The following is a 57,671-nucleotide window of genomic DNA, read 5'->3' on the forward strand; positions in this document are numbered from 1 at the left end:
CATCTGTAAATACTTCTTTGAGGGTGACAAGTCCTTCTTCTGCTAAAAGTAAAACAACTTGTTTAAAAATGTCTTTAAAAATAGTCTTCAGTTTTTTACTGCGAAAACGTGCAATAGTATTATGGTCAGCAACTTGTTGCGCAGCAAGCCACATAAAGTTGATGTTCTCTCGCATTGCCTTTTCTATCTTACGGCTAGAATAGGTATTATCCATATAGGCATAGACCATTACCTTGAGCATCATTTTTGGATGGTAACTTGGTTTTCCTTCTTTACTATATTCTTCTACCAGCAAACTTAAGTCGAGTTGCTCAACTATTCCATTGACTATTCGAACAGGATGATCATCAGCAATAAGCTCTTCAATAGAAGGTGGAAAAAGCCAATTTTGCTGTTGATTATAGGATTGAAAATTTGTATTCATATCTTTGATTATCAACACCTAAAGATACAAAATGACCGGTTTTTATACAAATCATTTAATAAAAAAACCGCCTCAGGTTATGAGACGGCTTCTTTTTTTTGATAAATTTGTAACAAATTGCTTTTTTACACAACTTATCATTTGAACTTAATATTGGAAAGTGACCAAAGACCTTGAACATAAATTTATTGAAGAATTTCAAGAAAACCAGAATATTGTTCACAAGGTCTGCCGTATCTACACCAACAATCAAGAGGCGCATAACGATTTATTTCAAGAAATTACAATTCAACTTTGGAAAGCATATCCAAAGTTTAGAGGCGAATCTAAATTAAGCACCTGGATGTATAGAATTGGTTTAAACACTGCAATAACACTGTATCGAAAATCAAAAAGAACCATACAAACACAAGATTTTGAAACAGTTTTACATAAAATTGAATCAACCGAGTATGACGCTACTGAAGAAGAACAATTAACATTAATGTACAAAGCAATTTACCAACTATCTGACATTGAAAAAGCACTAATTTTTCTTTATTTAGAAGATAAAAATTATAAAGAAATTTCAGAAACATTGGGTATTTCAGAAGTAAATGCACGCGTAAAAATGAACAGAATTAAAACACGCTTAAAAACAATACTAAATCCATAATAATGAAGGAATTAGACTTATTAAAGAAAGATTGGAATAAGCGTACCAACGATTTTCCAAAAGTAACATACAACGATATTTATGCTTTAATTCATAAAAAATCTTCCTCTATTGTAAAATGGATTTTTGTGATATGCATTGTCGAATTTATTTTTTGGACAAGCTTAAACCTTTTAATACCCGAAAGTTATCTAGATATTTACGAGCAGTTTCATTTAAAAACATTTTTACAAATATCACAGGTTGCACACTATATTATATTATCCGTTTTTATTTACCTGTTTTATAAAAACTTCAAATCAATTTCAGTGTGCGATTCTACCAACATATTAATGCAAAAAATTATTAAAACACGCAAAACAGTCAATTGTTACGTGTACTACAACATTGTATTATATGTAATTATTTCAGTAGTATTAAATGTTATCATGCTTTCTAACCCAACATTATTAATAAATTCATTGGGTTTAAAAATAAAAGATTTAGATCCAGACCTATTTCTCTACTTATACATTGCAATTCAAACCGCAACACTATTTATTATGTGCGGTTTACTATGGCTATACTACAAAATTATTTATGGTATTTTATTAAAAAAACTCAACAAAAATTATACAGAGTTAAAAAAAATGGAAGATTAAATTTTTACGTTTATAACAAACGTGTCTATTATTATCAATACACTTTTTGGACTTATAGCTTTCAGACTTTAAACTTTGAAACTAATTAATTGGGCGCTACCTAAAGGTCGGGCTATACGCTATATCTTTTTTACAATTCCACAAAGTTACATTGTAAAAAAGGATGCCGCTGCTATCCCTAGCGCAAGTTTCGTTAAAATTGGAAAATTTTTTTTGCAGAATGCAATCACTGCAATTGACAAGAAACAACTAAACTCAACCTTACAAAGTCTCTTAACTTCGTAACTTTACACTCCATTCAAACTTATATGCAGAAACCTGCTCACCATTTTCATTAACACCAACAGATTTCATAACAATAGTTTGTCCTTCGCCAGTTTCAATGGTTTTTTGTAAAGCTTCATTTATCAAATCACCATCATTACACGTAAAATTAATTGTCCCAATGGCTTTTTTTGTAAAATCACCAGAGTGACTGGTAACTAACATCGCTATATTTCTATTGCTTTCCTTAATTTTTTTAATAACCAAAGCGCCTGTAGAAAGTTCGGCAGCCATAGATTGAACAGCAAAATACATAGACTTAAATGGGTTTGTATTTAGCCATTTATACTTTACGGTAACAACCGCTTTATTGTTATCTATCGTTTTTAACCTAACACCGCACAAATAAGCCGATGGCAATTTAAACATTAAAAAACGATTCATTTTACTTACAGTAACCTCCATATTTACCAATTTGAGGTCAATGTATAAAAAGAAAACATATAAATACTCATTGCTTATTTGTTTTTATCAACTTAAGCACATTCTAAATCAAATATAAAACTACTTCCAACAGCAGGTTCACTTTCTACTCTTATACTACCATTATTTTGATTTATAAATTCTTTACATAAAATTAAACCCAGACCTGTACCAGTTTCATTATTGGTTCCTTTAGAATTGTAGTTTTGTTCAATTTGAAAAAGTTTAGTCAAGTTTTCTTTATTTATTCCTATTCCTGTATCTCTAATTTCAGTTTCAATCATTCTTTTATTATTAATTATTTTCTCTCTTGTTGAAATTGAAATATGCCCACCCTTAGGAGTAAACTTAATGGCATTTGAAATTAAATTTCTAACAACTGCTGTTATCATTCTTTCATCTGCATTAATTATAATATTTTCATCAAAATTAGATTGAAAATCAATACTTTTTGCCAAAGCTTGAGGAAAATGACCTTCAATATTGTTTAACAATAAATTACTTAGGTTAAATTTATTTTTCACAGATTTTAAACTTCCCATTTGAATTCTTGCCCAATCCAACAAATCTTCTAAAATTTCAAGCGTAAAAAGTGCCGAATTATGAATATAACCAACAAACATCTCTAATTTTTCAGGATCAAGCTCGTGACTACTATCTTTTATCAATTCTGCAAATCCAATAATATTAGCCAACGGATTTTTTAAATCGTGAGATATTATTGAGAAAAATTTATCTTTTGCTGCATTTTGTCTCACCAATTCTTCCGATTGCACTTTAATAGTAATGTGAGTTTGAATTCTTGCCAAAAGCTCTTCAGAATTAAATGGTTTTGTAACAAAATCTACACCACCCGATTTAAAAGCTTTATTTACACTTTCTGAGTCTGTATTTGCTGTTAAAAAAATGACAGGAATTTTAGCCAACTCCTCGTTTTCTTTAATTTTTACACAAGTTTCAAATCCATCCATATCTGGCATTTGAATATCTAAAAGAATTAAATCGGGCGTTGTTTTTTCTAAAACATTCAATGCCTGCTGACCGCTTTTAGCCATTCTAAATTCATATCCAGCAATTTTTAAAACACCTGCCAATACTTTCAAATTATTGGAATTATCATCAACAATTAGTATTGTATATACCTTTTTTTCCATAATATTAAGTTTTTAACCAGTTAATTAATTTTTCAAATTCCATTTCATTGATACATTCTTCGATTTCTTTAAATGACTTATTAGAATCATTTTCAAGCTCTTCAAGTAAATTTTGTAACAATTCAAAATCGCCCTCTTCTGACGCTTCAATAAATTTATCTTTTAAATGTTGCGGAATTTCAGAAGCCAATCCGTAATTAATTTCAATTTTTTTCTTAACCTCATAAACAAATTTCACGCCTCCTTTATCAACCATTTGCGCTAATAAATCAACAAAATTTACTGGCTTTTTTATAAAAACAGTTGCCCCTATATCCATAACCTCTTGTTGTTCAGACTCTAAAGCACTAGCACTTACAATAAAAATCTTTACATCATGATTACCACGCATTTGCAAAATTTGTCTTGTTGCTTCAATGCCATTTAACACCGGCATTACTACATCCATTAATATAATTTCTGGCTTCCAATTTTTATAAAGTTCTACAGCTTCTAACCCATTTTCAGCTTGTTTGATATCAAAACCTAGCGGGGTAAATTTTTGAAGTAATATATCTCTATTTTCAAGGCGGTCATCAACAATTGCTAATTTTAAACCTTTCATTTCAGGAACCAAACTAACCACTTTTAACTCTTCTGCTCCTTCAACATTTTCAGCTTGCTCACTTGCTTTAAATCCAAATGTAAAACTAAACTCAGATCCTTTTCCTAACTCACTTTCAATGGTAATATCTCCGTCCATTAAATTGGCAAATTTTTTGCTTATTGCCAATCCTAACCCTGTTCCGCCACTAACTCTTGCGCCTTTTTGAGCTTGTTCAAACGGTTTAAAAACTGCTTCTTGCTCTTCTTTCAAAATACCTACACCACTGTCTTTTACGGTAACATTGATAAAGTTGTCTTTTAAAACTTCAACAGTAATTTTAACAAAACCTTTTGATGTAAATTTTAAAGCATTCCCTATTAGGTTAATAATTACTTGTCTTATTTTAGACTCATCAGCAAGAATGTTTCCTGGTATATAATTCTTAGAAATTGTAGTTAATTCTATGTTTTTCTGAGCTGCTTTATGCTTAAAAAGCCCTTCCACTTCTTTAAGCATAACTGCAAAATTAAAGTCGGTTTCTTTTAATGTTATTCTTCCTGCTTCAATTTTAGACATATCTAAAATATCATTAATCAAGGCCAATAAATGCTCTCCACTTCTATTTATAGTTTCTAAATTTTCGTATTGTACTTTTGTTAAATTATCACCGTCTTGTAACAGTTGAGAATATCCTAAAATAGCATTTAACGGGGTTCTTATTTCATGACTCATATTAGACAAGAAAATAGACTTTGAAAGGTTTGCTGAAATAGCTTCGTTAGTAGCTTTTTTTAACTTTTCTTCATTTTCAAGACGCTCTGTAATATCTTCTGAAGCCCCTAAAACACCAATTACCTCATTATTATCGTTAAAAAATGGCAACTTACTTGTTAAAACAAATTGCTTTTTATCTGGGTGGTTTATAACCTCTTGATATTTTATTTTTGGTTGAGCAGTTTGTACAATTTCAAGTTCACTTGCTCTAAATCGTTCGGCATCTTTTTTAAGATGGATATCAAAATCTGTTTTACCAATAACTTCCTCTTCACTATCAAATCCCATTTCAGTTAAATAGGCTTTATTACAGCCTAAAAACCTTGACTCAATATCTTTCCAAAAGATCCTGATTGGTATATTATCTAATACTTTTCTTAAAACTTCTTTTGCCAAAGTAGCTTCATTTGTTACTTTTCTTAACTTTTTATCAGTAGCTTTTTGCAAAGTAACATCTTCTTTAATAGCCATATAATTTGTTACAACTCCATCTCTATTTTTAATTGGCGTAATTGCAACTCGTTCCCAATAAAGTTTTCCGCTTTTAGATTTATTTTGAAATTCACCCTTCCATACTTTTCCAGATGAAATAGTTTTCCACATTTCAGCATAATATTCTTTTGGTTGCGTCCCAGAATTTAAAATTCTTGGATTAACACCTATTGCCTCTTCTTTTGAATAACCTGTTGATTCTATAAACTTTGAGTTTACATATTCAATATTTCCTTTTATATCAGTAATCGCAATGGTATTTGAACTTTGTTCAACTGCCAATGAAAACTTTTTTAATTCAAGCATTTGCTTGTTTTTTTCAATTGCAGAACTTATATAAGTCGAAACAAATTCAAGTAATTCAATATCTTTTTGACTGTACGCATTTGCGTCATCATAACTTTGTACAACAATTGCTCCAATAGCTTCATTATTAACAATCAACGGAACACCTGCCCAAATTTCACAAGCTGCTCCAACCAATTCTATTTCGCCCGCATCTTCAAGCTCTTTAAATTTTTCCGCACCAACCAATAAAGGCTTTTTGGTTTTAATTACATAACCTGTCAATGTTTTGGTAATTGGAAATTCCTCATCAGCTTCTTCTCCTGAAATAAACGGAATTGAAATTGTTTCTTTCCCTTTATTATAGTAAGCAATGTATGAATTAGAAACATCAATCAACTTTCCCAATTCACTTATAATAAACTTATTATAAGCTTTTAAATCTTCTTGCTGATAACCATTTTGTGAGATATTTAAAAGTACTTTTTGAATATCACTTGCTTTTTTTATTTCGGTAACATCACGAACAATACCTTCATAATACAAAAGTTCACCATTACTATTGGTAATATTTTCACCATGATTTTCTACCCAAATAATAGAACCATCTTTTTTATAAAGTCTATGTCTAAATTTTTCGGTATCAGAAAAATGATCTACAACTTCTTTTCTATCATTATCATCAACATAAAGTTCTTTTCTAATGTTAACTTTCAACAACTCTTCTTTTGAATTGTAACCTAACATTTTAACTAAAGCTGAATTTACATTGATAAATTTACCATCAGGAGTGCTTCTGTAAATTCCGTCTAAAGAATTATTAAACAGATTTTCATATTTTCTATCATTATGTTGCAAAGCGTAAATTGTTTGCTCTTGCTTTTCAACCAAAGCTAATAATTCAGTTTTTGACAACTCTTTATTTAAAATACCCACAAAACTCATAGTCTAAAATTTGATGTTATTGCTTTTTGAAATACCATTTGATAGATTAAAATTACCATTTATATGCTATTTCATACCAAATATACGTTTTTTTTACACACGGCAGTAATTTTAATGCTAAAATTTTCAATTTAATATCATCCATAAATAATGTTAATATAATGTTAAATTACAGTACTATGTGTTGCATACTACTGTTTTTTATACATATATTTGCATAAGATATTAGTAAGTATTATAATCATGACAAATCAAAACGATAAAAATTACAGCACAATTATTCAGCTAAGTACATTTGCTGGTTTTGTATTTCCATTTGGAAACATAATAGCTCCACTTATTTTGTGGATGGCTAAAAAAAATGAAAGCTCATTTATAGATGCTCACGGAAAATCAGCCGTAAATTTTCAAATGAGTTTGATGTTATATTCATTTATACTGGCCATTTTAATAATTCCTATAACAATTTTTACTTTAGGATTGGGGTTGATTTTTTTGATAATTGCAATTATACCCGTTTTTATTTTAAATATGATTTTAATTATTTCAGCAAGTATTAGTGCTAGTAGGGGTGAATATTATGAGTACCCTTTTACCATAGAATTTATAAAATAGTAACGCATTAAAAAATCTAAACTTATGAAGATAGAAAACACAAAAGCACAAATGCGAAAAGGAGTTTTAGAGTTTTGCATACTTTCCATTTTACAAGATGACGATGCTTACACTTCAGAAATTATATCGCAGCTTAAAGATGCTAAATTATTAGTTGTTGAGGGTACTGTTTACCCTTTACTTACAAGGCTTAAAAATGCGGGTCTTCTTAATTATCGTTGGGAAGAATCAACATCTGGACCACCAAGAAAATATTACGGAATTACCGAAACTGGCAAATTATTTCTATTAGAATTAAACACTACATGGAGCGAACTAACAATTGCCGTAAATCTAATAACTACCAAAAAATAAACCAAAATGAATAAGACAATTAGCATAAATTTAGGAGGTATCTTTTTTCATATTGATGAATTAGCTTATCAAAAGTTAAAGCTGTATTTAGATGCCATAAGACGATCTTTAAGTGATGATCCACAAGGTAGAGATGAAATTTTAAACGACATTGAAAACCGAATAGGTGAATTGCTTTCTGAAAGAATCACAGATGTTCGTCAAGTTGTTGATGAAAATGACATTGATGAAATAACTAAAATTATGGGGAAACCTGAAGATTATTTAGTTGATGAAGAAATTTTTGAGGATGAAACTGGCTATAATAGAGCTAAAACTTCTAATAAAAAATTATTTAGAGATACTGACGATAAATTTTTAGGCGGTGTTTGCGCCGGATTGGCACATTACGTTGGAATTGAAGCCATTTGGATGCGACTACTTTGGCTGGCTTTACTTTTCTTTTTTGGAACAGGATTTTTAGTTTATATTTTATTATGGATTTTAGTTCCTCAAGCTGAAACAACTGCCGAAAAATTACAAATGGAAGGTGAACCTGTAAACATAAGTAATATTGAACGTAAAATTAGAGAAGAATTTCAAGATGTTTCTGCTAAAGTAAAAGACGGTGTAAATGATATTTCTGAAAAAGTAAAAAATTCAGATTTTAAAAAAAACTTAAGCGGCAATACCAAATCTGGTTTAAATGAAATAATTGATACACTGGGAACAATTTTAGTAAGCATATTAAATGTGTTAGGTAAAATAATTGGAGCCGTAATTATATTTATAGCCTCAATTGCAATTATAGGTTTAATTATAGCAGCTTTCTCTTGGGGTAGCTTTGAAATGTTAGGTTTTAGCGAAGATTTTATAAACTATCCTCCTTTCTTTTTTGATTCTGTTATACCTGCTTGGTTATTAATAACATTTGCTTTTCTTGCTATTGCAATTCCGTTTGTAATCTTGTTTTTACTTGGCTTAAAAATATTATCAAGCAATGTAAAATCGTTTAGCACTACAACCAAATTGTCTTTATTAGGTATTTGGATAATATCATTATTAGGCTTGGGTTTTGCAGGCATTAATTATGCGTCACAAACAGCTTATGATGGTGTTTTTAAGCAAACCGAAGAATTGCCAATTATTGCTAATGACACACTTACAATAAAAATGATAGCTGACGACAATTTATCTGCCAGAAGCGAATTGAGTAGACAGTACGATTTTGAAACAGTTTACGAAAATGAGATTCAGAAATTGTATTCTTCAAGAATTAATGTAGACATTAAATCTACTGATAAAACCAATGCTTCTATAAAAATTAGAAAAGAATCTACTGGTAAAAATAAGCTTAATGCAAATAAAGATGCAGAGTCTATTGAATATGAATTCAATATTACTGACAAAAATTTATTACTAAACGGCTATTTTTTATCTAATTTCAACAATAAATTTAAAGATCAATTGGTTGATATTACCATTTATTTACCCATCAATACAGTTTTGTATCTAGATAATTCAACAAAAAGTTATTTAGACAATGTTCAAAATGTACAAAACATTTATGATCGTAATATGCCTAAACACCTTTACAAAATGACCATTGATGGTTTGGCATGTTTAGACTGTGATTCATCAATTTTTGGAGATGATTACAAAGAAAAAAATGAAAAATTCAATCTAAAAATTGATGAAGATGGTGTTGAAGTAAATATCAATAACGGTAAAAAAAATGCGAATATTAAAGTGGATGAAAATGGTGTTAAAATAAACTAATTACAGTTGAACCCTAAAAAACAACAACTCAATCAATTCTTTTATATAATTAACTGTTTGAAACATACTTTTGAATCAACAAAAAAAATGAAAAAATGAAAACTTTATTAAAAATTACGATATTAATTACAACGTATTTAATGCTACTTTTTACAACAACTTCTTGTTTTTTTGACAACCTTTCGGGCATAAAAGGAAGCAAACATGTTATTTCTGAAGAAAGAGAAATTAGCGCTAACTTCAACACTATTAAAGTACAACAAGGTATTACAGTTTACCTAACTCAAGGAAATAAAACCGACATAAAAGTTGAAGCAGATGATAACATTATAGATTTATTAATTACCGAAGTTAAAAACGATGCACTTAATATTTATTTTGAAAAAAATGTTAACAAAACAAAAGCACGTAACGTATATTTAACAACTAGTGATATTGAAAAAATAAAAACATCAAGCGGCGCTCGTGTTCAAACAGAAAATACCATTCAAAATTCATCGTTGGATTTAGATGCAAGCAGTGGCAGTTCAATCAAAATTATTGTGAATACAAATGAAATTAAGAGTGAATCATCTAGCGGTGCAAATATTGAAATTTTAGGAAATACAACTAATTTTATTGCAAGTTCCAGTAGCGGAAGCATTATAAATGCCGATAAATTAGAATGTGTAGATGCTAAAACCAATGTAAGTAGCGGTGCAATTATCAATGTAAATGTATCGGGCATACTAACTGCCAATGCAAGTAGTGGAGGCAACATTAGTTATGAAGGAAATCCAACAGAAATAGATAAAAACACTTCATCTGGAGGTATCGTATCAAATAACTAAAAAAATTATAAATCATTCATTTAAAGCCAATTCTATAAATTTGAATTGGCTTTTTCTGTTAATATTTACATTAATTTAAATAAAATATGACATCTATCACTTAAATTAGTTCGTTGTTACTTATTTTTGCACAAACTATTACTAAATATTATGACAAAAAAATTTGAAACGCACTCATTTCACATTCCAGTAATGGGGCTTGCATATACTGTTGATAGTCCAATTAAAGTTGCCCAATATGGTATTTCATCTGTAATTTCAATTGTAGATGATTTTTTAATTGAGAAAATGAATGAATATTACTCGAACAAATTTAAACTTCCATATCAAGAAATTACAACCAAAGTTGAAGATTATAGAGCTAAGAGAATTACTTCATACCTTAATACAGTTGACACTATTGTAAAACAGAAATTTGAAAATCTTAAAAAAACTTTTGAAGAAAAAGGTGGTGAATTTGATAAATACATGGAAATGTTGCCAGATTTTTCAGAGCTAAAACAAAATTTCACCAAAAAGTTTTCAAATTACAATTTAAAAGAAGATGCTTTACATTGGATTCACAACAACCTAAAACCAGGAAACATTGATGTGAATATTATGACGAAGTTAGACAAAGCTAACTTTGTAAAAAACGAACAACTTCCTACCGAATTCAACGATGCACATGCTGCATTAAGAGGTTTTGCAAATAGCAATTTAGAATCTTCAGTTATATTATCTGCTGGTATGAATCCTAGATTGTACAGCTATTTTGAAAACTTTGAAGACTTTTTTCCAACAAAAGAAGGCTATTTAAAAAAGAAAATTACACTTAAAGTAAGTGACTATAGATCTGCTTTAATTCAAGGTAAATTCCTTGCAAAAAAAGGTTTATGGGTTTCTGAATACCGAATTGAATCTGGTTTAAATTGTGGTGGTCATGCTTTTGCTTCTGATGGATATTTATTAGGTCCTATTTTAGAAGAATTCAAACAACACAAAGAAGCCTTGATAAGTGATGTTCATGAAATTTTAGTTGCTGGATTAGAAGCCAACGGTAAAAATATTCCTGAATCTCCTTTAGAATTGTTAATCACTGTACAAGGTGGTGTTGGAACTAACGAAGAGCATGAATATTTAATAAACAATTACAATATTGATTCTGTTGGTTGGGGTACACCATTTTTATTGGTTCCTGAAGCTACTACTGTTGATGCTCAAACTATAGAAACATTAAAAAAAGCAAAAGAAAAAGATTTGTATTTAAGCAATGTTTCTCCATTGGGTGTACCATTTAACAGTTTAAATGGAAGTTCTAATGATATTATTAGAAACGCTAGAATTGCTGAAAACAAACCAGGAAGCTCTTGTCCTAAAAAATTCTTAGCGTTAAGTTTAGATGAAAAAGGGATGCCATTATGTTTAGCTTCAAAAAAGTTCATTTCAAAAAAAGTGGATGAAGTTAAATTGGAAAACTTAAGCTCTGAAGAATATGCAAAACAATATGAGCTAATTACAGACAAAACCTGTTTATGCGAAGGTTTGGCCAATGCAGCCTTTTTAAATTATGATATCAACAAAAAAGGTGAAGATCAAGGTGTGGCAATTTGTCCAGGTCCAAATATGGCATATTATTCAAAAGAATTGACTCTAAAAGAAATGATACAACATATTTACGGCAAAATCAATGTTGTAGATACTGATGATCGTCCTCATATGTTTATCAAAGAATTTAAAATGTATATTGATTATTTTGCTAATAAAGTTGATGAGGTTAAAGATTCATATAACGCAAAACAAGAAAAGTATTTAAATACTTTTAAAAATAACATGAATGATGGTATTGAGTATTATCAACAATTATTTTCAACTTTTGGAGAAAATAAAGACTACTTACTCAATGATTTAAACCGTCTAAAACAAGAATTTTTAAATATTAAAATTCCAGTTCGAGAAAAAATTTAACAAAAAAAAGGTCTTTCAAATGAAAGACCTTTTTTTATATATTTAATTTATTACACACCACAATTAAATTCTGCAAGTGTTTTATTTTCTAAAATTTTTAATGTGCTATCTCTAACTTCAGCCATTAAAATGTTTAGATTGCAACGTTCTTCACTTTTACAATCGTCACACTTTTTATAATAATTTAAACTAACACAAGGTAACATTGCAATTGGACCTTCTAAAAGACGAATAATTGTTGAAATTTTAATTTCCTCAGGACTTTTCACCAAATAATATCCGCCTCCTTTTCCTTTTTTAGAATCTAAAATTCCATTTTTTTTCAAGGTCAAAAGAATACTTTCTAAAAATTTTTTTGAAATATTTTCAGATTCGGAAATGTCAGAAATTAAAATAGGAACATGTTGCTCCTGTTTGGCTAGATAACTTAAGGCTTTTAAGCCGTATTTGGTTTTTTTTGAAAGCATTTCTAAAATTACTAATTTTCAATGATTTTACATTATTCTTTTGGTAAAAATACTTCAGCCATCATACATCTTGCACTTCCCCCACCACAAGCTTCAATAGTATCTAAAGGACTGTAAATTATTTCACAATACTTTTCAATAGTGGCAATTTGTTGCTTATTTAAACATTGATAAGCAGCCTGTGACATAACCAAATAACGCTTGTTATTTTCACCTAAGACTTGTAACATATTACCTGCAAAATTTACAACTTGCTTTTCATTAATTACAATAATTTCTTTACCATCTTCCTTTAAATGAGCTTTGATATTATTACGTTCCGATTTATCATCAATACATTCTAAACAAATTACTGCAAAATTTTCAGCCAAAGCCATCATAACATTGGTATGATAAATTGGCAATCTATTTCCATTTACTGTTTGATAAGCTACAAATGAAACTGGCGTATATTCAAAATCTTCACAAAATTCAATAAATAAATCTTCATCGGCTCTTGGAGATAAAGCACAATATGCCTTTTGATTTACCCTGTCTAACAATAAACTTCCTGTACCTTCTAAAAATATTCCTTCATCTTCTGCTGAAGAATAATCTACCACATTGTTTATTACAAAACCTTGTTCTTCTAAGGTTTCTAAAATATCTTCTCTTCTTTCTAATCTCCTATTTTCAGCAAACATTGGGTACAAACCAACATCTCCATTTTGATGAAATGATATCCAATTATTAGGAAAAATAGCATCAGGTGTATCCGTATCTTTAGTATCATTTACAACAATAACATTAACCCCTTTTGCTCTCAATTTCTCAACAAAAGCATCAAATTCTTGCAAGGCTCTAAATTGAACTGTTTCAGGAGTCAAACTATCTAATACTTTTTGATAGTAATTATTAACTGAAGTTTGCTCGTTCATTCTAAATGAAACAGGCCTAATCATTAAAATAGTGTTGGTAATTTGTTGTGTCATTTGTTAATCTCTAATTAATGGCATTGTTGAACATCTTAATAAACCTTCTTGTTTTGAAATTTCAGCGTATGGTATTTCTTCAACAATAAAACCTTGTAAACGCAACCAATCATTTAATCGGGTAAAATTTTGTTCAGAAACTACGACTTCGGGTGAAATAGAAAATACATTTGAAAACATTTGATACATTTCATCTTGAGTTGTATGAAACATATTTTCCATTCCAAATAAATTTACCAAGTAATTATAGTCATTTTCATCTTTAAAACCACCTTTATAAATAATTGCCTTATCCTTTCCAACTGGTTGAAAACAACAATCCAAATGAAGGGCGTTTTCTTTTGCAATGGTATTAGATTTAACCAAATCAAACTCTTTTACAATTTTATGCGGAAACAATTCTTTAATAAAATTTACCCCTTTCATATTGGTTCTGGCAGTAATAATATCTGCGTAATCAGCACCTTTATAAGTTCCTATAAAAATGTAGTCATTCCATAAAATAACATCGCCACCTTCAAAATGAATATCTTCTGAAGTTTCAACAATACAATTTGGATCAATTTCATCTAATACATATTCTATGGCTTCAATTTCATTCTCCCTATTGGGTAAAATGTTTGAAATAATTAATTTATCTTCAATTACAAATGCAATATCTCTAGAGAAAATTTGGTTGTAATTATTGATAATATTTGGTCTGTAAACTTTAACTTGATATTTATCAAGCACTTTTTGGAACGCATCCATTTCAGCTACCATATCAGCTTCTTTAGGGTAAGTACCAGCTTTGATATGCTCTATTGATTTTGGATCATAAGCTTCTTCAATTTTAGGTATTGGGCCGCTACTTATTGCTGTCCCCAACACTACAGACCTAAGGCGAGAAGTTTCATCATGAACATTTAAATTTAACATATTATCAATATTTTGGCGTAAAAATAAGAAAACCCCATAAATTAATATGAGGTTTTAACAATATTTTAAATTTAAAAATTTTTATCTTTTACTTTCTTCAACAAAAGGTCTCAATGTTTCTCCCGTATAAAGTTGTCTAGGTCTACTAATAGCTTCTTTATTAAGTCTCATTTCTTTCCATTGTGCAATCCAACCTGGTAATCTACCTAACGCAAACATAACCGTAAACATAGGAACCGGAATTCCAATTGCTCTGTATATAATACCTGAATAAAAATCAACGTTTGGATATAAATTACGTGATTTAAAATATTCATCATTTAAAGCAATTTCGGCTAAATTTCTAGCAATATCCAATACTGGATCATTAACTTTTAAATCGTTTAAAACTCTTTCGGCAGTTTCTTTAATAATAACAGCACGTGGATCAAAGTTTTTATAAACTCTATGCCCAAATCCCATTAAACGGAAAGGATCATTTTTATCTTTTGCTTTATCAATATATTTTTGATAATCACCTCCATCTTCTTTAATAGCTTCAAGCATTTCAATAACTGCCTGATTAGCACCTCCATGTAGTGGCCCCCAAAGTGCAGAAATTCCAGCAGAAAGAGATGCAAATAATCCAGTATGTGCAGAACCCACAACTCTAACAGTAGAAGTTGAACAATTTTGTTCGTGATCTGCATGTAAAATTAACAACTTATCTAATGCTTCAACAACCAATGGATTTACTTTGTAATCTTCAATTGGTGATTCATACATCATTTTTAAGAAATTCTCAACAAACCCAAGTGAGTTATGACCATAGGCTAAAGGTAAACCTTCTTCTTTTCTATAAGTCCAAGCTACCAATACTTGAAATTTACCTAAGATTTTACAAACTGCACGATACATATCACCTTCAGAATCAACGTTTACACTTTTAGGATTGAATGCCGTAAGTGCACTTGTTAATGCCGATAAAACACCCATTGGATGTGCAGATTTAGGAAAACCATCTAAAATTTTCTTTACATCTTCATCCACTAAAGCTGTTTTTTGAATATCCTTATGAAATTGTTGCTTTTGAGCAGTTGTTGGCAACTCACCAAAAATTAACAAATAAGAAACTTCTAAAAAATCCGATTTTTCAGCTAATTCTTCTATTGCATAACCTCTATAACGTAAAATTCCTTTCTCACCATCTAAAAATGTAATTTTACTTTCACAAGAACTGGTGTTCTTAAATCCTGGGTCAAAAGTAGTTACTCCACCTGTAACAGATCTTAAAGTGCTAATATCAATAGTGGCTTCATTCTCAGATCCAATTAAAATTGGAAATTCGTACTTCTTACCATCAATTTCTAAAGTTGCGATTTTTGACATAACTATAATTTGTATAAATTTAATTTATATAATGGTAGCGAATTTACATTAATTCGCACTATTTTAAAAGTATTTTTAAGAATGATTTATGATTTATGTTCTAATTGTTACATAAACAAAAAAAGCCAAGAATAAACTTGGCTTTTTAATAATTCAATAATTTTGAACTAATTAAATTTTGAATGCTTTAGCTTGAGGATAATAAGCTACACTTCCTAATTCTTCTTCAATTCTTAATAATTGATTGTATTTTGCCATTCTGTCTGAACGAGAAGCTGATCCTGTTTTAATTTGACCACAATTTAACGCAACAGCTAAGTCAGCAATTGTATTATCTTCAGTTTCTCCTGAACGGTGAGACATTACAGAAGTATACCCTGCATTGTGAGCCATATTTACAGCTGCAATAGTTTCAGTTAAAGTACCAATTTGGTTTACTTTGATTAAGATTGAATTTGCAATATTGTTTTCAATACCTCTTGATAAACGCTCAACATTAGTAACAAATAAATCATCACCTACCAATTGAACTTTATCTCCAATTTTATCAGTTAAATATTTCCATCCTTCCCAGTCATTTTCATCCATACCATCTTCAATAGAAATAATTGGATATTTTGCAGAAAGTTCAGCTAAATAATCAGCTTGTTCTTCAGAAGTTCTAATTACACCTTTATCACCTTCAAATTTTGTGTAATCGTATTTTCCATCAACATAAAATTCAGCAGCAGCACAATCCAAAGCTAATTTTACTTGCTCACCTGGTTTGTAACCTGCATTTTCAATAGCTTTTAATACTGTTTCAATAGCATCTTCTGTACCGTCAAAAGTTGGAGCAAATCCACCTTCATCACCAACAGCAGTACTTAAACCACGGTCATGTATTAATTTTTTTAAGTTATGGAAAATTTCACTACCCATTTTTAAAGCTTCAGTAAAGTTTTTAGCCATAACTGGCATAATCATAAACTCTTGAAAAGCAATAGGAGCATCAGAGTGAGAACCTCCATTTATAATGTTCATCATTGGAACAGGTAAAGTGTTACCACTTACACCACCAACATAACGATATAAAGGCATTTCTAATTCATTAGCAGCAGCTTTTGCAACAGCTAAAGAAACACCTAAAATTGCGTTAGCACCTAATTTAGATTTATTTTTTGTACCATCTAATTCAATCATTAATTGATCAATGTAGTTTTGTTCAAAAACATCAACACCAATTAATTCTTCAGCAATAATGTCATTTACATTTTTAACTGCCTTTAAAACACCTTTCCCCATGTAATCTTTACCACCATCGCGTAATTCCATAGCTTCGTGTTCACCTGTTGAAGCACCAGATGGCACAGCAGCTCTACCTAACACTCCGTTTTCAGTTACTACATCAACTTCTACAGTTGGATTTCCTCTTGAATCAAATATTTGACGTGCATGAACACTTAAAATCATACTCATTTTCTTATTATTTTTAAAGTTATATTCTTGTCCAAAGTTACGAATAAAAAGGTAAAACCACCTTATTTTGAGCACCTATTTATACGATAACGTTTTCGTTTTTTTGAATAAAAAAAGCCATTAACTAATTTAGTTAGTGGCTTTTATATTTATTTTTGTGCTGACTTAATGTTTTCGATAAACTGATCAAACAAATAAGACGAGTCATGTGGTCCTGGACTAGCTTCTGGGTGATACTGTACAGAAAAACAATTCTTATTTTTCATACGCATACCTGCTAAAGTATTGTCGTTTAAGTGCACATGTGTAATTTCAAAATCTGGATGTTTTTCAACTTCTTCTTTATTTACAACAAATCCGTGATTTTGAGATGTAATTTCACCCTTACCTGTAATTAAATTTTTAACAGGATGATTAATTCCTCTATGACCATTGTGCATTTTATAGGTTGAAATTCCATTAGCCAATGCAATAATTTGGTGTCCTAAACAAATACCAAATAATGGCAAATTTCTACTGATAATTTCTTTGGCTACATTTTGTGCATCTTTTAAAGGTGATGGATCACCAGGCCCATTAGATAAAAAGTAACCATCAGGATTAAAAGCACTCATTTCTTCAAAAGTAGCATTATAAGGAAACACTTTAATATAACATCCTCTATTTGCTAAATTTCTTAAAATATTCTTTTTAATACCAATATCCAATGCTGAAATTTTTATTGGAGCATCTTCCTCACCAAAAAAGTAAGGCTCTTTTGTTGACACTTTTGAAGCCAATTCCAAACCATTCATATCTGGAACTGCTTGAAGTTTTGCTTTTAACGCTTCAATATCAGTATCTGTTGAGATAACAGCATTCATAGCTCCTTTATCTCTTATGTAACTAACAACAGCGCGTGTATCAATATCTGAAATTGCCAATGTATTTTCTTTTTCAAAATAATTTTGAAGAGAACCTTGTGCATTATCTCTAGAATAAAAAAAACTAAAGTTTTTGCAAACCAAACCTGAAATTTTCATCGAATCGGATTCTACTTCATCATTATTTACTCCATAATTACCAATATGTGCGTTGGTAGTTAACATTAACTGACCAAAATAAGAAGGATCGGTAAAAACTTCTTGATAACCAGTCATACCAGTATTATAACAAATTTCTCCAAATGCCGTTCCATCTGTTCCTATTGATTTTCCTTCGAAAACCGTACCATCAGCTAAAAGTAAAATAGCCTTTTTTCGTTGTGAATATTTCATTTGTTATTTATTTTTAAAATTAATTTACTTGTATATAACTCTATTTTTAAAAAAAAACAGAACACTTAATATCCCTTTAGTGTTTTACTTTTTCGCTGTGCAAAACTAAACTTTACAACAAAACAAAAAAAGGAAATTGACACAATTTTTAATAAACAGTTTAAGTTTTGTTTTTACATACAAAAAGGATAAACCGTTTAAAGTTTATCCTTTTTAATATTATGAACTATAATTCATTAATTTGTATCCTATTTTTCTTCTGAAGATGTTTCTTTACCAGAATCAACAGTTTCAACTGCATCAGCTTTTTTAGATTTTCCTCTACGAGTAGTTTTAGCCTTTTTCTTTCCATTAGGATTGTAAGTTGTATTGTAATCAACCAATTCAACCATTGCCATAGGTGCATTATCACCTTGACGATTTCCTAATTTAATGATACGAACATAACCACCTGGTCTATCAGCAATTTTTACAGATACTTCTTTAAACAATTCAGTTACAGCATACTTATTTCTCAAATAAGCAAATACAACTCTACGATTGTGAGTAGTATCTTCTTTAGATTTTGTTATTAACGGTTCTACAAATTGACGTAAAGCTTTTGCTTTAGCAACAGTAGTATTAATACGCTTGTGCTCAATTAAAGAACAAGCCATATTAGCAAACATAGCTTTTCTATGTGCAGTTTGTCTTCCTAAATGATTAAATTTCTTTCCGTGTCTCATTTCTATTCTATCTTAACTTAATTAAAACAATTGTTTAATTAATCTTTGTCTAATTTATATTTGCTTAAATCCATACCAAAATTTAAACCTTTATTATGAACTAACTCATCTAATTCAGTTAAAGATTTTTTTCCAAAGTTACGGAACTTCATCAAGTCGTTTTTATTGAATGATACCAAGTCTCCCAAAGTATCAACTTCAGCTGCTTTTAAACAATTTAATGCTCTTACAGATAAATCCATATCCACTAATTTTGTTTTCAATAACTGACGCATATGTAAAGATTCTTCATCATAAGTTTCAGTTTGAGCAATCTCATCAGCTTCTAAAGTAATACGCTCATCAGAGAATAACATAAAGTGATGGATTAATATTTTTGCAGCTTCAGTTAAGGCATCTTTTGGAGCGATAGAACCATCACTTGTAATATCAAAAACTAATTTTTCGTAATCGGTTTTTTGTTCTACACGAAAGTTTTCAACAGCATATTTTACATTTTTTATAGGTGTAAAAATAGAGTCTGTAAAAATTGTTCCTAAAGCTACTCCAGATTTTTTATTTTCTTCAGCAGGCACAAAACCTCTACCCTTTTCAACTGTAATTTCGAAAGATAACGAAACTGATTTTTCCATGTTACAAATTACTAAATCGTGATTTAGTACTTGAAAACTTGAAATATATTTTTGCAAATCACCAGCAGTTAATTGATTTTGATTTGAAATAGTAACATTGATAGTTTCTCTTTCAGAATCGTCAATTTGCTTTTTAAAACGAACTTGCTTTAAGTTTAAAATAATTTCAGTTACGTCTTCAACAACACCTGGAATAGTCGAAAATTCGTGTTCAACTCCTTCAATACGAAGTGAAGTAATTGCAAAACCTTCAAGTGAAGAAAGCAATACACGTCTTAATGCGTTACCAACTGTTAAACCAAAACCTGGTTCTAACGGTCTAAACTCGAATCTACCTTGAAAATCGGTAGAATCAATCATTATCACTTTATCGGGCTTTTGAAAATTTAAAATTGCCATAATTGAATTGGTATCTTTAAAATTATTTAGAGTATAACTCTACTATTAATTGTTCTTTGATATTTTCTGGAATTTGAACTCTTTCTGGTACACTAACAAAATTACCTTGTTTGGTATCAGAATTCCAAGTAAGCCATTCGTAAACGTTACTATTTTTTGCCAAAGAATCATCAATAGCTACTAACGATTTAGATTTTTCTCTAACAGCAACAACATCACCAGCGTTTAAAGAATAAGATGGAATGTTTACCAATTCACCGTTTACAGTAATATGACGGTGAGACACTAACTGACGAGCTGCACTACGAGATGGTGCAATTCCCAATCTGAAAACAACGTTATCTAAACGAGATTCACAAAGTTGTAACAAAATTTCACCAGTTACACCAGTAGATGCAGATGCTTTTTTGAAAAGGTTAGAAAATTGTCTTTCTAAAATACCATAAGTATATTTAGCTTTTTGTTTTTCTTCTAACTGGATTGCGTATTCAGATTTTTTTCCTCTACGTTTGTTAGCTCCGTGTTGTCCTGGAGGATAATTTCTTTTTTCAAAAGCTTTATCATCTCCAAATATTGCCTCGCCAAATTTACGAGCAATTTTAGTTTTTGGTCCTGTATATCTTGCCATTTTTAATTAATTATGATAGGGATTATGAATTAAGGCTTTCCTTCGATAATCAAACAATCCTATCGGTTAAAATTTATTATTTATTAAACTCTTCTTCTTTTTGGAGGTCTACATCCATTGTGAGGCATTGGAGTAATATCGATAATCTCAGATACTTCAATTCCTAAATTATGAATTGATCTAATTGCAGATTCTCTACCATTACCTGGTCCTTTCACATAAACTTTTACTTTTCTCATACCTGCTTCGTGCGCAACTTTTGCACAATCTTCAGCAGCTAATTGAGCAGCATAAGGAGTGTTCTTTTTTGAACCTCTAAATCCCATTTTCCCAGCCGATGACCAAGAAATCACATCACCTTTTTTATTGGTAAGTGAAATAATAATATTGTTAAATGAAGCTGTAATGTGTGCTTCACCAACTGCTTCAACAATAACTTTACGTTTTTTAGTACTTGCTTTCGCCATATTCTTTAGTTTTCAGTTGTTAGTTTTTAGTTGTTAGAATCCTAAACATTTCTATTTCAAACAGATTCATCTAACTTCTAATCACTAGGTGACTAACGCCTATTATTTATTATTTAGTTGCTTTTTTCTTGTTAGCTACAGTTTTACGTTTACCTTTTCTAGTTCTAGAATTGTTTTTGGTTCTTTGACCTCTCAAAGGCAATCCTGATCTGTGACGAATACCTCTGTAACAACCAATATCCATTAAACGTTTAATACTTAGTTGAATTTCAGAACGTAACTCACCTTCGATAGTAAAATCTCCAACTTGTTCACGAATGTTATGAATTTCATCATCAGTCCAATCTTGAACTTTAGTATTTTCATCAACTTTTGCTGCAGCTAATATTTCTTTAGCTCTGCTTTTACCAATTCCAAAAATGTATGTTAATGAGATAACACCTCTTTTATTTTTTGGAATATCAATACCTGCTATTCTTGCCATAACTATCCTTGTCTTTGTTTAAATCTAGGATTCATTTTATTGATTACATATAATCTGCCTTTTCTTCGTACAATCTTGCACTCGGCACTTCTCTTTTTTACTGATGTTCTAACTTTCATCGTATTCTATACTTTAATATCTGTAAGTAATTCTTGCTTTTGTTAAATCGTAAGGACTCATTTCTAACTTTACTTTATCTCCAGGCAATAATTTAATATAATGCATACGCATTTTACCTGATATATGTGCAGTTACTACGTGTCCGTTTTCCAACTCTACACGAAACATCGCATTAGATAATGCTTCTGTAATTGTTCCGTCTTGTTGTATGGCTGATTGTTTTGCCATTATGCTATTGATTTTCTTTTAGTTCCCTTTTTCATTAAACCATCATAATGACGATTTAATAAATGAGAATTAATTTGTTGTATTGTATCGATGGCAACACCAACCATAATTAACAATGATGTTCCACCATAAAATAATGCCCAAGATTGTGTTAAACCAAAGTTGATAACAATAGCTGGCAAAATTGCAACCAATGCTAAAAACAAAGATCCAGGAAAAGTAATTAAAGATAATATTCTATCTAATAAATCACCGGTATCTTTACCTGGTCTTATTCCAGGTATAAATCCTCCACTTCTTTTTAAATCATCAGCCATTTTATTAGTTGGTATTGTAATTGCGGTGTAAAAATAACTAAAAATTATGATTAACAAAGCAAATAATAAATTATACCACCATCCAAACATATTTGTAAAATGAATTCCAATTGATTTTACAGTTTCATTATTTGAACTTGCTAATAAAGCAGGTGCAAACATGATAGCCTGTGCAAAAATAATTGGCATTACACCTGATGAATTTAATTTTAATGGAATATAATCTCTTGCTCCAGTAGCAACATTTTTAATATTACCAGCAACAGTCTTGCGTGCATATTGAACTGGTATTTTTCTAACAGCAGTCACTAAATAAATACAAACAAGTATTACTAAGAACCAAATAATAATTTCAATTAACAACATAATCAAACCACCATTTGAAGCAGATACTTTAGAAACAACTTCTTGAATAAATGATGCAGGAAAACGTGCAATAATACCAATCATAATTAATAATGAAATACCATTACCAATTCCTTTATCTGTAATTTTTTCTCCAAGCCACATTGCAAAAATGGTTCCTGCAGTTAAAATTATCATTGAAGTAATCCAAAACATTGATCCACTAATGTAAAACGCAGATGATGGAATTAACTGATAAATATTGGTAATATAAGCAGGTCCTTGAACCATTGTGATTGCAATTGTTAACCAACGCGTAATTTGATTGATTTTCTTTCTACCACTTTCACCATCTTTTTGAAGTTTTTGCAAATATGGTACTGCTATTCCCATCAGTTGAACTACAATAGAAGCAGAAATGTAAGGCATAATACCCAATGCTACAACAGAAGCTTTTGCAAAGGCACCACCCGTAAACATATCTAAAATTCCTAAAATTCCTCCTCCACTAGTTTGACCTTTTAATGCAGCTTGCGCAACAGTAATATCAATACCAGGAAGTGGAACTTGAGCAGCAAAACGATAAATTGCCATAAATCCAAGTGTTAATAAAATCTTATTTCTAAGTTCTTCTATTATCCAAATGTCTTTAATGGTTTGTATGAATTTTTTCATCTATTATAAATTATAACGTTTCAGCTGTTCCACCTGCATTTTCAATAGCGGCTTTTGCAGTTGCTGTAAATTTATGAACTGTTACATTTAATTTTGCTTTTAACTCACCATAACCTAATATTTTTACTAAGTCATTTTTACGAGCTAAACGATTTTCAACTAATATATCAAAAGTTACTGTGTCAGTAATTTTGTTATTATCAACTAATTCTTGTAATTTATGTAAGTTTACACCAACATATTCTACACGGTTGATATTATTGAAACCAAATTTTGGCACACGTCTTTGCAAAGGCATTTGACCTCCTTCAAATCCTACTTTTCTAGAATATCCTGAACGAGATTTAGCACCTTTGTGACCTCTAGTAGCAGTACCACCTTTTCCAGATCCTTGACCTCTACCTACACGTTTACCTTGATTTTTAACTGAACCAGAAGCTGGTTTTAAGTTATTTAATGTCATCTCTATAAATTGTTATTTAACTTCTTCAACAGAAATTAAGTGTTTAACTGTATTTACCATTCCAAGGATTGAAGGAGTAGCTTCATGCTCAACTACTTGATTCATCTTACGTAAACCTAACGCCTCTAAAGTTCTTTTTTGACTTTCAGGACGTCTAATTTTACTTTTTACTTGTGTTACTCTTATTTTTGCCATCGTACCTTGCTTTTATCCGTTAAATACTTTTTCTAAAGAAATTCCTCTTTCTTTAGCGATCATACTTGCACTACGTAATTGTAACAAAGCATCAAAAGTTGCTTTTACAACGTTGTGAGGATTTGACGAACCTTGAGATTTTGAAAGTACATCATGTACTCCAACTGAATCAAGAACCGCACGTACTGCACCACCAGCAATAACTCCTGTACCATGAGAAGCTGGTTTTAAAAATACTCTTGCTCCTCCAAATTTACCTTTTTGTTCATGAGGTAAAGTTTGTTTGATGATAGGAATTCTAACTAAGTTTTTCTTAGCATCTTCTATAGCTTTTGCAATAGCTGAAGCCACATCTTTAGATTTACCTAAACCGTGTCCAACTACACCGTTTCCATCTCCAACTACAACAATAGCTGAAAAACCGAAAGCTCTACCACCTTTTGTAACTTTAGTAACTCTGTTTACTCCTACTAAATGATCTTGAAGTTCTAACCCACTAGGTTTAACTCTTTCTACGTTATTGTATTTATGATACATAATTTACTAAAATTTTAATCCTGCTTCTCTTGCAGCGTCTGCTAGAGCTTTAACTCTACCGTGATACAAAAATCCATTTCTATCAAATGAAACACCTTCAACACCAGCTTTAATTGCTTTTTCTGCGATATTTTTACCTACCACTTTTGCAATTTCTAATTTTGAACCTGTAGCTTCAATTTCTTTATCTCTAGATGAAACAGAAACCAACGTTGTACCTGTATTGTCATCTACTAATTGAGCATAAATTTCTTTGTTACTTCTAAAAACCGATAATCTAGGTCTAGTAGCTGTACCAAAAACAACTTTTCTTACTCTATGCTTAATTCTAACTCTTCTTTCAAGCTTTGATAATGCCATAATACTTTATATTATTATGCAGATTTACCTGCTTTTCTTCTTAATATTTCACCTACAAATTTAACTCCTTTACCTTTGTACGGTTCTGGAACACGGAAAGAACGAATCTTTGCAGCTACAGCACCTACCAATTGCTTGTCAAATGAAGTTAATACTACGATTGGGTTTTTCCCTTTTTCTGAAATTGTTTCAACTTTTACTTCTGGAGCAACTTCAAGAATAATGTTGTGAGAAAATCCTAAAGCAAGATCCAATACTTGACCTTCGTTACTTGCTCTATATCCAACACCAACTAATTCTAATTTTTTAGTCCATCCTTTTGAAACTCCTTCAACCATATTATTTAATAAAGCTCTGTATAAACCATGGTTAGTTTTATGGATTATACTATCTGAAGGACGTTCTAAAATAATTGATCCTTCTTCAACTTTAACAGTAATATCATCTTTAATTTCTTGCGTTAACGCTCCCAATTGACCTTTAACAGTAACTACATTATCATTAATTTCTAATGTAACACCTGCTGGTATAGTTATTGGGTTTTTTCCTATTCTTGACATCTTTGTTTAGTTCTTTATTAATATACAAAACATAAAACTTCACCACCTACATGCTCTTGACTAGCTTTTTTACCAGTCATAACACCTTTAGATGTTGAAACTATTGCGATTCCTAACCCGTTTAAAACACGTGGCATTTCATCAGCACCAACATATTTACGTAAACCAGGTGTACTAATACGTTGTAACTTTTTTATAACTGAAGATTTAGTTTCTTTGTCATATTTTAAAGCTATTTTGATAGTACCCTGAACTTTGTCAGCTTCAAATTTATAGCTTAAAATATAACCTTGATCAAATAAAATCTTAGTTATTTCTTTTTTTATGTTCGAAGCTGGTATCTCTACAACTCTATGCCCCGCCATAATTGCGTTTCTAACTCTTGTTAGATAATCTGCGATTGGATCTGTAATCATTCTTATTTATTTGCGGTTTTGGTTTTCAAAATTATTTTGAACCTAAAACCAATTTATATTTTTACCAACTAGCTTTTTTAACTCCAGGTATTAAACCTTGGTTAGCCATTTCACGAAATGTTACACGTGAAATTCCAAACTGTCTCATGTACCCTTTAGGTCTTCCAGTTAATTTACAACGGTTGTGTACACGAATTGGAGAAGCATTTTTAGGTAATTTTTGTAACGCTTCATAATCTCCAGCTTCTTTTAAAGCTTTACGTTTTTCAGCATATTTTGCAACTACCTTTTTTCTTTTAACCTCACGGGCTTTCATTGATTCTTTAGCCATCCTTAATTCTTTTTAAATGGTAAACCTAATTCCGTTAATAATGATTTTGCTTCTTTATCAGTTGGAGCAGATGTTACAAATGTAATATCCATACCACTAATTTTGTTTACTTTATCAATATCAATTTCAGGGAAAATGATTTGTTCAGTAATACCTAAATTGTAGTTTCCTCTACCATCAAAACCATTTTCTTTGATTCCGTTGAAATCTCTTACACGAGGTAAAGATGCAGTAACCAATCTATCTAAAAATTCGTACATTTTATCACCTCTTAAAGTAACTTTTGCACCAATTGGCATACCTTTACGTAATTTAAAGGTAGCAACGTCTTTTTTAGATATTGTTGAAATTGCTTTTTGACCAGAAATTTTAGTCAATTCTTCAACAGCGTAATCAATTAATTTCTTATCAGCTACAGCAGCACCAACTCCTTTACTAATTACAATTTTTTGTAATTTAGGAACCTGCATTACATTTTTGTAGCTAAATTCTTCAGAAAGAGTTTTTATAACTCTTGTCTTATATTCTTCTTTAAGTCTTGGTATATAAGCCATCTCTAAATTGCTTTATCAGATTTTTTTGAGAACCTAACTTTTTTCTCTCCTTCAATTCTAAAACCTACTTTAGTTGGTACTCCATTTTCAAGTAACATTAAATTAGAAATATCTATTGAAGCTTCCTTTTTTACAATTCCTCCTTGAGGATTTTGTGCGCTAGGTTTTGTATGTTTAGATATCATATTGACACCTTCAACAATTGCTCTGTTTTTATTAGGAATAATAGTAACTACTTTCCCTTCTTCACCTTTATGATCACCTGCCATTACTCTAACAGTATCTCCTGATTTTATCTTTAACTTCATATCTATAAGTTTATTAAAGCACTTCAGGTGCTAATGATACAATCTTCATAAATTGTTTCTCACGAAGTTCTCTTGCAACAGGACCGAATACACGAGTCCCTTTCATTTCACCAGAAGTATTGTCGATCAATACACAAGCATTGTCGTCAAAACGGATATAAGAACCGTCTTTTCTTCTAATTTCTTTCTTCGTTCTAACAACAACAGCTTTGGCAACTTGACCTTTTTTAACGTTTCCGTTAGGTGTTGCAGCTTTTACAGCTACAACAATTTTGTCACCAATAGTTGCATATCGTTTTTTAGTTCCTCCTAAAACACGAATTACTAAAACTTCTTTCGCGCCAGTATTATCTGCTACTCTTAATCTTGATTCTGTCTGTAACATAATTATTTAGCTCTTTCTAGGATTTCTACTAATCTCCAACGTTTTGATTTACTCATTGGACGAGTTTCCATTATTCTAACAGTGTCTCCAATATTGCAATCATTTTTCTCATCGTGTGCAACGTACTTTTTAGTACTTAACACGAATTTTCCGTACATAGGGTGCTTTACTTTTTTAACTTCAGCAACAACAATAGATTTCTCCATTTTATTACTAGAAACTACACCTATTCTCTCTTTTCTAAGATTTCTTTTTTCCATCTTTTACTTCTGAATACAATTATTGTAATTCTCTTTTAGTTAATTCAGTAGCTACACGTGCTACAGTTCTTCTAAGTGCTCTCAATTGCAACGGAGTTTCCAACGGTGAAATAGCGTGAGCCATTTTTAGATCTGTATAGTTCTTCTTTAAACTTCCAAGTTGCTCTTTTAACTCTTCAGTTGATAATTCTATAATTTCTGATTGTTTCATTTTTTGAATCGGTTATTATGCGTTATCAAAATCTCTAGCTACAACTAACTTAGTTTTCACTGGAAGTTTTTGTGCTGCTAAACGTAAAGCTTCTTTCGCAACGTGCTCAGGTACTCCACCTACTTCGAACATTATTCTACCTGGTTTTACTACGGCTACAAAATATTCTGGAGCACCTTTACCTTTACCCATACGTACTTCTAATGGTTTTTTGGTAATAGGTTTATCTGGAAATATTTTAATCCATAATTGACCTTCTCTTTTCATATGACGAGTTGCTGCAATACGCGCTGCTTCGATTTGACGAGATGTAAGTAAGTCTTGTTCTAAAGCTTTGATACCAAACATTCCGTTAGAAAGTTGGTGACCTCTATTTGAGTTTCCACTCATTGCGCCCTTCCCTTTCTGTACTTTACGATATTTAACTCTCTTTGGCTGTAACATTTTACTTTCTAAATTTTAAAAATTTATTTTCTTTTACGAGTTTGTGGTTTTCTTCCAGCTGGTTTTTCATTACCACCCTTCGCTTGTTTTTTAGAAAGTCCTACTAATGGAGATAACTCTCTTTTTCCATAAACTTCGCCTTTCATAATCCATACTTTTACACCTAAACGGCCATAAGTAGTATGGGCTTCAGCAAGTGCATAGTCAACATCTGCTCTAAAGGTAGAAAGAGGAATTCTTCCTTCTTTGTAGTGTTCAGAACGTGCCATTTCTGCACCATTCAAACGACCTGAAATTTGAACTTTAATACCTTCAGCATTCATACGCATTGTAGCTGCAATTGCCATCTTAATAGCTCTTCTGTAAGAAATTCTATTTTCGATTTGACGAGCAATACTAGCTCCTACAAGTTTTGCGTCTAATTCTGGACGTTTAATTTCAAATATATTGATCTGAACTTCTTTACCTGTAATTTTTTTAAGCTCTTCTTTTAACTTGTCTACCTCTTGACCACCTTTACCGATAATAATACCAGGTCTAGCAGTAGTGATAGTAACGGTTACAAGTCTAAGCGTACGCTCAATAATTACCGATGAAACACTTGCTTTAGATAAACGAGCATTTACATACTCTCTTATCTTATAATCTTCAGCAATTTTATCTCCGTAGTTTCTTCCTCCATACCAGTTAGATTCCCATCCTCTGATAATTCCTAAACGATTTCCTATTGGATTTGTTTTTTGTCCCATTTCTACTTATGATTGATTGCTAACATTTTTACTTCCTAAGACTAAAGTCACGTGATTAGAACGTTTTCTAATTCTGTGTGCACGACCTTGTGGTGCTGGTCTTAATCTTTTTAACATTCCTGCGCTGTCTACAAAAATTTCTTTTACAAATAAACCTGCTTCTTCAATAGATGCATCTTCATTTTTTGCTTGCCAGTTTGAAATGGCACTCAATAATAATTTTTCTAAATTAATAGATGCTTCTTTTACGTTAAATTTTAAAATTTGAAGTGCTTTTTCAACTTCAACTCCTCTAACTAAATCTGCAACTAAACGCATTTTTCTTGGTGATGTAGGACACCCCGTAAGCTTAGCAAAAGCTACTTGCTTTTTCTCCTCTTTTATCTGCTGTGCTCTTATTTTTTTTCGAACTCCCATGATTTCCTACTATTTTTTACCTTTATTTTTTTTGTCTGCACCATGTCCTCTGTAAGAACGTGTTGGCGAAAACTCTCCTAATTTATGACCTACCATATTTTCAGTTACATAAACAGGTACAAATTGACGACCGTTGTGAACTGCAATTGTTTGTCCCACTGAATCTGGTGTAATCATAGAGGCTCTTGACCAAGTTTTGATTACTGATTTCTTACCAGATTCAAGATTTACTTGTATTTTTTTCTCAAGTTTATGAGAAACGTAAGGTCCTTTTTTTAATGAACGTGCCATATATCAATTATTTTTTTCTACGTTCTATAATATACTTATTACTCGCTTTGGTCTTAGATCTTGTCTTGAATCCTTTTGCAGGTATTCCGTTTCTAGATCTAGGATGTCCTCCTGATGATTTTCCTTCACCACCACCCATTGGATGATCTACAGGGTTCATAACAACTGGTCTAGTTCTTGGTCTTCTACCTAACCAACGACTTCTACCAGCTTTACCTGAAACTAATAATTGATGATCTGAATTTGACACAACACCTATTGTAGCCGAACAAGTTAAAAGAATCATTCTTGTTTCACCTGATGGCAATTTAACAGTTGCATATTTACCATCTCTTGCCATTAATTGAGCAAATGATCCAGCACTACGAGCCATAACAGCTCCTTGACCAGGATGTAACTCAATACAAGAAATAGTTGTTCCTAATGGAATTTCACTTAACAACATAGTATTACCTACGTCAGGAGTAGCTCCTTCACCAGACATTACTGTTTGTCCAACTTGTAAACCATTTTGAGCAATGATATATCTTTTCTCACCATCAGCATAGTTTAGCAAAGCTATAAATGCTGTACGGTTTGGATCATACTCAATTGTTTTAACTGTTGCAGGGATACCGTTTTTATTTCTTTTGAAATCAATAATACGATATTGTTTTTTATGACCACCACCAATGTAGCGCATAGTCATTTTCCCTTTGTTGTTTCGACCTCCAGATCTTTTATTCGAAGTAAGTAAACTTTTCTCCGGCTTATCAGTCGTAATGGTGTCGAACCCATTTACAACTCTAAAACGCTGACCTGGTGTTATTGGTTTTAATTTTCTAACTGACATTTTGTTTATTATATATTGCTATAAAAATCAATGTTTTCCCCTTCAGCCAACTGAACAATTGCTTTTTTATAAGCACCTTTCATAGCTTGTACAATTCCACTTTTAGTGTATTTTGTATTGCGTTGAACAGGATAATTCATTGTCTTAACACTTTTAATTGTAACACCGTAAGCTTTTTCTACAGCATTTTTAATTTCAAGTTTGTTAGCTTTCTTATTCACAACAAAAGAGTAGCGATTAAATAATTCACTATTGTTTGTTGCTTTTTCCGTTATAATAGGTTTTATTAAAATATTCATATCTGCGAGACCTATTTACTTAAATTTAATTCAATACCTTCTAAAGAACTTTCAGAAAGGATTATTTTATTTGCATTCAATAATTCGTAAGTACTTAACCCTGTGCTTGTTACAGTTTTTGACTTTTTCAAATTACGCGATGACAAATATACGTTATTATTTGACTCAGCCAACACAAAAAGTGATTTTTTGTTTTCGATGCCAAATGCTTCTAAAATCGCAATGAAGTTTTTCGTTTTTGGAGTTTCAAAATTGAAGTCTTCTAAAACTACAATATTGTTCTCTTTTGCTTGAATACTTAATGCTGATTTACGTGCTAATCTTTTTAAATTTTTATTCAATTTAAAAGAATAATCTTTTGGTCTTGGACCAAAAACACGTCCTCCACCTCTAAATACAGGAGATTTTATACTACCTGCACGAGCGGTACCAGTACCTTTTTGTTTTTTAATTTTTCTAGTACTTCCAGAAATCTCAGCTCTTTCTTTGGCTTTGTGAGTTCCTTGTCTTTTGTTAGCCAAAAACTGTTTTACATCTAAGTAAACAGCATGGTCATTTGGCTCTATTCCATATACAGCATCAGAAAGTTCAACTTTTCTACCTGTATCTTTTCCATGTATGTCTAAAACTGATACTTCCATTATTTCTGAATAATTACGTAAGCGTTTTTATGTCCAGGAATTGCTCCTTTGATAACAAGTAAATTCTTTTCAGGAACTACTTTTAAAACTCTTAAATTTTGAACTGTAACTTTGTTTCCTCCCATTCTACCTGCCATACGCATTCCTTTGAATACTCTAGCTGGATAAGATGCAGCACCTACTGAACCTGGAGCTCTTAAACGGTTATGTTGACCGTGTGTTGCTTGACCTACACCGGCAAAACCGTGGCGTTTTACAACACCTTGAAAACCTTTACCTTTAGAGTTTGCTGAAACATCAACAAATTCTCCTTCAGTAAATAATTCTACTGTTATTTCATCTCCTAATTTGTACTCTTCAGTAAAATCAACAAATTCAACAACTTTTTTCTTGGCAGTGGTACCAGCTTTCTTAAAGTGACCATCTAAAGCTTTATTAGAGCTTTTTGCCTTCTTGTCATCGAAACCAAGTTGTAACGCTTTATAACCGTCTACTTCTTTAGTTCTGACTTGGGTGACAACGCATGGACCTGCTTCAACTACTGTACAAGGAATGTTTTTCCCGTTAGCGTCAAATAAGCTGGTCATACCGATTTTTCTTCCTATTAACCCAGACATTTAAATTAAATTTAATTATTATTATTCTATTATTATTTCAAAAAAAACAGGGTCAAAAAACACTTCAACCCTGATGTATTTTTTTTCGTTTTTCCTTCGTCAATCGCTCCGGACATGTAATTGAAAGTTGCCTTTCAACAATTAAAGTACTTAAACTTTAATCTCTACTTCAACTCCACTTGGTAATTCTAACTTCATTAAAGCATCGATAGTTTTTGATGATGAACTATAAATGTCTAATAATCTTTTGTAAGAACTCAATTGAAATTGCTCTCTAGATTTTTTATTTACGTGCGGAGAACGCAAAACTGTAAATATTTTTTTATGAGTTGGTAATGGAATTGGACCATTTACAACTGCTCCAGTACTTTTTACCGTTTTTACAATTTTTTCAGCAGATTTATCTACTAAATTGTAATCGTACGATTTTAATTTTATTCTAATTTTTTGACTCATCGTTTGTAATTTAGAGATTAACCTTTTGCTTTAGCTATTACGTCTTCTGAAATATTTGACGGACATGCTTCATAATGTGAAAATTCCATTGAAGAAGATGCTCTACCTGAAGACAATGTTCTTAATGTAGTAACATAACCGAACATTTCTGATAAAGGAACTGTTGCTTTTACAACTTTTGCACCTGCTCTGTCATCCATTGCATTTACTTGTCCTCTTCTTCTATTTAAATCTCCAACAATATCTCCCATGTTTTCTTCAGGAGTTACTACGTCAATTTTCATAATTGGTTCAAGAATAACTGGCTTACAACCTTTAGCTGCAGCTTTGTATCCTAATTTAGCCGCTAATTCGAATGATAATTGATCCGAATCCACCGCGTGGAAAGATCCATCAAACAATTCAACTTTTAAACTATCCATTTCGTATCCTGCTAAAGGACCATTCTTCATTGCTTCTTTGAAACCTTTTTCAACTGAAGGAATAAACTCTTTAGGAATATTACCACCTTTAATAGAGTTGATGAATACCAATCCTGGTTTATCATCATCTGCAGGTCCCATTGTAAATTGAATATCAGCAAATTTACCACGACCACCCGATTGCTTTTTATAAGACTCACGGTGTTTAGTCTCTTGTGTAAGTGCTTCTTTGTATTCTACTTGAGGTTGACCTTCATTTACTTCTACTTTAAACTCACGTCTTAAACGATCTACAATAATTTCTAAGTGTAACTCACCCATTCCTGAAATAATTGTTTGACCTGAAGCTTCGTCAGTTTTTACTGTAAATGTAGGATCTTCTTCAGCTAATTTAGACAAAGCCATTCCTAATTTATCAACGTCTGCTTTTGTTTTAGGTTCAACCGCGATACCAATAACTGGATCAGGGAAATTCATAGACTCTAATACAATAGGGTGTTTTTCATCACACATTGTATCTCCAGTTCTAATATCTTTAAATCCAACACCTGCACCAATATCTCCTGCTTCGATATAATCAATAGCATTTTGTTTATTAGAGTGCATTTGGTAAATTCTTGAGATACGTTCTTTTTTACCAGAACGACTGTTCAAAATATAAGAACCAGCATCTAAACGACCTGAATATGCTCTAAAGAAAGCTAAACGACCAACATAAGGATCTGTTGCAATTTTAAAAGCTAAAGCTGCAAACGGCTCATTAACAGATGGTTTACGTAATTCTTCTTTTTCTGTATTTGGATTGATTCCTTTTACACCTTCTTTATCAGTTGGTGAAGGTAAATAACGACAAACAGCATCTAATAAGAACTGAACACCTTTATTTTTAAATGCAGAACCACAAACCATTGGAATGATAGACATATCCATTACAGCAGCACGAAGCGCAGCATGCACCTCATCTTCAGTAATAGAATCTTCATCTTCCATATATTTTTCTAAAAGGTTTTCATCATATGCAGCAACTTCTTCAATAAGTTTACCACGTAATTCTTTAGCCTCTTCTTTTAAATCTTCAGGAATATCAACAATATCGAAAGTAGCTCCCATAGTATGGTCATGGAAAATTACCGCACGATTCTTAATTAAATCAACAATTCCTTTGAAGTTTTCTTCATCACCAATATTGATAACGATAGGCACTGCATTAGAACCTAACATTTCTCTTACTTGTGTACAAACATTTAAAAAGTTTGCACCTTGACGGTCCATTTTATTTACGAAACCAATTCTTGGAACTTTATAGTTATCAGCCAATCTCCAGTTAGTTTCAGATTGAGGCTCAACACCATCAACTGCACTAAATAAAAATACCAATCCGTCTAAAACTCTTAACGAACGATTTACCTCTACAGTAAAATCAACGTGACCAGGAGTGTCAATGATGTTAAAGTGATACCCTTTTGCATCTGCAGTTGGTTCCCCGTTTTCAGTTGGGAATTTCCATTCGCAAGTTGTAGCAGCTGAAGTAATTGTAATACCTCTTTCTTGCTCTTGCTCCATCCAGTCCATTGTTGCAGCACCATCATGTACCTCTCCAATTTTATGAGAAACACCAGTATAATAAAGGATACGCTCTGTACACGTAGTTTTACCAGCATCAATATGAGCTGCAATACCTATGTTTCTTGTATATTTTAAATCTCTTGCCATCTTTATTTATTAAAATCTAAGGTGAGAGAATGCTTTGTTAGCATCAGCCATTTTGTGAACATCAATTCTTTTCTTAACAGCAGCACCTTCTTCTTTTGCAGCAGCTAATACTTCACCAGCTAAACGCTGAGCCATTGATTTTTCATTTCTTTTTCTTGAATAAGAAATTAACCATTTAATCGCGATAGAAACCTTACGGTCTGGTCTAATTTGCGATGGAATTTGGAATGTTGCACCACCAACTCTACGGCTACGAACCTCAACTTGTGGCATTACGTTACTCAACGCATCTTTCCAAATTTGTAATGATGTCTTTTCGTCATCTTGTTTTTTCTGTTCTACAATGTCTAGTGCATCATAGAAAACTTTGAACGCTACAGATTTTTTACCATCCCACATCAAGTTGTTCACAAAACGTGTAACTAACTGATCGTTAAATTTTGGATCCGGTAAAAGAACTCTTTTTTTCGCTGCTCTTTTTCTCATGTCTTTACATTAAAGTTTTTAAATTACTTTTTAGGTGCTTTTGTACCATATTTAGAGCGACGTTGTGTTCTTCCATCAACACCTGCAGTATCTAATGCTCCACGAACAATATGATATCTAACTCCTGGTAAATCTTTAACCCTTCCACCTCTAACTAATACTATCGAGTGCTCTTGTAGATTATGTCCTTCTCCAGGGATGTAAGCGTTCACTTCATTACCGTTTGTTAACCTTACCCTTGCAACTTTACGCATTGCTGAGTTTGGTTTTTTTGGTGTAGTAGTGTAAACACGTGTACATACTCCTCTACGTTGAGGACAAGAATCTAAAGCAGCCGATTTACTCTTCTTAGTTATTTTGGTTCTTCCTTTTCGTACTAATTGCGAAATTGTTGGCATACTAAAATTTTGTTATAAATTACTTTTATTTTTCTTAGGTCTTTTCTAAGAGTCTGCAAATGTACAAATTATTTCTTGTTAACCAAACACCAAGTTTAATTATTTTTATAATTGATTTTTAAATAGATATCTATATCTTCACACCGTAAATAATTATATGTTAAAAAGCATTCTTAAATTTTTAGTCTTCGGATTCATTTTTTTTATTTCTTTTGAAACAATTTTCGCTCAAAACTTAACGCTAATTGTACATTCAAAAGACAGCACTAATATGGCTGTTTTAAAAAAAATAGCTTATATAAAGAAACACCCAAATAAAATAAGCGCATTAAATGAGGTTGATTCTATCTCTACAATAATTACAAAATTAGGCTACATTAACAACACCTATTTATTAACTGAAAAAGATTCTATTATTGACTGTGAATTTACACTGAATAAAAAAATAGAGATTATTAGAGTTTATTATCCAGAAAATTCGATTGACCAAAAAATACTTAAGCAACTAGCCTTAAATACAAGCAATTCATATTTTGATATTTTTTTCAACTCCATAGAAAATACCATTTATCAATTAATTCAATATTTTGAAAATTCAGGTCACCCATTTACTTCAATCTATTTAAGCGATATTTCGCAACAAAATGATTTACTATCAGCAAAACTCAATTTAAATATTTCTTCAAAAAGAACCGTTGACAATATTATAATTAAAGGATATCCTGAATTTCCTGAAAAATATCTAAAACATTACCTAAACATCAAAACCAACGAAACTTTTAACATCAACGATTTAACCAAACTAAGCGAACTTATAAATACAATTCCTTTTATAACTCAAATAAAAAAACCTGAAGTATTATTTACCAAAGACTCCACTTCACTATACCTTTATTTAACAAAAAAATCTAATAGTAATTTTGACGGTATTATCGGCTTTTCAAATGAAGACAATAGAAGTAGCATTCAGTTCAATGGGTATTTGGATTTAAATTTAAACAATGTTTTAAACAAAGGTGAATCATTTGGCATACATTGGGAAAACACCCAAGACTTAAATTCATCTTTAAAATTAAACTTCAACTCACCATATATATTCAATAGCAATTTTATTTTTAACGGCAGCTTTTCAATTTTCAGACAAGACAGTTCTTATGTAAATACAAACGGACATATAAAGTTGGGGCACGAAATAAATCAAAAAAATCTAATTACACTCACTGGCTCAAATGAAAAGTCAAATCTATCATCAACATCAAACACAAGCAACAACACCAATAGCTTCACAAAAAAAATGTTAGGTGTTTCGTACACTTTCAATATTCCAGAAAAATCGATATATAATAATAGGTATAAATTTTATGTTGATACCGGTTTTTTAATTGGCAATAGAAAAAGTGAAAATTCAAAAACACAACAAAACATATTTGAATTATCAGCAAACTACATTGCAAACTTAAATACACGAAATTCCATATTACTAAAAACAACTACCCAACTTTTAAACACATCAAATCCATTTGAAAATGAGCTTTTCAGAATTGGCGGTATCAACTCAATAAGAGGTTTTAACGAACAAAGCATCCTAACATCAAAATACAACATAACAACAATTGAATATCATTATTTAACAAATAAAACCTCTTACCTATACACCATCACAGATTTAGCTATTCTAAATAACATCAACACACAAACTACAACACAAATTTACGGAGTAGGATTGGGTTATTTTTTAACCACAAAACGAACAATTTTAAATTTAAGCTACGCTGTTGGCTCAAATTACGACACCTCGTTTAATATCAACAATTCAAAAATCCACATTAAAATAACTTACCCGTTTTAAGAATAAATTATGTTAAAATTTTAACATAACAGAGCCTTTACAACAACTTAACACACCTTTCGCATACCATTTTAACATTCAAATACTCAATACAAAACCCGCAAATCGGCTATTTTAACATATATTAATGTTTATTTAACATTATTTAAGAATTTAACATATAATAACTTGCTTTATTAACAAATTATTAAGATTTTTGATATAATTAATTCAAATATTTATATAAATGAAAACAAAGTTTAATGGTTTTTTAACGCTTTTACTAGCGCTGGCCGTGCAATTAACATTTGCACAAGAAAAAACTGTTACTGGTAAAGTTTCCGACGCAAGCGGAGCTCTACCTGGAGTAACAGTTGTAGTTAAAGGTACCAATACAGGTACACAAACAGATTTTGATGGTAATTATTCTATCAAAGCTAAAACGGGTGACATATTACAGTATAGCTTTATTGGAATGAATCCCATCTCAAAAACAGTAGGAGCGTCTAACACTATAAACGTAGCAATGACTGAAAGTGCTCAACTACTTGATGAAATAGTAGTTACAGCATTAGGGATTTCTAGAGATAAAAAATCTTTAGGTTATGCTACTCAAGAAGTAGGCGGAGAGGAATTAACGAGAGTTAAAACTGAAAACTTTGTAAATTCACTTTCAGGTAAAGTTTCTGGAGTTCAAATCAAAACAAACACAAATATGGGTGGGTCTACCAACGTGGTTATTAGAGGTAATGCCTCTTTAACAGGTAGCAACCAAGCTTTATTTGTAATTGATGGTGTTCCAATTAGCAACACAAATAGTAACGACCCTAATCAGGCAGAAGCTACTGGTGGTTATTACGATTACGGTAATGCAGCATCAGATATTAACCCTGAAGATATTGAAACTATAAATGTGTTAAAAGGTGCAGCTGCATCTGCATTGTATGGTTCAAGAGCCGCCAATGGTGTTATTATGATTACCACTAAAAAAGGGAAAAAGTCAAATGGTTTTGGCGTAACAATAAACTCAGCTGTAACAGTAGGAAATATTGACAAAAGTACTTTTACAAAATACCAAAATCAATATGGTGCAGGTTATGGTCCTTATTATGATGGACCTAATAGTCAGTGGTATCTTGAAGACATTACTGGAGATGGAAATGACGACCAAGTAGTAGTTTACACCGAAGATGGCTCATATGGTGCAGCCTTTGACCCAAACTTATTAGTTTATCAATGGGATTCTTTTGATGTTGATTCTCCAAACTATAGAAAAGCAACTCCATGGGTAAACGCAAAAAATGGTCCTATCACGTTTTTTGAAACACCTGTTACTTTAACCAACTCTGTCGCCCTTGACTACGGCTCTGAAGAAGGATCTTTTAGATTGGGTTATACAAATTTTGATCAAACTGGTTTAATGCCAAATAGCTCAATTAATAAAAATAATTTTACAATGGCTGGTAGCTTTAAATTTAAAGAAAAACTAACCGCATCAGCAAGTGCAAATTATGTAAACACAAGAGGTAAAGGTCGTAATTCAACAGGTTATAACGACAACATAGTTGGTATGTTCAAACAATGGTGGCAAACAAATGTTGATATTCAACAACAAAGGGAGCAATATTTTGCAACTGGAAGAAATGTAACTTGGAACCCTTCATCTTCTGAATCAGGTTCTCAACCAATTTTCTGGGACAACCCTTATTGGACTAGATATGAAAATTACCAAACAGATTCAAGAGATCGTTTTATTGGTAACATTTCATTAACTTATGAAATTTTAGATTGGATGAGCATAACAGGTAGAGTAGCTACTGATACTTATTCTGAACTACAAGAAGAAAGACGCGCTAACGGAAGTGTACCTAGTGATTTTGGAATTAGCAGAGGAACTGTTGATTCTGGGTATGGAAGAAAAAACATTCAAAATACCGAAACCAACTATGATTTAATGCTTAACATTGACAAAGATCTTAGCGAAAAATTCAATTTAAAAGGTATTATTGGTACAAATATTAGAAGAAGCCACTTCGAATCAGTTTACGCTTCAACTGCAGGAGGATTGAGCGTTCCTAAACTATATTCATTACAAAACAGTATTGGACCACTACCGCTACCTGTTGAAGTTGCAGAAAAAATTGGTGTTGATGGTATTTATGCCAGTGCATCATTAGGCTATAACAACTTAGTTTATTTTGACGCAACTATTAGAAGAGATCACTCTTCAACATTACCTGAAAAACATAGCACATTTTATTACCCATCATTTGCTGGTAGTTTTATATTCAATAAATTAATAAATAAAGACTGGATCTCTTTTGGTAAATTTAGAATTAACTACGCTGAAGTAGGAAATAGTGCTCCTTTCGATTATTTATACGACACTTACGTTGTAAACATACCACCAGGATCACCAAGCACTTCTGTTGGCAATATCAAAAAGAATCCAAATTTAAAACCTGAAAAAACACAAAGTATTGAAACAGGTGTTGAAATGAAATTTTTACGCAATAGATTAGGATTTGATTTTGCTTACTACAAAAACAATTCGATAGATCAAATATTTGGAGTTCCTGTTTCTAGAGCTACTGGTTATACTTCAAAAGTTTTAAATGCTGGTGAAATTGAAAACAAAGGTTTTGAAATCACTTTACAAGGAACACCTGTTCAAAATAATGATTTTAATTGGAATATTGGCGTAAACTGGTCTAAAAATAAAAACACTGTTATTTCATTAGAAGAAGGTGTTGAAAACTTACAATTAGGTAATTTCCAACAAGGTATTACAATTAACGCAAGAGTTGGACAGCCATATGGCGTAATTCAAGGTACAGATTACACTTACTTAAACGGACAAAAAATTGTTGATGCTAATAGCGGAGAATATTTAAAGACTGCAACATCAGATGTGATTATTGGAGATACAAATCCTGACTGGTTAATGGGTATTTCTAATAGTTTTAACTATAAAAACTTTTCTTTATACATGTTAATTGATATTCAACAAGGTGGAAGTATTTTCTCTCTTGATCAAGCATATGGTTTGGCTACTGGATTGAATGAAGAAACTGCATTTATAAACGATCTTGGAAACCCTGTAAGAAATTCACTTGCTGATGGTGGAGGTTTTATAAATAAAGGGGTAAACTCAGATGGATCTGTTAATGAAACTAGAATCAACGCAAACAGATATGGAGCATTTGGATACCGAAGAGGATTACCAAATTCAGCTTTTGTATATGACGCTAGCTATGTTAAACTTCGCCAAGTTGCACTAACATATAATTTTACAAAAGAAATATTAGATAAAACTTTTTTAACAGGTATATCTCTAAGTTTAACTGGTTCAAATGTTTGGATTATTAGCAAAAATCTTCCACATGCAGACCCTGAGTCTGGATTGTCATCTGGTAATTTGCAAGGATATTCTACAGGATCTCTACCTACAACAAGAGATTTTGGTTTCAATATTAAACTACAATTTTAAAAAAATATAATGATGAAAAAAATAATAGTATTTATCATAGCAATAGCTTTTGCTTCTTGCTCTTCTGATTTAGAAAATTTAAATCAGAACATTAAAGATCCAGCAGCTGTTCCTGGAGAGAGTCTGTTTACGGGCGCTCAAAAAAATTTAGCAGACCAAATGGTTGATTTAAATGTAAATATCAATAACACAAAGTTATGGTCACAGTATTTACAAGAAACAACCTATACCGATGAAAGTAATTACGATCAAACTACAAGATCAATACCTGACACACATTGGAGTGTACTTTACAAAGATGTATTAAAAGATCTTGATGAAGCAGCTAAAGTAATTACAAACACCACTTATACAACTCCTGAACTTGAGGCGTTAAAACCAAATAAATTGGCAATTATAGAAATATTGAATGTTTTTGCATATGCTGTTCTAATTGAAACTTATGGTGACATACCTTATACTGAATCTTTAGACTCAAACAATTTATTACCTAAGTATGATGATGGTGAAACCACCTACAAAGCTCTTATAACAAGATTAACCACGGCTATTAACAACCTAGATACTAGCAAGAGAAGTTTTGATGGAGCTGATAGAATTTATAAAGGAGATGTAATGTCTTGGAAAAAATTTGCAGCATCATTAAAATTAAGAATGGGAATATTATTAGCCGACACTGATAATGCATTTGCAAAATCGACAGTTGAAAGTGCTGTTTCTTCTGGTGTTTTTACAAGCAATAGTGACAATGCAGGTTATATATATTTGTCTGCTGACCCAAACACAAATCCAATTCATGACAATTTAGTTTTAAGTGGAAGACACGATTTTGTTGCAGCTAAAACAATTGTTGATATGATGAATTCTTTAGGAGATTACAGAATATCATCATACTTCCTACCAACAAGTGATGGAACTTATGTTGGTGGAGCAATTGGTACAGAAGCAACTTTTACAGCTCACTCACAAGTAACGCCTCGAGTTGAAAATGCTGTTGAACCAGGTATTATCTTAGATTATGCTGAAGTTGAATTTTTATTAGCTGAAGCTGCAGCCAGAACATTTAATGTTGGCGGAACTGCAAAAGAACATTATGACAAAGCAATTAAAGCTTCTTTTGAATTCTGGAATGCATCAAACGTAGATGACTATTTAGCTCAACCAAATGTAGATTACGCTACTGTTCTTAGTGCAAGCACTGCTACAACACCTTGGAAAGAAGTTATTGGAAATCAAAAATGGCTGGCATTATTTAATCGTGGTCTTGAAGCTTGGACATCTATTCGACTTCTTGATTTTCCTATCATGGCGCCAGCAGCTGAAGCAGTTTCTGGTTACCCAAATAGATATACTTACCCAGTAGTTGAACAAACTTTAAATCCTACAAACTACAATGCAGCAGCAACAGCTATTGGTGGAGATCTTCCTGAAACTAAATTATTTTGGGATAAATATTAATCAATAACCTGTTTCATTTATCATTTTATTTCACAAGAAATAAAACAAAAAAAGGTTCTAAAATTTTTTTAGAACCTTTTTTCATATATTTGATTTGGGCTTTTTATAAAGATTAACAAATTTACATTTACAACTCTTAAATCTACTTCAAAAAAATTATAACTTAAGAATTGAAAATGACATAGTTAACATATATTTAACAACTTAACGCAACCTTTACCACTATTCAGCATCTTTACGGTATAACCACATTAGCACTCAAATACTTAATAAAAATCTATAAATTGGCTATTTTAACAAATATTGATGTTTTTTTAACATTATTTAAGATTTTAACATATAAAAGTTTGGTTTATTAACAAATTATTAAGATTTTTGGCGTGATTAATTCAAATAATTATATAAATGAAAACAAAGTTTAATGGTTTTTTAACGCTTTTACTAGCGTTGGCAGTGCAATTAACGTTTGCACAAGAAAAAACTGTTTCAGGAAAAGTTTCCGATGCAAGCGGAGCCTTACCTGGAGTAACAGTTGTAGTTAAGGGTACCAATACAGGTACACAAACGGATTTTGATGGAAATTATTCAATAAAAGCTAAGACTGGAGATGTTCTTGTATACAGCTTTATTGGAATGAATCCTATCTCAAAAACAGTAGGAGCGTCTAACACTATAAACGTAGCAATGACTGAAAGTGCTGAGGTACTAAACGAAGTTGTAATTACTGCGATGGGAATTTCTAAAGAAAAGAAAGCGCTTGGTTATGCCGTTGAATCACTTGATGGTGATGAAATAACAGAAGCAAGTGTGGTAAATCCAATGAATGCGTTACAAGGTAAAGTATCTGGTGTTGACATCTCAACTGCACCGGGACCTGGAGCTACTCAAAACGTTATTATTCGTGGTGCTTCTTCTTTTGGTAGCAACCAACCTTTGTATGTTGTAGATGGTTCTCCATTAACTAACGCACAAAACCGTGCTGGTGACAACCTTAACTCTCAAGTCGATTTTGGTTCTGGTATCAATGCCATTAACCCTCACGATATTGAAAACTTAACAGTGTTAAAAGGTGCAGCAGCAACAGCTTTATACGGATCTCGTGCAGCGAATGGTGTTGTAATGATTACAACTAAAAAAGGAAAAAGCGGTAAGTTAAATGTTACTTTTGATTCTTCTTACGGTGTTACACAAGTTGGAAGATTACCAGATGTACAAACTCAATTTGGTCAAGGTTGGAGCGGAGATAGAGCTCTTGATGAAAATGGAAACTGGGGAGCTGCTTATGATGGAGTTGACAGAGTTTGGGGACAAGTTATTAACAACAGTCAACAAATTAAACCATATGTTTTTTTAGATGGAACATTTAGAGATTTCTATGAATATGGTGAAAATACTCAAAACTCTTTATCTCTTTCTGGTGGTAGTGATACAAGTAATTACTTCCTTTCTCTTTCTCAATCGGCTATTGATGGAGTTATTCCTTCTGACAAGGATACTTACAAAAGATATACAATTGCAACAAGAGGGTCACATACTTACAATAAATTAACAATTAGTTCTTCTGTAAACTTCAGTTTGGAGAACACGCGTTCTGTACCTTCTGGACAAGGCACATCTGTTCACCAATCTTTATACGAAATAGCAAATGACATTTCTATTGTAGATTTAGAAGATTATAAAAATAATCCATTCAATACTTTAGATGGTTACTTTACTCCTTATGGTGTAAATCCTTATTATATTTTAGACAATGATGGAGCCAAACAAAAGAAATTTAAATTTTTCGGTAAATTTCAATTAGATTTTGACATTCTTGAAAATTTAAAAATGTCTTATAGATTTGGTGGGGATTTTGAAACAAGTACAAGTGATACCCACAAAGGAATTATTGCATTTAGTCCTGATTCTCCAAACTTTGGCTCAAGTTCTGAAACTCCTGGAAATTATTCAGAACAAAGAATTAACAGAGCTCAAATGGATAATGATTTCAGTTTTAAATACAATCAAGCTTTAAATGCTAATTTTGACTTAAATGCCATAGTAGGTTTAAACGTAAATGATAGAGAAACCAATTCATTAACTGGAAGAATTACTTCTATTGACGTACCTGGTTTTTACAATTTAAACAACAGTTTAACTCCTGCAGAAGCTAGCCATACACACGATCACAGAAGATTGGTGGGACTTTATGCAAGTTTAGATTTTTCTTTTAGAAATTACGCTTATTTAAACCTTACTGGTAGAAACGACTGGTCTTCAACATTACCAATAGACAACAATTCTTTTGCATATGGTGGTGCTACATTGAGTTTTATACTTACTAGTTTCCTAAAAGATCAAGATGTAAATACTGGCATCTTTAATTTCACCAAATTAAGAGTTGCTTATGGTTCTACAGGTAATGATCCTGAACCATATGTTGTCTATGACAGATACGTTCCTGGATACTCAACAAACCCTGGATTTCCTGATGTAGATGATCTAACTTTCCCATTAGGTGGTGTAAACTCTTATACAGCATCTAATGTTTTAGGAAATTCTTCAATTAAACCTGAATTTACTACTGAATTTGAAGTCGGAATTGAAAACTCTATGTTAGACAATAGAATAGGTTTTGATTTTTCTTATTATAATAAATTTACAGAAGGTTTAATTGCTGCTTTACCTCTTGATCCATCAACTGGTTACACTTCAATAACTTCAAATTTAGGTGATGTAAGAAATAAAGGTTTCGAGGCTAGTTTAAACCTTGTACCTGTAAAAACCGAAAATTTCACTTGGGATTTAAATATGAACTACTCTCAAAACACAAATACAGTTGAAAAACTTGATGTTGGTGAAGTATTTTTAGGAGGATTTGGAACTGGAGGTATATATGCAATTGAAGGAAAATCTTTAGGTCAATTTAAATTTGCTGTTGCTGAAAAAGTTGATATTAACGGTGAAGAATTCACAGTTGTTGACGGTACAGGAATACCACAACACACTACAGATCAAGAATTGTTAAATAAAGACATCAATGAAAAGTTTAGAGCAGGTTTAACCAATACTTTTACTTGGAAAGACTTATCTCTTTCTGCTACTTTTGACTATAGAGATGGAGGATATATGTTCTCTGGAACTAAAGATTATATGCACTGGACTGGAAGCTCTCCAGAAAGTATTTTAAACGACCGTAATCCATTTATTATTCCAAATTCTGTAAAAAGAAACGCAGATGGATCTTACAGCGAAAATACAACTCCTGTTGACCCTACAGCTTTACATACATTTTATAGCAATGGTGGTTTAAACGGAGATGACTATGCTGTAATTGATAAATCTTACCTTAAATTAAGAAACATCACTTTAGCTTATAATCTTCCACAAAGTATGATTGAGAGCTTAAATGTTAACACTATTAGATTTTCACTAACGGCAAGTAATTTCTTATTATGGACTCCAGGTGAAAATGCTTATATTGATCCAGAGACTACTACATTTGGTAATGATGTGGCAGCTAAATTTGGTGAATTTAGAGCAAACCCAACTAATGAAACTTTCACTTTCGCTCTAAGTATTAATTTCTAAAAAATAAAATAATGAAAAAACATATATTAAAATTTACATTGATTGCGTTGATGTTTGTTACAGGGAGTTGTGGCGAATATTTAGACATAAATCAAGATCCTGATGTACTCGGCTCAACCGATGCGCCAGAAATTTTACTTCCATCTGCACAAGTAGGATTAGGAAATAACCTAATGGGATGGGATCTTGGCTTTGGAGGCGGATATTGGAGTCAATATTACACACAATCTTACACTGCCTCTCAATTTAAAAGTCTTTGTGAGTATCAAGAAACTAGTTTTTCTAATGCTTACCAAGGATTAACAACTGGTACACTGGTAGATTTAAAAAGAATTAAATCATTATCTCAGGATCCAGAAAATTTAGGATACTATTATATTGCTGAAGCAATGTCTATTTTTACTTGGCAAATAATGACAGATCTTTGGGGTGATATCCCATACACAGAAGCCCTAAGAGGTGACGAAGGTATTAAATCTCCTGTTTTTGATAAAGGTGAAGATATTTATGCAGATTTAATGGTTCGTATTGATGCTTTATTAGCAATTGACCCAACAAGTGCAAGTGTTAAAGAAAATTTTGATTTTCTTTATGGAGGAGACTTAAATCAATGGGTGAAATTTGCAAATTCTGTTAAATTAAAGTTGATGATTCGTCAATCTGAAACATCAAATTACAACAATGGAACAGCACTTGCTTTTGTTAAATCAAAAACATTTTTAGATACTTCTGCTAAAATTGCAGGTACTTATTGGGATGACACAAAAGAAGGTAAAAAACACCCGATGAGAGAATTCTCTACAGGTGGTGCAAATTATTTATCTACAAACGTAATTGGATGTAAAAGTTTTATCGACTATTTAAAAGTAAATAGTGACCCTCGTATTGATGTATTATTTGAAGCTCCAGATGGTGGTCATTTAGGTGCTTTCTTTGGTGATTTTGACTCTAAAGAAGACTCTAGTCTTAGTGGTACAAAGGACGAAGATGAAGACTATAGCCAGACTGTTTATACTGCAGATATGGATTTAATGATAATGTCTGATTGGGAAGTTAATTTTTATATTGCTGAAGTTTATGCAAGAGCTAACGATTTAGTTAATGCTAAAATGTACTATGACAAAGCAGTAACAGCTTCTTTAACTCAAAATAAGATTGATGATATGACAATTATTACTTCTGGATATGCGATGTGGGTAAATGGTACAATGGAAGAAAACATCAAACAAATTGCGATGCAAAAATGGGTAGCAAATGCTAATTACCAACATATTGAATCTTTCTTAGAGCGCAATAGAACTAAATATCCTGCTGTTAACAACATAGATATTAAAAGTGATAGAAATGCTGCATATTTAGCATTCCCTGTTGGTGATTTAACAATTTCTGTAAATGGTAGAGATAAAACAAATGGATTCCTTCCTGCAGCTCCTGTTTATCCAAACAATGTGTTAACCAGAAATAATAACGCACCTAGTCAAAAAGTTGATTTATTAGAGAAAATCTGGTGGAATCAAAAAGTAGGAAAATAAACTTAAATATAAAAAACAATGAAAAAATTCATTTATAAAATAATACCAGTAGTACTTATTTTTATCACATTTATTTCTTGTGATAAAAATGATACTCTAGGTGTTTCAAGAATAACCTATTACAACGAAATTGAACTTATTGGTGATGAAAATTATGTTGTAAATAATGGAGATCCATACGTTGAACCTGGTGCTATAGCTACCGAAAACGAAGAAGATGTAAGTGAAAATATTGTAATTACTGGAGATGTAGACACTTCAACAAATGGTTACTATTCTGTAAGCTATTCAATTAAAAATGTTGATGGGTTTTCGAAAGTTATTACAAGAAATGTATTTGTATTGCCTAAAGACAGATCTAAATCAAACATTTATGTTGGTACATATACTGGAGAAGTAAGTACTGGAGTTCATGCTGATGCTACTGAAATTTCACACTTAGGAAATGGTTTATATTATTGTACCGACTTTATTGGAGGCCGCTATAATATAGGTTTTGGATACGGCCCAGTATATAAACTTAGTGGATATTTTTATGTAAACGGTGATGGATTAAGTCACAATGCATTAATTATAAATTCTGTTTGGGGTAATTGGGATATGCATAGTCCAACATTATCAGGAACTACATTTAGCCATGGAGTATCTTTTGGTGGTGGTACTATTAGATCTGTAAAATTAATTAAACAATAAATTAAGAAACATGAAAAAAAATATAATATATATAGTACTTCTGTTCTTTTCATTTACAATAATTTCTTGTGATGAAGAGTTAGACATCTTTGATAGCAATACATTAAGTTATTCAGGGACTTATTTTTGGCAACTTTTGGATGAGACAAATACCGATGTTTATGTAGACTATGATCATAACATACAACTTCTAATTTACAACACTTCAGACAACGTAGAAAATGAAGTGTGGATTGAAGATACTGACCATGTTTTTCCTTTAAAAAGTAAATTCTTTTTAACCGGAACTTCAACATCTTTTAAATCTAGTACTGAAGATTTTAATAATTTACCTAATAACTTACTTGCTGTTGAAGCACCAGATGATAAACCTACTGGTTTAAATCAAACAACAACAGATGCTCGTGATTATGTTAGAAGTTTTATTGTAGAAGGTAAAATTTTACCAAAAGCTGCTACAACCATTAGCGGAAATCCAGTTGACAGCATTTATGTTAAAATAAAACTACTTAGTGGTGATGTTACTTTTACAAGTTACAGTGTACCTGTTGAAGAAAGAGCTGATCCTGAAGTAGAAGAATTCGATTGGAAATTTGCTTCTGCAACTTATGACAATACTTTAGATGAAACTTATGTTATTTCTGGTCACAGAAAAACAGGTTTTGCTGAAGACGATCATTAATTGATTTTTTTTAATAAAATAAAAACCACTGCACTTGCAGTGGTTTTTTTATTCCCATAATATAACTACATTTGCTGCATGGAAAACGAGGAATCAAAAATATTTGGAATACGCGCTGTTATTGAAGCTATCAACGCAGGTCAAACAATTAGCAAAGTCTATTTACAAAAAGGCTTAACTGGTCATTTATTTTCTGAATTAAATTCATTAATAAAAGCAAACAATATAGCCACTAGCTATGTACCTGTTGAAAAATTAAACAGACTTTCTAAAAATAGCAATCACCAAGGTGTTGCTGCACAAATATCTCCTATTGAGTTTATAGATTTAGAAAAATTAATTGAAACTACTTTAGAAAAAACAGCAACTCCCCTATTTTTATTACTTGACCAACTTTCTGATGTTAGAAATTTTGGTGCTATTATTAGAACTGCAGAATGTACTGGTGTAGATGGCATTATTATTCAAAAACAAGGCAATGCACCTGTTAGTGCAGATACTATTAAAACATCAGCTGGTGCGGCATTTAAAGTTCCTATCTGTAAAGTTGACCATATCAAAGATGCTATTTTTCAATTACAAGCTGCCGATATACAATTGGTTGCTGCTACTGAAAAAACAGAGCAATTAATTTACGATATTGACTTAAAGGCTCCTACTGCTATTGTAATGGGTTCTGAAGATAGAGGTATCAATCCTTCTATTTTAAAAATTGTAACTCATAAAGCTAAATTGCCGTTGCTAGGTACCATAGAATCATTAAATGTTTCTGTTGCCTGTGGTGCTTTTTTATATGAAGCTACCCGCCAACGTTTAAAATAAGACTCTATCATAAATTTCAAAAGTCGGTCGACTTATAAAATAAGTCGACCGACTTTTGAAAAAAGTTGTACAACTAATTTTAAAAGGTGTACATCTTTTTAAAATTGTTGCACATTAATTAAGTTCAGACAACTCATCTTCTTTATTTTCTTCAGGTTCAGGTGGATTAAAATTTCCATTTTCATCAAATAATTTTTCAAATTCAGGATTTTCTGAATAACTAAATTTTTCGGGCTGTGGTCCTTCTTTTTTGAATATAAAAGCAAAAAGGAATCCAACAAAAAAACCAGACAAATGTCCTTCCCACGAAATACTTTCTTCAACAGGAAAAACATACCAAATCATACTTCCATATAAAAAAACAACTACCAGAGATAAAGCTATTAAGCGGTAATATTTTCTAAAAACACCGCTAAAAAATATAAAACTTACCAAAAAATACACAACGCCACTTGCTCCAATATGATAAGATGAACGAGCAAATGACCAGGTTAAGATTCCTGTAAACAACAACCCAGTAATAAGCACTTTATTGGCTATTTTACTGTAGAAATAATACAAACTCCACAGCATAGCTAACAACGGAATTGAGTTGTTAAATAAATGTTTTGCACTACCATGAATAAACGGTGAAAAAATTACCCCTCTTAAACCTTTTATGGTTTGTGGGTAAATGCCATATTTATTGAAGTTGAATCTGAACTGAATTTCAATAAAATATAGAAACCAAATTACAACTACTGCTATAACAGGAATGTATAATGATTTTGATTGAAATGAAAACTTAGTATCAGACATATTACAAACATACAATTTATTATGAATTGAAAAAAAACAAACCTAACAGGTTTCTGAAACCTGTTAGGTTTTCAGATTGAAACTTTGCGTTAGGGATTGCAGCGGTATCCTTTTTTTGGTATGTAACAAAGTGGAATACCTAAAAAAGATTTAGCGGAAAGCCCGACACAAATGCAATGTAGTGTAACGCCCAAAACAATATTATTACTATTTTTACAGTATGAATGAACCTTTAGCAGAGCGAATTCGTCCTAAAAATTTAGACGATTATATTAGTCAGCAACATTTGGTTGGAAAAACTGGCGCATTAACGCAACATATTAAGCGTGGTATAATTCCATCGCTTATTTTATGGGGGCCTCCTGGTATTGGAAAAACTACATTGGCAAATATTATTGCCCAAGAATCTAAGCGTCCGTTTTATTCATTAAGCGCAATCAATTCAGGTGTAAAAGATGTGCGCGATGTTATTGACAAAGCGAAACAAAGTGGCGGCCTATTTACAACAAAAAACCCTATTTTGTTTATTGATGAGATTCATAGATTTAGTAAATCACAACAAGATTCGCTGTTAGGAGCCGTTGAAAAAGGTTGGGTTACGTTGATTGGTGCAACTACCGAAAATCCGAGTTTTGAAGTAATACCCGCACTACTCTCTCGTTGCCAAGTGTATATTTTAAATTCGTTTAGTAAAATCGATTTAGAGGCCTTGTTAAAACGTGCTTTAGAAAAAGATGACATTATATCTAAAAAACAAATTGAAATAAAAGAGACAGAGGCTTTATTACGAATTTCGGGAGGTGATGCTCGTAAATTGCTCAATATTTTTGAATTGGTAGTGAACTCTGAAGATGAGCCGATAGTAATTACCAACGACTTGGTTTTGGCTAAAATTCAAAAGAATACTGTTTTGTACGATAAAACAGGAGAACAACATTACGATATAATTTCGGCTTTTATAAAATCAATCAGGGGAAGTGATCCCAATGGAGCTGTTTATTGGCTGGCTCGCATGATTGAAGGCGGAGAAGATGCAAAATTTATTGCAAGAAGGCTGTTAATTTTAGCTTCGGAAGATATAGGAAATGCAAATCCTACAGCTTTGATTTTGGCAAATAACACTTTTCAGGCAGTAACAACCATTGGTTTTCCTGAATCTCGCATTATTTTAAGTCAGTGTGCTGTGTATTTGGCTACCTCACCAAAAAGCAACGCTTCGTATGAAGCTATAGGCAAAGCACAAGCTTTGGTAAAAGAAACAGGCGATTTATCTGTTCCATTGCATTTAAGAAATGCACCAACCAAATTGATGAAAGAACTGGATTATGGCAAAAATTATAAATATGCCCATAGTTTTGAAAACAATTTTGCTGAACAAGAGTTTTTACCCGATGAAATAAAAAACACTACATTTTATGAACCTGGAAATAATGCTCGCGAAAATAGCTTTAGAGAGTTTTTAAGAAAACTTTGGAAAGGTAAATACGGTTATTAATGTTTATTGATTTGCTGAATTATTTTACCTGATAAATTATAAAATTCGTACTTAGTTAAAAGTAAAAAGGCTTCCAAATTGGAAGCCTTTTTTATCAATTATAAAATAAACTATTATTTTACTTCTTCAAAATCAACATCTTCAACGTGGTCTGAACCTCCGTTAGGTTGTGCTTGTCCAGCATCACCTTCAGGTGCGCCTTGTGCTTGACCTGCTTGCTCTGCTTTGTACATTTCTTCACTAGCAGCTTTCCAAGCTTCGTTAATTTTCTCCATTGCAGCATCAATTAAAGCCAAATCTTTAGATTCGTGTGCTTTTTTCAATTCTACCAAGGCAGCTTCAATAGGCTCTTTTTTATCAGCTGATAATTTTTCACCAAACTCTTTCAATTGCTTTTCAGTTTGGAAAATCATAGAATCTGCAGCATTTACTTTTTCAGCAGTTTCTTTTGCTTTTTTATCAGCATCTGCGTTAGCTTCAGCATCAGCTTTCATTTTTTTGATTTCTTCTTCTGTTAAACCAGATGAAGCTTCAATTCTAATATCTTGCGTTTTATTAGTAGCTTTATCTGTTGCTGTTACGTGAATAATACCGTTAGCATCAATATCAAAAGTTACTTCAATTTGAGGTGTACCTCTTTGTGCTGGTGGAATACCATCTAAATGGAAACGACCAATTGTTTTGTTATCGGCTGCCATAGCACGTTCACCTTGTAACACGTGAATTTCAACTGATGGCTGATTGTCTGCAGCTGTAGAGAATACTTGAGATTTCTTAGTAGGAATCGTAGTATTAGCCTCAATCAACTTAGTCATTACGTTACCCATAGTTTCAATACCTAATGAAAGTGGTGTAACGTCTAACAACAATACATCTTTTACATCACCAGATAAAACTCCACCTTGAATAGCTGCACCAATTGCAACAACTTCATCAGGATTTACCCCTTTTGAAGGCGCTTTACCAAAGAATTTTTCAACAGCTTCAACAACCGCAGGAATACGTGTTGAACCACCAACTAAAATAATTTCGTCAATATCACCAGTTGATAAACCAGCATTTTTCAAAGCTGTTCTACAAGGCTCAATAGTTCTTTTAATTAAATCGTCTATTAACTGCTCAAATTTTGCTTTTGTTAAATTACGTACCAAATGTTTTGGACCTGTAGCGGTTGCAGTAACATATGGCAAGTTAATTTCAGTTGAAGCAGAAGAAGACAATTCTATTTTTGCTTTTTCAGCAGCTTCTTTTAAACGTTGTAAAGCCATTGGATCTAAACGTAAATCAATACTTTCGTCAGCTTTAAATTCTTCAGCTAACCAATCAATAATTTTTTGATCAACATCATCACCACCTAAATGTGTATCACCATCTGTTGACAATACTTCAAAAACACCATCACCTAATTCTAATATTGAAACGTCATGCGTTCCACCACCAAAGTCAAATACAACAATTTTTTGATCTTGACCTTTTTTATCTAAACCATAAGCCAATGCAGCAGCAGTAGGTTCGTTGATAATACGACTTACTTTTAAACCTGCAATTTCACCTGCTTCTTTAGTAGCCTGACGTTGAGAATCGTTAAAGTATGCTGGTACAGTTACAACTGCTTCGGTTACTTCAGTACCTAAATAATCCTCAGCAGTTTTCTTCATTTTTTGAAGAATCATTGCTGAAATTTCTTGAGGTGTGTACAATCTTCCGTCAATATCTACTCTTGGAGTATCGTTGTCTCCTTTTACTACTTTGTAAGGCACACGTTCAGCCTCCATTTTACTTTCAGAATATTTATTTCCCATAAAACGTTTAATTGAATAAACTGTTTTTGTTGGATTTGTAACTGCTTGACGTTTTGCAGGATCACCTACTTTTCTTTCACCATCCTCTAAAAATGCTACAATTGATGGCGTTGTTCTTTTTCCTTCTGAATTAGGAATTACAACTGGCTCATTACCTTCCATTACAGAAACACAAGAGTTTGTTGTACCTAAATCAATTCCTATTATCTTACCCATAATTTAATATTTTATATTGTTTCTAAATTAATTTTTTAAATCTACACCTAGCAAATGACAATGATTATGCCATTACAAAAAATATGTCAACTTGTCAGAATTATATTTAATCTTTAATCTTACTGTCACAAACAAAAACAATTATACTGTAATAATTTCCGAAAATTGGCACTTATTTTTATTACAATAATAGTATGCATTAAAATTAGATTGACAATTATGACATTTAAACCTGATTTGGATTGTTCAATATTTAATGCAAGATAAATAGTTGTAAAAAAATATATAATTTAATATTTGAACATTTACAAAACCACCTTATTTAAAGTAAAGTAATATTAAAGACTATTGACCTAAATAAAATAATTGGTATTGTAAAAATAAATTACCTCTTTTAATAAATATTATTTATATTTGAGGATAACACTTTATTAATTTAAAAAATAATTACTTATGAGTAAATTCGATGAAAAAGTTGCACAATACGAAGCTGAAATGCAAAAATTAGGTCTTAACTGCGACATAGATTTATTAACTAAAGTAACAAAAGGCTTGGGACCTTCAATATACAAAGCTGATGCCGAAACGGTATCAGGAAGTGATCAAAAAGAGCTTGATACTGTAAAAAACAACTTTTTAATTAAAAAGCTTGGACTTGCTGATGGTGCAAATTTAGACAATGCCATTGCTAGCGTTATTGAAAAAGTTGGAAAATCTAACAGAAATAAATACAGAGCAATTTTTTATTATTTATTGGTAAAAGAATTAGGTCAAGAATCTAAATACTAACACATTACACTAAATAATTAAACATAAAAAAACCCGCAAATTGCGGGTTTTTTTATTATATATCTTCATCTGAATCTTCATCAACAATATCATCAATATCATCTGGATCGTGAACATCGTCAAAGTTATCTTCATCAGCATCGTAATCTTCCATAGTTTCTTCTAATTTTAAACTGATTTTTACCAAATACATGGTATCTTCAGTTGAAACTTCTACTGCTCTAATGTTTTCTCCTTTTGCATTTTTAAAATTAATAATGTCTTTATAACCGTATCCATTAGGAAATTTTTCAACCAACATATTTAAAATGTCTTCGGTTAGTTTACTATAATCTACAATAACTCTTTTCATTATCAATTACATGTTTAATAAATAAGCAAAAATTAAGGGTGCAACAATAGTAGCATCAGACTCAATAATATATTTTGGCGTATTGATATCTAATTTACCCCAAGTAATTTTCTCATTTGGAACAGCTCCTGAATACGAACCATAACTTGTTGTTGAATCCGATATTTGGCAAAAATAACTCCAAAAAGGTGTGTCAGTTCGCTCCATATCTTGATACAACATAGGAACTACACAAATTGGAAAATCACCAGCAATACCACCTCCTATTTGAAAAAATCCGATCCCGTTTTCAGAATTTTGAGTATACCAATCAGCTAAGAAAGTCATATACTCAATACCAGATTTCATAGTGCTTGCTTTTAACTCACCTTTTAACACATATGATGCAAAAATATTACCCATAGTACTGTCTTCCCAACCTGGAACAACCATTGGTAAATTAGCTTCAGCAGCAGCGATCATCCAGCTATTTTTTGGATCAATTTCATGGTATTGGTCTAAAACACCAGAAAGCAATAATTTATACATAAACTCATGTGGAAAATAGCGTTCACCTTTGTCTTCAGCATCTTTCCAAATTTTAAAAATATGCGCTTGCAAACGTCTAAATGCCTCTTCTTCAGGAATACAAGTATCTGTAACCCTATTCAAGCCTTTTTCTAATAAATCCCACTCATCCTGAGGTGTTAAATCTCTGTAGTTAGGAACTCTTTTGTAATGTGAATGCGCTACTAGATTCATAATATCTTCCTCTAAATTAGCACCTGTACAAGAAATTATTTGTACTTTATCTTGGCGTATTACCTCAGCAAAAATTTTTCCTAATTCTGCTGTACTCATAGCACCAGCTAATGAAACCAACATTTTAGAACCTTTAGCTAACTGATTTTCATATTCTTTTGCTGCATCAACAACAGTTGCAGAATTGAAATGCAAATAATACTTTTCAATAAATTGAGAAATTGCTCCTTTTTTATTCATAATCTTCGTCTTCAAATTTTGAGTTTTTTTGATTTGGATCTTTAAATCCATCTACATCTTCATAGTCATTTGCTTCTGAGTTTTCAAACTTATAACTCAACATTTTATAATATAATTTAGCGGCTACTAAATCAGATGATTTGTTCTTTTCATTTGGACACAATTCAGCGATATCAAAACCAACTACATTTTTTTCATTGAAAGTTTTTTGTAAAAACTCCAATGTTTCAAACCAAAGTAAACCTCCTGGTTCAGGAAAACCTGCAGATGGCATAATTGAATGGTCAAAACCAGCTAAATCTATGGTTATAAACACATTTTCTGTCATTAAATCAATGGCATTTTCCATCCAATAATCGTCTTGAGCCAACTGATGAGCAAAAAAAGTTTTTTCTTCCTCAATCATAGTTTTCTCAATCTGACTCATACTTCTAATACCAACTTGAATTAAATTTGTATTTTGACTAGCTTCGTACAATGCACATTTACGATTTGCAGATGATCCTTGATATTCCTTCTTTAAATTGGTGTGAGCTCCAATATGCACCACTGTTAGGCTATTAAAACATTCATTAAATGCTTTTATAGAACCAATTGACATAGAATGCTCTCCGCCAAAAAGGGTTACAAACTTATTTTTTTTAATATAAAATTTTGTCAATGTATGAACTGCCTCTACCATTTTTTCAGGAGATGCATTTTCAGTCACAGGATCAGCTAAATAAATTCCATTTTTATAAACTTCAGAGTCTGTTTCAATATCATACAACTCAATATTTTCTGATGCTTTCAAAAAAGCCTCAGGACCATTGCTAGCTCCTTTTTGCCAAGTACTTGTTCCGTCATAAGGAACTGGTATTAAAACTATTTTTGAAGTTTCAATTTTACCAAATTGTTCAGGAATTCCTGCATACGTTCTTTTATTCATAACCTAATATTTTTAAAAAGTCATTTGCTGTTTGTTTTTCTTTAAAAACTTTATATTCTAATTTATTTTCGCTATTTTTTGATATAATAATATGTTGTGGCTGTGGTATTAAGCAATGTTGCAAGCCTCCGTAACCACCCAACGATTCTTGATAAGCACCTGTATTAAAAAAACCTATATACAATGGTTTATCTTCTTTATATGTTGGCAAATAAATGGCATTTA

General features: G+C 31.6%; 65 protein-coding genes (1 of these 65 running past the window's edge). 17 read left to right on the forward strand and 48 right to left on the reverse strand.

The annotated features are described in order from the left end of the window. Nucleotides 1–424, reverse strand: a 424-nt coding sequence (locus EC396_RS05665; RefSeq protein WP_164975213.1) for a transposase, incomplete at its 3' end; no start/stop codon positions are given. Between the two features lie 160 nt (nt 425–584). Here EC396_RS05665 and EC396_RS05670 point away from each other — a divergent pair. Together EC396_RS05670 and EC396_RS05675 are read left to right on the forward strand one after the other, a co-directional pair. Beyond that, nucleotides 585–1,079: an RNA polymerase sigma factor gene (locus tag EC396_RS05670; RefSeq protein ID WP_129365737.1), complete on the forward strand. Its 495-nt coding sequence runs from the start codon at nt 585–587 to the stop codon at nt 1,077–1,079. Nucleotides 1,080–1,081: 2 nt separating this feature from the next. Then, entirely contained in the window at nt 1,082–1,720 is a 639-nt protein-coding gene (locus tag EC396_RS05675; RefSeq protein WP_129365738.1) for a hypothetical protein, read from the forward strand. Nucleotides 1,721–1,993: 273 nt separating this feature from the next. On the opposite strand, the gene EC396_RS05680 is transcribed toward EC396_RS05675, so the two are convergent. The 3 genes from EC396_RS05680 to EC396_RS05690 form a co-directional block, all read right to left on the reverse strand. Continuing rightward, a complete protein-coding gene (locus tag EC396_RS05680; RefSeq protein ID WP_129365739.1) occupies nt 1,994–2,449 on the reverse strand; it encodes a DUF4442 domain-containing protein in 456 nt (151 codons plus the stop codon). Between the two features lie 71 nt (nt 2,450–2,520). Next, nucleotides 2,521–3,621 carry a hybrid sensor histidine kinase/response regulator gene (locus EC396_RS05685; protein WP_129365740.1) on the reverse strand — a complete coding sequence of 367 codons (1,101 nt, stop codon included), beginning with the start codon at nt 3,619–3,621 and terminating at the stop codon, nt 2,521–2,523. 4 nt (nt 3,622–3,625) lie between these two features. After that, entirely contained in the window at nt 3,626–6,703 is a 3,078-nt protein-coding gene (locus EC396_RS05690) for a PAS domain S-box protein (protein ID WP_129365741.1), read from the reverse strand. Between the two features lie 243 nt (nt 6,704–6,946). On the opposite strand from EC396_RS05690, the gene EC396_RS05695 reads away from it, so the two are divergent. From EC396_RS05695 to EC396_RS05715, 5 genes are all read left to right on the forward strand, one after another. Beyond that, nucleotides 6,947–7,318, forward strand: a complete 372-nt coding sequence (locus tag EC396_RS05695) for a DUF4870 domain-containing protein (RefSeq protein ID WP_129365742.1) — start codon at nt 6,947–6,949, stop codon at nt 7,316–7,318. Between the two features lie 24 nt (nt 7,319–7,342). Beyond that, entirely contained in the window at nt 7,343–7,672 is a 330-nt protein-coding gene (locus tag EC396_RS05700) for a PadR family transcriptional regulator (protein WP_129365743.1), read from the forward strand. Between the two features lie 6 nt (nt 7,673–7,678). Further along, nucleotides 7,679–9,430, forward strand: coding sequence for a PspC domain-containing protein (locus EC396_RS05705; RefSeq protein ID WP_129365744.1), 1,752 nt, complete (start codon nt 7,679–7,681; stop codon nt 9,428–9,430). Nucleotides 9,431–9,525: 95 nt separating this feature from the next. Continuing rightward, entirely contained in the window at nt 9,526–10,260 is a 735-nt protein-coding gene (locus EC396_RS05710) for a head GIN domain-containing protein (RefSeq protein ID WP_129365745.1), read from the forward strand. A 150-nt stretch (nt 10,261–10,410) separates the two neighbouring features. Next, nucleotides 10,411–12,207, forward strand: coding sequence for a hypothetical protein (locus EC396_RS05715; RefSeq protein WP_129365746.1), 1,797 nt, complete (start codon nt 10,411–10,413; stop codon nt 12,205–12,207). Nucleotides 12,208–12,257: 50 nt separating this feature from the next. Here the strand turns inward: EC396_RS05715 and EC396_RS05720 are convergent, their stop codons facing one another. The 38 genes from EC396_RS05720 to rpsL all read right to left on the reverse strand — a co-directional run bounded on the left by EC396_RS05720 (nt 12,258) and on the right by rpsL (nt 36,010). Further along, on the reverse strand, nt 12,258–12,674 hold the full coding sequence (locus EC396_RS05720) for an Rrf2 family transcriptional regulator (RefSeq protein ID WP_129365747.1): 417 nt from the start codon (nt 12,672–12,674) through the stop codon (nt 12,258–12,260). A 32-nt stretch (nt 12,675–12,706) separates the two neighbouring features. Beyond that, nucleotides 12,707–13,645: a citrulline utilization hydrolase CtlX gene (gene ctlX, locus EC396_RS05725; protein WP_129365748.1), complete on the reverse strand. Its 939-nt coding sequence runs from the start codon at nt 13,643–13,645 to the stop codon at nt 12,707–12,709. Nucleotides 13,646–13,648: 3 nt separating this feature from the next. Further along, nucleotides 13,649–14,563: a dimethylarginine dimethylaminohydrolase family protein gene (locus EC396_RS05730; protein WP_129365749.1), complete on the reverse strand. Its 915-nt coding sequence runs from the start codon at nt 14,561–14,563 to the stop codon at nt 13,649–13,651. Nucleotides 14,564–14,644: 81 nt separating this feature from the next. Continuing rightward, nucleotides 14,645–15,931, reverse strand: a complete 1,287-nt coding sequence (locus EC396_RS05735) for a citrate synthase (RefSeq protein ID WP_129365750.1) — start codon at nt 15,929–15,931, stop codon at nt 14,645–14,647. 171 nt (nt 15,932–16,102) lie between these two features. After that, complete coding sequence (eno, locus tag EC396_RS05740; protein ID WP_129365751.1) at nt 16,103–17,389, reverse strand: phosphopyruvate hydratase; 1,287 nt, start codon at nt 17,387–17,389, stop codon at nt 16,103–16,105. A gap of 149 nt (nt 17,390–17,538) precedes the next feature. After that, nucleotides 17,539–18,645: a glutamine-hydrolyzing carbamoyl-phosphate synthase small subunit gene (gene carA / locus EC396_RS05745; RefSeq protein WP_129365752.1), complete on the reverse strand. Its 1,107-nt coding sequence runs from the start codon at nt 18,643–18,645 to the stop codon at nt 17,539–17,541. A 248-nt stretch (nt 18,646–18,893) separates the two neighbouring features. Then, complete coding sequence (gene rplQ, locus EC396_RS05750) at nt 18,894–19,370, reverse strand: 50S ribosomal protein L17 (protein ID WP_129365753.1); 477 nt, start codon at nt 19,368–19,370, stop codon at nt 18,894–18,896. Between the two features lie 38 nt (nt 19,371–19,408). Next, the gene (locus EC396_RS05755; RefSeq protein ID WP_129365754.1) at nt 19,409–20,401 is read right to left on the reverse strand and encodes a DNA-directed RNA polymerase subunit alpha; all 993 of its coding nucleotides are present in this window, start codon (nt 20,399–20,401) and stop codon (nt 19,409–19,411) included. A gap of 22 nt (nt 20,402–20,423) precedes the next feature. Next, a complete protein-coding gene (rpsD, locus tag EC396_RS05760) occupies nt 20,424–21,029 on the reverse strand; it encodes a 30S ribosomal protein S4 (RefSeq protein WP_129365755.1) in 606 nt (201 codons plus the stop codon). A gap of 83 nt (nt 21,030–21,112) precedes the next feature. Next, nucleotides 21,113–21,496 carry a 30S ribosomal protein S11 gene (gene rpsK / locus EC396_RS05765; protein ID WP_129365756.1) on the reverse strand — a complete coding sequence of 128 codons (384 nt, stop codon included), beginning with the start codon at nt 21,494–21,496 and terminating at the stop codon, nt 21,113–21,115. A gap of 109 nt (nt 21,497–21,605) precedes the next feature. Continuing rightward, nucleotides 21,606–21,980 (reverse strand): 30S ribosomal protein S13, encoded by a 375-nt coding sequence (rpsM, locus tag EC396_RS05770; RefSeq protein ID WP_129365757.1) that lies wholly within the window; start codon nt 21,978–21,980, stop codon nt 21,606–21,608. A 2-nt stretch (nt 21,981–21,982) separates the two neighbouring features. After that, complete coding sequence (gene ykgO, locus EC396_RS05775) at nt 21,983–22,099, reverse strand: type B 50S ribosomal protein L36 (protein WP_129365758.1); 117 nt, start codon at nt 22,097–22,099, stop codon at nt 21,983–21,985. A gap of 13 nt (nt 22,100–22,112) precedes the next feature. Then, nucleotides 22,113–22,328 (reverse strand): translation initiation factor IF-1, encoded by a 216-nt coding sequence (gene infA / locus EC396_RS05780; RefSeq protein WP_129365759.1) that lies wholly within the window; start codon nt 22,326–22,328, stop codon nt 22,113–22,115. Then, nucleotides 22,328–23,665, reverse strand: coding sequence for a preprotein translocase subunit SecY (gene secY, locus EC396_RS05785; RefSeq protein WP_129365760.1), 1,338 nt, complete (start codon nt 23,663–23,665; stop codon nt 22,328–22,330). Before secY ends, infA begins: the two co-directional genes overlap by 1 nt. 10 nt (nt 23,666–23,675) lie before the next feature. Then, on the reverse strand, nt 23,676–24,128 hold the full coding sequence (gene rplO / locus EC396_RS05790) for a 50S ribosomal protein L15 (protein ID WP_129365761.1): 453 nt from the start codon (nt 24,126–24,128) through the stop codon (nt 23,676–23,678). Between the two features lie 12 nt (nt 24,129–24,140). Then, the gene (rpmD, locus tag EC396_RS05795; protein WP_129365762.1) at nt 24,141–24,323 is read right to left on the reverse strand and encodes a 50S ribosomal protein L30; all 183 of its coding nucleotides are present in this window, start codon (nt 24,321–24,323) and stop codon (nt 24,141–24,143) included. A gap of 12 nt (nt 24,324–24,335) precedes the next feature. Further along, nucleotides 24,336–24,860, reverse strand: a complete 525-nt coding sequence (gene rpsE, locus EC396_RS05800; RefSeq protein ID WP_129365763.1) for a 30S ribosomal protein S5 — start codon at nt 24,858–24,860, stop codon at nt 24,336–24,338. Between the two features lie 6 nt (nt 24,861–24,866). Further along, nucleotides 24,867–25,220: a 50S ribosomal protein L18 gene (rplR, locus tag EC396_RS05805; RefSeq protein ID WP_129365764.1), complete on the reverse strand. Its 354-nt coding sequence runs from the start codon at nt 25,218–25,220 to the stop codon at nt 24,867–24,869. A gap of 14 nt (nt 25,221–25,234) precedes the next feature. Further along, complete coding sequence (gene rplF, locus EC396_RS05810) at nt 25,235–25,780, reverse strand: 50S ribosomal protein L6 (RefSeq protein WP_129365765.1); 546 nt, start codon at nt 25,778–25,780, stop codon at nt 25,235–25,237. Nucleotides 25,781–25,797: 17 nt separating this feature from the next. Next, nucleotides 25,798–26,196 (reverse strand): 30S ribosomal protein S8, encoded by a 399-nt coding sequence (gene rpsH, locus EC396_RS05815; RefSeq protein WP_129365766.1) that lies wholly within the window; start codon nt 26,194–26,196, stop codon nt 25,798–25,800. Nucleotides 26,197–26,257: 61 nt separating this feature from the next. Beyond that, nucleotides 26,258–26,527: a 30S ribosomal protein S14 gene (gene rpsN / locus EC396_RS05820; protein ID WP_129365767.1), complete on the reverse strand. Its 270-nt coding sequence runs from the start codon at nt 26,525–26,527 to the stop codon at nt 26,258–26,260. A gap of 2 nt (nt 26,528–26,529) precedes the next feature. Then, the gene (gene rplE / locus EC396_RS05825; RefSeq protein ID WP_129365768.1) at nt 26,530–27,081 is read right to left on the reverse strand and encodes a 50S ribosomal protein L5; all 552 of its coding nucleotides are present in this window, start codon (nt 27,079–27,081) and stop codon (nt 26,530–26,532) included. A gap of 2 nt (nt 27,082–27,083) precedes the next feature. Further along, the gene (gene rplX, locus EC396_RS05830) at nt 27,084–27,389 is read right to left on the reverse strand and encodes a 50S ribosomal protein L24 (RefSeq protein WP_129365769.1); all 306 of its coding nucleotides are present in this window, start codon (nt 27,387–27,389) and stop codon (nt 27,084–27,086) included. 13 nt (nt 27,390–27,402) lie between these two features. Continuing rightward, nucleotides 27,403–27,774, reverse strand: coding sequence for a 50S ribosomal protein L14 (gene rplN / locus EC396_RS05835; RefSeq protein ID WP_129365770.1), 372 nt, complete (start codon nt 27,772–27,774; stop codon nt 27,403–27,405). 2 nt (nt 27,775–27,776) lie between these two features. Continuing rightward, complete coding sequence (rpsQ, locus tag EC396_RS05840; protein ID WP_115880843.1) at nt 27,777–28,034, reverse strand: 30S ribosomal protein S17; 258 nt, start codon at nt 28,032–28,034, stop codon at nt 27,777–27,779. 19 nt (nt 28,035–28,053) lie between these two features. Further along, nucleotides 28,054–28,245: a 50S ribosomal protein L29 gene (rpmC, locus tag EC396_RS05845; protein WP_129365771.1), complete on the reverse strand. Its 192-nt coding sequence runs from the start codon at nt 28,243–28,245 to the stop codon at nt 28,054–28,056. 15 nt (nt 28,246–28,260) lie between these two features. Then, nucleotides 28,261–28,689 carry a 50S ribosomal protein L16 gene (gene rplP / locus EC396_RS05850; RefSeq protein WP_129365772.1) on the reverse strand — a complete coding sequence of 143 codons (429 nt, stop codon included), beginning with the start codon at nt 28,687–28,689 and terminating at the stop codon, nt 28,261–28,263. A gap of 23 nt (nt 28,690–28,712) precedes the next feature. Further along, nucleotides 28,713–29,438 (reverse strand): 30S ribosomal protein S3, encoded by a 726-nt coding sequence (gene rpsC, locus EC396_RS05855; protein WP_129365773.1) that lies wholly within the window; start codon nt 29,436–29,438, stop codon nt 28,713–28,715. A 6-nt stretch (nt 29,439–29,444) separates the two neighbouring features. Further along, on the reverse strand, nt 29,445–29,855 hold the full coding sequence (gene rplV / locus EC396_RS05860) for a 50S ribosomal protein L22 (protein WP_129365774.1): 411 nt from the start codon (nt 29,853–29,855) through the stop codon (nt 29,445–29,447). A gap of 9 nt (nt 29,856–29,864) precedes the next feature. After that, nucleotides 29,865–30,146: a 30S ribosomal protein S19 gene (gene rpsS, locus EC396_RS05865; RefSeq protein ID WP_129365775.1), complete on the reverse strand. Its 282-nt coding sequence runs from the start codon at nt 30,144–30,146 to the stop codon at nt 29,865–29,867. 7 nt (nt 30,147–30,153) lie between these two features. Continuing rightward, entirely contained in the window at nt 30,154–30,978 is an 825-nt protein-coding gene (rplB, locus tag EC396_RS05870; protein WP_129365776.1) for a 50S ribosomal protein L2, read from the reverse strand. Between the two features lie 8 nt (nt 30,979–30,986). Next, the gene (gene rplW, locus EC396_RS05875) at nt 30,987–31,277 is read right to left on the reverse strand and encodes a 50S ribosomal protein L23 (protein WP_129365777.1); all 291 of its coding nucleotides are present in this window, start codon (nt 31,275–31,277) and stop codon (nt 30,987–30,989) included. Nucleotides 31,278–31,288: 11 nt separating this feature from the next. Beyond that, nucleotides 31,289–31,918, reverse strand: coding sequence for a 50S ribosomal protein L4 (gene rplD / locus EC396_RS05880; RefSeq protein WP_129365778.1), 630 nt, complete (start codon nt 31,916–31,918; stop codon nt 31,289–31,291). Beyond that, nucleotides 31,918–32,535 (reverse strand): 50S ribosomal protein L3, encoded by a 618-nt coding sequence (gene rplC, locus EC396_RS05885; RefSeq protein WP_129365779.1) that lies wholly within the window; start codon nt 32,533–32,535, stop codon nt 31,918–31,920. The genes rplD and rplC overlap by 1 nt, the downstream gene beginning before the upstream one ends. Nucleotides 32,536–32,685: 150 nt before the next feature. Further along, the gene (rpsJ, locus tag EC396_RS05890) at nt 32,686–32,991 is read right to left on the reverse strand and encodes a 30S ribosomal protein S10 (protein ID WP_089378517.1); all 306 of its coding nucleotides are present in this window, start codon (nt 32,989–32,991) and stop codon (nt 32,686–32,688) included. 17 nt (nt 32,992–33,008) lie between these two features. Then, nucleotides 33,009–35,126, reverse strand: a complete 2,118-nt coding sequence (fusA, locus tag EC396_RS05895) for an elongation factor G (protein WP_129365780.1) — start codon at nt 35,124–35,126, stop codon at nt 33,009–33,011. 9 nt (nt 35,127–35,135) lie between these two features. Beyond that, a complete protein-coding gene (gene rpsG / locus EC396_RS05900) occupies nt 35,136–35,612 on the reverse strand; it encodes a 30S ribosomal protein S7 (protein ID WP_129365781.1) in 477 nt (158 codons plus the stop codon). Nucleotides 35,613–35,635: 23 nt separating this feature from the next. Continuing rightward, on the reverse strand, nt 35,636–36,010 hold the full coding sequence (gene rpsL, locus EC396_RS05905) for a 30S ribosomal protein S12 (protein ID WP_129365782.1): 375 nt from the start codon (nt 36,008–36,010) through the stop codon (nt 35,636–35,638). A gap of 271 nt (nt 36,011–36,281) precedes the next feature. On the opposite strand from rpsL, the gene EC396_RS05910 reads away from it, so the two are divergent. From EC396_RS05910 to rlmB, 8 genes are all read left to right on the forward strand, one after another. After that, nucleotides 36,282–37,859, forward strand: a complete 1,578-nt coding sequence (locus tag EC396_RS05910; protein ID WP_129365783.1) for a hypothetical protein — start codon at nt 36,282–36,284, stop codon at nt 37,857–37,859. Between the two features lie 226 nt (nt 37,860–38,085). After that, nucleotides 38,086–41,328: a SusC/RagA family TonB-linked outer membrane protein gene (locus EC396_RS05915; protein ID WP_129365784.1), complete on the forward strand. Its 3,243-nt coding sequence runs from the start codon at nt 38,086–38,088 to the stop codon at nt 41,326–41,328. A 12-nt stretch (nt 41,329–41,340) separates the two neighbouring features. After that, nucleotides 41,341–42,786, forward strand: coding sequence for a SusD/RagB family nutrient-binding outer membrane lipoprotein (locus EC396_RS05920; protein ID WP_129365785.1), 1,446 nt, complete (start codon nt 41,341–41,343; stop codon nt 42,784–42,786). Between the two features lie 405 nt (nt 42,787–43,191). Beyond that, nucleotides 43,192–46,356, forward strand: coding sequence for a SusC/RagA family TonB-linked outer membrane protein (locus EC396_RS05925; protein ID WP_129365786.1), 3,165 nt, complete (start codon nt 43,192–43,194; stop codon nt 46,354–46,356). An 11-nt stretch (nt 46,357–46,367) separates the two neighbouring features. Continuing rightward, a complete protein-coding gene (locus EC396_RS05930) occupies nt 46,368–47,888 on the forward strand; it encodes a SusD/RagB family nutrient-binding outer membrane lipoprotein (RefSeq protein WP_129365787.1) in 1,521 nt (506 codons plus the stop codon). A gap of 18 nt (nt 47,889–47,906) precedes the next feature. Further along, entirely contained in the window at nt 47,907–48,581 is a 675-nt protein-coding gene (locus EC396_RS05935; protein ID WP_129365788.1) for an immunoglobulin-like domain-containing protein, read from the forward strand. A gap of 10 nt (nt 48,582–48,591) precedes the next feature. After that, nucleotides 48,592–49,263, forward strand: coding sequence for a lipid-binding protein (locus tag EC396_RS05940; protein WP_129365789.1), 672 nt, complete (start codon nt 48,592–48,594; stop codon nt 49,261–49,263). Nucleotides 49,264–49,341: 78 nt separating this feature from the next. After that, complete coding sequence (gene rlmB, locus EC396_RS05945; RefSeq protein ID WP_129365790.1) at nt 49,342–50,085, forward strand: 23S rRNA (guanosine(2251)-2'-O)-methyltransferase RlmB; 744 nt, start codon at nt 49,342–49,344, stop codon at nt 50,083–50,085. A 114-nt stretch (nt 50,086–50,199) separates the two neighbouring features. Here the strand turns inward: rlmB and EC396_RS05950 are convergent, their stop codons facing one another. Next, entirely contained in the window at nt 50,200–50,883 is a 684-nt protein-coding gene (locus EC396_RS05950) for a rhomboid family intramembrane serine protease (RefSeq protein WP_129365791.1), read from the reverse strand. A gap of 220 nt (nt 50,884–51,103) precedes the next feature. Between EC396_RS05950 and EC396_RS05955 the strand changes: the two genes are divergently transcribed. Next, on the forward strand, nt 51,104–52,378 hold the full coding sequence (locus tag EC396_RS05955) for a replication-associated recombination protein A (RefSeq protein ID WP_129365792.1): 1,275 nt from the start codon (nt 51,104–51,106) through the stop codon (nt 52,376–52,378). Nucleotides 52,379–52,491: 113 nt separating this feature from the next. Here the strand turns inward: EC396_RS05955 and dnaK are convergent, their stop codons facing one another. Then, on the reverse strand, nt 52,492–54,396 hold the full coding sequence (gene dnaK, locus EC396_RS05960; protein ID WP_129365793.1) for a molecular chaperone DnaK: 1,905 nt from the start codon (nt 54,394–54,396) through the stop codon (nt 52,492–52,494). Nucleotides 54,397–54,849: 453 nt separating this feature from the next. Here dnaK and EC396_RS05965 point away from each other — a divergent pair, with 453 nt between their 5' ends. Continuing rightward, entirely contained in the window at nt 54,850–55,185 is a 336-nt protein-coding gene (locus tag EC396_RS05965) for a DUF2853 family protein (protein ID WP_129365794.1), read from the forward strand. Nucleotides 55,186–55,240: 55 nt separating this feature from the next. On the opposite strand, the gene EC396_RS05970 is transcribed toward EC396_RS05965, so the two are convergent. The 4 genes in view from EC396_RS05970 to EC396_RS05985 are tightly spaced (at most 6 nt apart) and all read right to left on the reverse strand, a layout consistent with a single transcriptional unit that may run on beyond the window. Next, nucleotides 55,241–55,537, reverse strand: a complete 297-nt coding sequence (locus EC396_RS05970) for a hypothetical protein (RefSeq protein ID WP_129365795.1) — start codon at nt 55,535–55,537, stop codon at nt 55,241–55,243. 6 nt (nt 55,538–55,543) lie between these two features. After that, nucleotides 55,544–56,518: a deoxyhypusine synthase family protein gene (locus EC396_RS05975; protein WP_129365796.1), complete on the reverse strand. Its 975-nt coding sequence runs from the start codon at nt 56,516–56,518 to the stop codon at nt 55,544–55,546. Continuing rightward, complete coding sequence (gene speB, locus EC396_RS05980; protein ID WP_129365797.1) at nt 56,511–57,446, reverse strand: agmatinase; 936 nt, start codon at nt 57,444–57,446, stop codon at nt 56,511–56,513. The genes EC396_RS05975 and speB overlap by 8 nt, the downstream gene beginning before the upstream one ends. Further along, nucleotides 57,439–57,671, reverse strand: the 3' end of a protein-coding gene (locus EC396_RS05985) for an arginine decarboxylase (protein ID WP_129365798.1). Its footprint extends 1,165 nt past the window's final position; 233 of the gene's 1,398 nt are visible here — the last part of the coding sequence; its start codon lies beyond the right edge, outside the window — the gene reads right to left on this strand; its stop codon occupies nt 57,439–57,441. Before EC396_RS05985 ends, speB begins: the two co-directional genes overlap by 8 nt.

It is taken from the genome of Lutibacter sp. HS1-25 (assembly GCF_004121075.1).
In the GTDB taxonomy this organism is placed as follows: domain Bacteria; phylum Bacteroidota; class Bacteroidia; order Flavobacteriales; family Flavobacteriaceae; genus Lutibacter.

What these genes read in the sequence shown, in the direction of transcription:
- EC396_RS05930 (WP_129365787.1), top strand. Translation starts at nt 46,368, where the DNA reads ATGAAAAAACATATATTAAAATTTACATTGATTGCGTTGATGTTTGTT.
- rpsL (WP_129365782.1), bottom strand. Translation starts at nt 36,010, where the DNA reads ATGCCAACAATTTCGCAATTAGTACGAAAAGGAAGAACCAAAATAACT.
- rlmB (WP_129365790.1), top strand. Translation starts at nt 49,342, where the DNA reads ATGGAAAACGAGGAATCAAAAATATTTGGAATACGCGCTGTTATTGAA.
- rplO (WP_129365761.1), bottom strand. Translation starts at nt 24,128, where the DNA reads ATGACATTAAATAACTTAAAACCAGCTTCTGGTTCAGTTAAAAATCAA.
- EC396_RS05735 (WP_129365750.1), bottom strand. Translation starts at nt 15,931, where the DNA reads ATGTCAAAAATCGCAACTTTAGAAATTGATGGTAAGAAGTACGAATTT.
- EC396_RS05730 (WP_129365749.1), bottom strand. Translation starts at nt 14,563, where the DNA reads ATGTTAAATTTAAATGTTCATGATGAAACTTCTCGCCTTAGGTCTGTA.
- EC396_RS05710 (WP_129365745.1), top strand. Translation starts at nt 9,526, where the DNA reads ATGAAAACTTTATTAAAAATTACGATATTAATTACAACGTATTTAATG.
- EC396_RS05970 (WP_129365795.1), bottom strand. Translation starts at nt 55,537, where the DNA reads ATGAAAAGAGTTATTGTAGATTATAGTAAACTAACCGAAGACATTTTA.
- rplF (WP_129365765.1), bottom strand. Translation starts at nt 25,780, where the DNA reads ATGTCAAGAATAGGAAAAAACCCAATAACTATACCAGCAGGTGTTACA.
- rplV (WP_129365774.1), bottom strand. Translation starts at nt 29,855, where the DNA reads ATGGGAGTTCGAAAAAAAATAAGAGCACAGCAGATAAAAGAGGAGAAA.
- EC396_RS05925 (WP_129365786.1), top strand. Translation starts at nt 43,192, where the DNA reads ATGAAAACAAAGTTTAATGGTTTTTTAACGCTTTTACTAGCGTTGGCA.
- EC396_RS05955 (WP_129365792.1), top strand. Translation starts at nt 51,104, where the DNA reads ATGAATGAACCTTTAGCAGAGCGAATTCGTCCTAAAAATTTAGACGAT.
- EC396_RS05940 (WP_129365789.1), top strand. Translation starts at nt 48,592, where the DNA reads ATGAAAAAAAATATAATATATATAGTACTTCTGTTCTTTTCATTTACA.
- rpmC (WP_129365771.1), bottom strand. Translation starts at nt 28,245, where the DNA reads ATGAAACAATCAGAAATTATAGAATTATCAACTGAAGAGTTAAAAGAG.
- EC396_RS05915 (WP_129365784.1), top strand. Translation starts at nt 38,086, where the DNA reads ATGAAAACAAAGTTTAATGGTTTTTTAACGCTTTTACTAGCGCTGGCC.
- carA (WP_129365752.1), bottom strand. Translation starts at nt 18,645, where the DNA reads ATGAAATATTCACAACGAAAAAAGGCTATTTTACTTTTAGCTGATGGT.
- rplX (WP_129365769.1), bottom strand. Translation starts at nt 27,389, where the DNA reads ATGAAGTTAAAGATAAAATCAGGAGATACTGTTAGAGTAATGGCAGGT.
- rpsQ (WP_115880843.1), bottom strand. Translation starts at nt 28,034, where the DNA reads ATGGAAAAAAGAAATCTTAGAAAAGAGAGAATAGGTGTAGTTTCTAGT.
- fusA (WP_129365780.1), bottom strand. Translation starts at nt 35,126, where the DNA reads ATGGCAAGAGATTTAAAATATACAAGAAACATAGGTATTGCAGCTCAT.
- EC396_RS05755 (WP_129365754.1), bottom strand. Translation starts at nt 20,401, where the DNA reads ATGGCAATTTTAAATTTTCAAAAGCCCGATAAAGTGATAATGATTGAT.
- eno (WP_129365751.1), bottom strand. Translation starts at nt 17,389, where the DNA reads ATGAGTATGATTTTAAGTGTTCATGCACGTCAAATATTTGATTCAAGA.
- EC396_RS05950 (WP_129365791.1), bottom strand. Translation starts at nt 50,883, where the DNA reads ATGTCTGATACTAAGTTTTCATTTCAATCAAAATCATTATACATTCCT.
- rplB (WP_129365776.1), bottom strand. Translation starts at nt 30,978, where the DNA reads ATGTCAGTTAGAAAATTAAAACCAATAACACCAGGTCAGCGTTTTAGA.
- rplP (WP_129365772.1), bottom strand. Translation starts at nt 28,689, where the DNA reads ATGTTACAGCCAAAGAGAGTTAAATATCGTAAAGTACAGAAAGGGAAG.
- rplQ (WP_129365753.1), bottom strand. Translation starts at nt 19,370, where the DNA reads ATGAGACACGGAAAGAAATTTAATCATTTAGGAAGACAAACTGCACAT.
- rpsH (WP_129365766.1), bottom strand. Translation starts at nt 26,196, where the DNA reads ATGATTACAGATCCAATCGCAGATTATCTAACAAGAGTTAGAAACGCA.
- EC396_RS05705 (WP_129365744.1), top strand. Translation starts at nt 7,679, where the DNA reads ATGAATAAGACAATTAGCATAAATTTAGGAGGTATCTTTTTTCATATT.
- rplE (WP_129365768.1), bottom strand. Translation starts at nt 27,081, where the DNA reads ATGGCTTATATACCAAGACTTAAAGAAGAATATAAGACAAGAGTTATA.
- EC396_RS05920 (WP_129365785.1), top strand. Translation starts at nt 41,341, where the DNA reads ATGAAAAAAATAATAGTATTTATCATAGCAATAGCTTTTGCTTCTTGC.
- EC396_RS05690 (WP_129365741.1), bottom strand. Translation starts at nt 6,703, where the DNA reads ATGAGTTTTGTGGGTATTTTAAATAAAGAGTTGTCAAAAACTGAATTA.
- rpsD (WP_129365755.1), bottom strand. Translation starts at nt 21,029, where the DNA reads ATGGCAAGATATACAGGACCAAAAACTAAAATTGCTCGTAAATTTGGC.
- EC396_RS05965 (WP_129365794.1), top strand. Translation starts at nt 54,850, where the DNA reads ATGAGTAAATTCGATGAAAAAGTTGCACAATACGAAGCTGAAATGCAA.
- ykgO (WP_129365758.1), bottom strand. Translation starts at nt 22,099, where the DNA reads ATGAAAGTTAGAACATCAGTAAAAAAGAGAAGTGCCGAGTGCAAGATT.
- rplN (WP_129365770.1), bottom strand. Translation starts at nt 27,774, where the DNA reads ATGTTACAGACAGAATCAAGATTAAGAGTAGCAGATAATACTGGCGCG.
- rpsC (WP_129365773.1), bottom strand. Translation starts at nt 29,438, where the DNA reads ATGGGACAAAAAACAAATCCAATAGGAAATCGTTTAGGAATTATCAGA.
- rplW (WP_129365777.1), bottom strand. Translation starts at nt 31,277, where the DNA reads ATGAATATTTTAATAAAACCTATTATAACGGAAAAAGCAACAAACAAT.
- EC396_RS05910 (WP_129365783.1), top strand. Translation starts at nt 36,282, where the DNA reads ATGGCTGTTTTAAAAAAAATAGCTTATATAAAGAAACACCCAAATAAA.
- rpsN (WP_129365767.1), bottom strand. Translation starts at nt 26,527, where the DNA reads ATGGCTAAAGAATCAATGAAAGCCCGTGAGGTTAAAAGAAAAAAGGTA.
- rpsG (WP_129365781.1), bottom strand. Translation starts at nt 35,612, where the DNA reads ATGAGAAAAAGAGCAGCGAAAAAAAGAGTTCTTTTACCGGATCCAAAA.
- EC396_RS05680 (WP_129365739.1), bottom strand. Translation starts at nt 2,449, where the DNA reads ATGGAGGTTACTGTAAGTAAAATGAATCGTTTTTTAATGTTTAAATTG.
- EC396_RS05720 (WP_129365747.1), bottom strand. Translation starts at nt 12,674, where the DNA reads ATGCTTTCAAAAAAAACCAAATACGGCTTAAAAGCCTTAAGTTATCTA.
- rplC (WP_129365779.1), bottom strand. Translation starts at nt 32,535, where the DNA reads ATGTCTGGGTTAATAGGAAGAAAAATCGGTATGACCAGCTTATTTGAC.
- EC396_RS05695 (WP_129365742.1), top strand. Translation starts at nt 6,947, where the DNA reads ATGACAAATCAAAACGATAAAAATTACAGCACAATTATTCAGCTAAGT.
- EC396_RS05685 (WP_129365740.1), bottom strand. Translation starts at nt 3,621, where the DNA reads ATGGAAAAAAAGGTATATACAATACTAATTGTTGATGATAATTCCAAT.
- dnaK (WP_129365793.1), bottom strand. Translation starts at nt 54,396, where the DNA reads ATGGGTAAGATAATAGGAATTGATTTAGGTACAACAAACTCTTGTGTT.
- rplR (WP_129365764.1), bottom strand. Translation starts at nt 25,220, where the DNA reads ATGGCATTATCAAAGCTTGAAAGAAGAGTTAGAATTAAGCATAGAGTA.
- EC396_RS05935 (WP_129365788.1), top strand. Translation starts at nt 47,907, where the DNA reads ATGAAAAAATTCATTTATAAAATAATACCAGTAGTACTTATTTTTATC.
- infA (WP_129365759.1), bottom strand. Translation starts at nt 22,328, where the DNA reads ATGGCAAAACAATCAGCCATACAACAAGACGGAACAATTACAGAAGCA.
- rpsS (WP_129365775.1), bottom strand. Translation starts at nt 30,146, where the DNA reads ATGGCACGTTCATTAAAAAAAGGACCTTACGTTTCTCATAAACTTGAG.
- secY (WP_129365760.1), bottom strand. Translation starts at nt 23,665, where the DNA reads ATGAAAAAATTCATACAAACCATTAAAGACATTTGGATAATAGAAGAA.
- rpsJ (WP_089378517.1), bottom strand. Translation starts at nt 32,991, where the DNA reads ATGAGTCAAAAAATTAGAATAAAATTAAAATCGTACGATTACAATTTA.
- rpsM (WP_129365757.1), bottom strand. Translation starts at nt 21,980, where the DNA reads ATGGCAAGAATAGCAGGTATTGATATTCCAAAAAATAAAAGAGGTGTT.
- rpsK (WP_129365756.1), bottom strand. Translation starts at nt 21,496, where the DNA reads ATGGCGAAAGCAAGTACTAAAAAACGTAAAGTTATTGTTGAAGCAGTT.
- rplD (WP_129365778.1), bottom strand. Translation starts at nt 31,918, where the DNA reads ATGGAAGTATCAGTTTTAGACATACATGGAAAAGATACAGGTAGAAAA.
- EC396_RS05675 (WP_129365738.1), top strand. Translation starts at nt 1,082, where the DNA reads ATGAAGGAATTAGACTTATTAAAGAAAGATTGGAATAAGCGTACCAAC.
- EC396_RS05700 (WP_129365743.1), top strand. Translation starts at nt 7,343, where the DNA reads ATGAAGATAGAAAACACAAAAGCACAAATGCGAAAAGGAGTTTTAGAG.
- rpsE (WP_129365763.1), bottom strand. Translation starts at nt 24,860, where the DNA reads ATGTATCATAAATACAATAACGTAGAAAGAGTTAAACCTAGTGGGTTA.
- speB (WP_129365797.1), bottom strand. Translation starts at nt 57,446, where the DNA reads ATGAATAAAAGAACGTATGCAGGAATTCCTGAACAATTTGGTAAAATT.
- rpmD (WP_129365762.1), bottom strand. Translation starts at nt 24,323, where the DNA reads ATGGCAAAAATAAGAGTAACACAAGTAAAAAGTAAAATTAGACGTCCT.
- EC396_RS05975 (WP_129365796.1), bottom strand. Translation starts at nt 56,518, where the DNA reads ATGAATAAAAAAGGAGCAATTTCTCAATTTATTGAAAAGTATTATTTG.
- ctlX (WP_129365748.1), bottom strand. Translation starts at nt 13,645, where the DNA reads ATGACACAACAAATTACCAACACTATTTTAATGATTAGGCCTGTTTCA.
- EC396_RS05715 (WP_129365746.1), top strand. Translation starts at nt 10,411, where the DNA reads ATGACAAAAAAATTTGAAACGCACTCATTTCACATTCCAGTAATGGGG.